This is a genomic window from Arthrobacter sp. UYEF36, from assembly GCF_040547025.1.
Classification (GTDB): Bacteria; Actinomycetota; Actinomycetes; order Actinomycetales; family Micrococcaceae; genus Arthrobacter.
In genome coordinates, this window is record NZ_JBEPOX010000002.1 from 457,743 (window position 1) to 513,638 (window position 55,896).

General features: G+C 67.0%; 50 protein-coding genes, 2 tRNA genes and 1 riboswitch (1 of these 53 cut by a window edge). Of the genes, 13 read left to right on the plus strand and 39 right to left on the minus strand.

Annotation, left to right across the window (positions count from 1 at the left end; all coding sequences use genetic code 11):
• A protein-coding gene (locus tag ABIB29_RS06120; RefSeq protein WP_354170983.1) for a LuxR C-terminal-related transcriptional regulator crosses the window boundary here: on the minus strand, positions 1-40 show its 5' portion. Its footprint begins 1,583 nt before the window's first position; 40 of the gene's 1,623 nt are visible here — the first part of the coding sequence; its start codon is at positions 38-40; its stop codon lies beyond the left edge, outside the window.
• A gap of 307 nt (positions 41-347) precedes the next feature.
• Here ABIB29_RS06120 and ABIB29_RS06125 point away from each other — a divergent pair, with 307 nt between their 5' ends.
• A complete protein-coding gene (locus ABIB29_RS06125) occupies positions 348-1,421 on the plus strand; it encodes a DNA polymerase IV (RefSeq protein WP_502915557.1) in 1,074 nt (357 codons plus the stop codon).
• A gap of 512 nt (positions 1,422-1,933) precedes the next feature.
• The gene (locus tag ABIB29_RS06130) at positions 1,934-2,311 is read left to right on the plus strand and encodes a VOC family protein (RefSeq protein WP_354170985.1); all 378 of its coding nucleotides are present in this window, start codon (positions 1,934-1,936) and stop codon (positions 2,309-2,311) included.
• Between the two features lie 133 nt (positions 2,312-2,444).
• Here the strand turns inward: ABIB29_RS06130 and ABIB29_RS06135 are convergent, their stop codons facing one another.
• Positions 2,445-3,302, minus strand: coding sequence for a 3-hydroxyacyl-CoA dehydrogenase (locus tag ABIB29_RS06135; protein WP_354170987.1), 858 nt, complete (start codon positions 3,300-3,302; stop codon positions 2,445-2,447).
• Between the two features lie 24 nt (positions 3,303-3,326).
• On the minus strand, positions 3,327-3,959 hold the full coding sequence (locus tag ABIB29_RS06140) for a TetR/AcrR family transcriptional regulator (protein WP_354171108.1): 633 nt from the start codon (positions 3,957-3,959) through the stop codon (positions 3,327-3,329).
• A gap of 69 nt (positions 3,960-4,028) precedes the next feature.
• Here ABIB29_RS06140 and ABIB29_RS06145 point away from each other — a divergent pair, with 69 nt between their 5' ends.
• The 5 genes from ABIB29_RS06145 (at position 4,029) to ABIB29_RS06165 (ending at position 10,469) form a co-directional block, all read left to right on the plus strand.
• Complete coding sequence (locus ABIB29_RS06145) at positions 4,029-6,440, plus strand: alpha/beta fold hydrolase (RefSeq protein WP_354170989.1); 2,412 nt, start codon at positions 4,029-4,031, stop codon at positions 6,438-6,440.
• Between the two features lie 352 nt (positions 6,441-6,792).
• A complete protein-coding gene (locus tag ABIB29_RS06150; RefSeq protein WP_354170991.1) occupies positions 6,793-7,305 on the plus strand; it encodes an SRPBCC family protein in 513 nt (170 codons plus the stop codon).
• A 317-nt stretch (positions 7,306-7,622) separates the two neighbouring features.
• The gene (locus ABIB29_RS06155; protein ID WP_354170993.1) at positions 7,623-8,438 is read left to right on the plus strand and encodes a haloacid dehalogenase type II; all 816 of its coding nucleotides are present in this window, start codon (positions 7,623-7,625) and stop codon (positions 8,436-8,438) included.
• A 4-nt stretch (positions 8,439-8,442) separates the two neighbouring features.
• Positions 8,443-9,927 (plus strand): amidase, encoded by a 1,485-nt coding sequence (locus ABIB29_RS06160; protein WP_354170995.1) that lies wholly within the window; start codon positions 8,443-8,445, stop codon positions 9,925-9,927.
• Positions 9,928-10,046: 119 nt separating this feature from the next.
• Positions 10,047-10,469: a LamB/YcsF family protein gene (locus tag ABIB29_RS06165; RefSeq protein ID WP_354171110.1), complete on the plus strand. Its 423-nt coding sequence runs from the start codon at positions 10,047-10,049 to the stop codon at positions 10,467-10,469.
• A 296-nt stretch (positions 10,470-10,765) separates the two neighbouring features.
• Here ABIB29_RS06165 and nrdF read toward each other — a convergent pair whose 3' ends face one another.
• The 8 genes from nrdF to ABIB29_RS06205 form a co-directional block, all read right to left on the minus strand.
• Complete coding sequence (gene nrdF, locus ABIB29_RS06170; protein WP_024368367.1) at positions 10,766-11,740, minus strand: class 1b ribonucleoside-diphosphate reductase subunit beta; 975 nt, start codon at positions 11,738-11,740, stop codon at positions 10,766-10,768.
• 95 nt (positions 11,741-11,835) lie between these two features.
• Positions 11,836-13,956: a class 1b ribonucleoside-diphosphate reductase subunit alpha gene (gene nrdE / locus ABIB29_RS06175; RefSeq protein ID WP_354171111.1), complete on the minus strand. Its 2,121-nt coding sequence runs from the start codon at positions 13,954-13,956 to the stop codon at positions 11,836-11,838.
• A 38-nt stretch (positions 13,957-13,994) separates the two neighbouring features.
• Positions 13,995-14,516 carry a class Ib ribonucleoside-diphosphate reductase assembly flavoprotein NrdI gene (gene nrdI / locus ABIB29_RS06180; protein ID WP_354170997.1) on the minus strand — a complete coding sequence of 174 codons (522 nt, stop codon included), beginning with the start codon at positions 14,514-14,516 and terminating at the stop codon, positions 13,995-13,997.
• A 42-nt stretch (positions 14,517-14,558) separates the two neighbouring features.
• On the minus strand, positions 14,559-14,804 hold the full coding sequence (gene nrdH, locus ABIB29_RS06185; protein ID WP_056429759.1) for a glutaredoxin-like protein NrdH: 246 nt from the start codon (positions 14,802-14,804) through the stop codon (positions 14,559-14,561).
• Positions 14,805-15,338: 534 nt separating this feature from the next.
• On the minus strand, positions 15,339-16,595 hold the full coding sequence (locus tag ABIB29_RS06190) for a class I SAM-dependent methyltransferase (RefSeq protein ID WP_354170999.1): 1,257 nt from the start codon (positions 16,593-16,595) through the stop codon (positions 15,339-15,341).
• Entirely contained in the window at positions 16,592-17,959 is a 1,368-nt protein-coding gene (locus ABIB29_RS06195) for a class I SAM-dependent methyltransferase (protein ID WP_502915567.1), read from the minus strand. The genes ABIB29_RS06190 and ABIB29_RS06195 overlap by 4 nt, the downstream gene beginning before the upstream one ends.
• A gap of 2 nt (positions 17,960-17,961) precedes the next feature.
• A complete protein-coding gene (locus ABIB29_RS06200) occupies positions 17,962-18,693 on the minus strand; it encodes a DUF1365 domain-containing protein (protein ID WP_354171002.1) in 732 nt (243 codons plus the stop codon).
• Positions 18,690-20,102 (minus strand): NAD(P)/FAD-dependent oxidoreductase, encoded by a 1,413-nt coding sequence (locus ABIB29_RS06205; RefSeq protein WP_354171004.1) that lies wholly within the window; start codon positions 20,100-20,102, stop codon positions 18,690-18,692. The genes ABIB29_RS06200 and ABIB29_RS06205 overlap by 4 nt, the downstream gene beginning before the upstream one ends.
• Before the next feature lie 184 nt (positions 20,103-20,286).
• Between ABIB29_RS06205 and ABIB29_RS06210 the strand changes: the two genes are divergently transcribed.
• The gene (locus tag ABIB29_RS06210) at positions 20,287-21,219 is read left to right on the plus strand and encodes a LysR family transcriptional regulator (RefSeq protein ID WP_354171006.1); all 933 of its coding nucleotides are present in this window, start codon (positions 20,287-20,289) and stop codon (positions 21,217-21,219) included.
• A 23-nt stretch (positions 21,220-21,242) separates the two neighbouring features.
• On the opposite strand, the gene ABIB29_RS06215 is transcribed toward ABIB29_RS06210, so the two are convergent.
• A complete protein-coding gene (locus ABIB29_RS06215) occupies positions 21,243-22,649 on the minus strand; it encodes an aldehyde dehydrogenase family protein (protein WP_354171008.1) in 1,407 nt (468 codons plus the stop codon).
• A gap of 89 nt (positions 22,650-22,738) precedes the next feature.
• On the opposite strand from ABIB29_RS06215, the gene ABIB29_RS06220 reads away from it, so the two are divergent.
• Together ABIB29_RS06220 and ABIB29_RS06225 are read left to right on the plus strand one after the other, a co-directional pair.
• The gene (locus tag ABIB29_RS06220) at positions 22,739-24,634 is read left to right on the plus strand and encodes a BCCT family transporter (protein ID WP_354171009.1); all 1,896 of its coding nucleotides are present in this window, start codon (positions 22,739-22,741) and stop codon (positions 24,632-24,634) included.
• 63 nt (positions 24,635-24,697) lie between these two features.
• Positions 24,698-25,204, plus strand: coding sequence for a DUF2004 domain-containing protein (locus ABIB29_RS06225; RefSeq protein ID WP_354171011.1), 507 nt, complete (start codon positions 24,698-24,700; stop codon positions 25,202-25,204).
• Between the two features lie 92 nt (positions 25,205-25,296).
• On the opposite strand, the gene metE is transcribed toward ABIB29_RS06225, so the two are convergent.
• The 8 genes from metE to ABIB29_RS06265 all read right to left on the minus strand — a co-directional run bounded on the left by metE (position 25,297) and on the right by ABIB29_RS06265 (position 34,330).
• Positions 25,297-27,642, minus strand: coding sequence for a 5-methyltetrahydropteroyltriglutamate--homocysteine S-methyltransferase (gene metE / locus ABIB29_RS06230; RefSeq protein WP_354171013.1), 2,346 nt, complete (start codon positions 27,640-27,642; stop codon positions 25,297-25,299).
• 27 nt (positions 27,643-27,669) lie between these two features.
• On the minus strand, positions 27,670-28,659 hold the full coding sequence (locus ABIB29_RS06235) for a methylenetetrahydrofolate reductase (protein ID WP_354171015.1): 990 nt from the start codon (positions 28,657-28,659) through the stop codon (positions 27,670-27,672).
• 342 nt (positions 28,660-29,001) lie between these two features.
• A complete protein-coding gene (locus tag ABIB29_RS06240) occupies positions 29,002-29,745 on the minus strand; it encodes a hypothetical protein (protein WP_354171017.1) in 744 nt (247 codons plus the stop codon).
• Positions 29,742-30,905 carry a vWA domain-containing protein gene (locus tag ABIB29_RS06245; protein ID WP_354171018.1) on the minus strand — a complete coding sequence of 388 codons (1,164 nt, stop codon included), beginning with the start codon at positions 30,903-30,905 and terminating at the stop codon, positions 29,742-29,744. The genes ABIB29_RS06240 and ABIB29_RS06245 overlap by 4 nt, the downstream gene beginning before the upstream one ends.
• Positions 30,902-31,903 (minus strand): vWA domain-containing protein, encoded by a 1,002-nt coding sequence (locus tag ABIB29_RS06250; protein ID WP_354171020.1) that lies wholly within the window; start codon positions 31,901-31,903, stop codon positions 30,902-30,904. The genes ABIB29_RS06245 and ABIB29_RS06250 overlap by 4 nt, the downstream gene beginning before the upstream one ends.
• Complete coding sequence (locus tag ABIB29_RS06255; RefSeq protein ID WP_354171022.1) at positions 31,894-32,409, minus strand: hypothetical protein; 516 nt, start codon at positions 32,407-32,409, stop codon at positions 31,894-31,896. The genes ABIB29_RS06250 and ABIB29_RS06255 overlap by 10 nt, the downstream gene beginning before the upstream one ends.
• A gap of 5 nt (positions 32,410-32,414) precedes the next feature.
• A complete protein-coding gene (locus ABIB29_RS06260; protein ID WP_354171023.1) occupies positions 32,415-33,332 on the minus strand; it encodes a DUF58 domain-containing protein in 918 nt (305 codons plus the stop codon).
• Between the two features lie 2 nt (positions 33,333-33,334).
• Complete coding sequence (locus ABIB29_RS06265; RefSeq protein WP_354171113.1) at positions 33,335-34,330, minus strand: AAA family ATPase; 996 nt, start codon at positions 34,328-34,330, stop codon at positions 33,335-33,337.
• A gap of 151 nt (positions 34,331-34,481) precedes the next feature.
• Here ABIB29_RS06265 and ABIB29_RS06270 point away from each other — a divergent pair, with 151 nt between their 5' ends.
• The gene (locus tag ABIB29_RS06270; protein WP_354171025.1) at positions 34,482-34,679 is read left to right on the plus strand and encodes a hypothetical protein; all 198 of its coding nucleotides are present in this window, start codon (positions 34,482-34,484) and stop codon (positions 34,677-34,679) included.
• Between the two features lie 34 nt (positions 34,680-34,713).
• On the opposite strand, the gene ABIB29_RS06275 is transcribed toward ABIB29_RS06270, so the two are convergent.
• The 6 genes from ABIB29_RS06275 to ABIB29_RS06300 all read right to left on the minus strand — a co-directional run bounded on the left by ABIB29_RS06275 (position 34,714) and on the right by ABIB29_RS06300 (position 40,164).
• Positions 34,714-35,916 carry an ROK family transcriptional regulator gene (locus ABIB29_RS06275; protein ID WP_354171027.1) on the minus strand — a complete coding sequence of 401 codons (1,203 nt, stop codon included), beginning with the start codon at positions 35,914-35,916 and terminating at the stop codon, positions 34,714-34,716.
• A gap of 134 nt (positions 35,917-36,050) precedes the next feature.
• Positions 36,051-37,235, minus strand: coding sequence for a class I SAM-dependent methyltransferase (locus ABIB29_RS06280; RefSeq protein WP_354171029.1), 1,185 nt, complete (start codon positions 37,233-37,235; stop codon positions 36,051-36,053).
• Positions 37,236-37,314: 79 nt separating this feature from the next.
• Positions 37,315-37,575, minus strand: coding sequence for a hypothetical protein (locus ABIB29_RS06285; protein WP_354171030.1), 261 nt, complete (start codon positions 37,573-37,575; stop codon positions 37,315-37,317).
• Positions 37,572-37,877, minus strand: a complete 306-nt coding sequence (locus ABIB29_RS06290; protein WP_354171032.1) for a DUF3040 domain-containing protein — start codon at positions 37,875-37,877, stop codon at positions 37,572-37,574. Before ABIB29_RS06290 ends, ABIB29_RS06285 begins: the two co-directional genes overlap by 4 nt.
• A gap of 441 nt (positions 37,878-38,318) precedes the next feature.
• Entirely contained in the window at positions 38,319-39,647 is a 1,329-nt protein-coding gene (locus tag ABIB29_RS06295) for a DUF2254 domain-containing protein (protein ID WP_354171034.1), read from the minus strand.
• Between the two features lie 163 nt (positions 39,648-39,810).
• Positions 39,811-40,164 carry a zinc ribbon domain-containing protein YjdM gene (locus tag ABIB29_RS06300; RefSeq protein WP_354171036.1) on the minus strand — a complete coding sequence of 118 codons (354 nt, stop codon included), beginning with the start codon at positions 40,162-40,164 and terminating at the stop codon, positions 39,811-39,813.
• Positions 40,165-40,250: 86 nt separating this feature from the next.
• On the opposite strand from ABIB29_RS06300, the gene ABIB29_RS06305 reads away from it, so the two are divergent.
• Positions 40,251-40,754, plus strand: coding sequence for a DoxX family protein (locus ABIB29_RS06305; protein ID WP_354171038.1), 504 nt, complete (start codon positions 40,251-40,253; stop codon positions 40,752-40,754).
• An 82-nt stretch (positions 40,755-40,836) separates the two neighbouring features.
• Here ABIB29_RS06305 and ABIB29_RS06310 read toward each other — a convergent pair.
• The 13 genes from ABIB29_RS06310 to ABIB29_RS06370 form a co-directional block, all read right to left on the minus strand.
• Positions 40,837-40,909, minus strand: a tRNA-Ala gene (locus tag ABIB29_RS06310).
• 208 nt (positions 40,910-41,117) lie between these two features.
• Positions 41,118-41,190, minus strand: a tRNA-Ala gene (locus tag ABIB29_RS06315).
• Positions 41,191-41,329: 139 nt separating this feature from the next.
• A complete protein-coding gene (gene rsfS, locus ABIB29_RS06320) occupies positions 41,330-41,731 on the minus strand; it encodes a ribosome silencing factor (RefSeq protein ID WP_354171040.1) in 402 nt (133 codons plus the stop codon).
• A gap of 114 nt (positions 41,732-41,845) precedes the next feature.
• On the minus strand, positions 41,846-42,967 hold the full coding sequence (locus tag ABIB29_RS06325; protein ID WP_354171042.1) for a hypothetical protein: 1,122 nt from the start codon (positions 42,965-42,967) through the stop codon (positions 41,846-41,848).
• Between the two features lie 265 nt (positions 42,968-43,232).
• Positions 43,233-43,877: a nicotinate-nucleotide adenylyltransferase gene (nadD, locus tag ABIB29_RS06330; protein WP_502915558.1), complete on the minus strand. Its 645-nt coding sequence runs from the start codon at positions 43,875-43,877 to the stop codon at positions 43,233-43,235.
• 55 nt (positions 43,878-43,932) lie between these two features.
• Positions 43,933-44,172 (minus strand): hypothetical protein, encoded by a 240-nt coding sequence (locus ABIB29_RS06335; RefSeq protein ID WP_354171044.1) that lies wholly within the window; start codon positions 44,170-44,172, stop codon positions 43,933-43,935.
• Positions 44,173-44,252: 80 nt separating this feature from the next.
• Positions 44,253-45,608 carry a glutamate-5-semialdehyde dehydrogenase gene (locus ABIB29_RS06340; protein ID WP_354171046.1) on the minus strand — a complete coding sequence of 452 codons (1,356 nt, stop codon included), beginning with the start codon at positions 45,606-45,608 and terminating at the stop codon, positions 44,253-44,255.
• A gap of 26 nt (positions 45,609-45,634) precedes the next feature.
• Positions 45,635-46,804, minus strand: a complete 1,170-nt coding sequence (gene proB / locus ABIB29_RS06345) for a glutamate 5-kinase (RefSeq protein WP_494954247.1) — start codon at positions 46,802-46,804, stop codon at positions 45,635-45,637.
• Positions 46,794-48,380, minus strand: coding sequence for a GTPase ObgE (gene obgE, locus ABIB29_RS06350; RefSeq protein WP_354171050.1), 1,587 nt, complete (start codon positions 48,378-48,380; stop codon positions 46,794-46,796). Before obgE ends, proB begins: the two co-directional genes overlap by 11 nt.
• A gap of 117 nt (positions 48,381-48,497) precedes the next feature.
• Positions 48,498-48,761 carry a 50S ribosomal protein L27 gene (gene rpmA / locus ABIB29_RS06355; RefSeq protein ID WP_009372867.1) on the minus strand — a complete coding sequence of 88 codons (264 nt, stop codon included), beginning with the start codon at positions 48,759-48,761 and terminating at the stop codon, positions 48,498-48,500.
• A 61-nt stretch (positions 48,762-48,822) separates the two neighbouring features.
• Positions 48,823-49,131, minus strand: coding sequence for a 50S ribosomal protein L21 (gene rplU, locus ABIB29_RS06360; protein ID WP_024368343.1), 309 nt, complete (start codon positions 49,129-49,131; stop codon positions 48,823-48,825).
• Between the two features lie 354 nt (positions 49,132-49,485).
• Positions 49,486-51,063, minus strand: a complete 1,578-nt coding sequence (locus ABIB29_RS06365; RefSeq protein WP_354171052.1) for a bifunctional hydroxymethylpyrimidine kinase/phosphomethylpyrimidine kinase — start codon at positions 51,061-51,063, stop codon at positions 49,486-49,488.
• A riboswitch (TPP riboswitch) is annotated at positions 51,046-51,143 on the minus strand. It overlaps the preceding gene by 18 nt.
• 105 nt (positions 51,144-51,248) lie before the next feature.
• On the minus strand, positions 51,249-54,608 hold the full coding sequence (locus ABIB29_RS06370; protein WP_354171054.1) for an Rne/Rng family ribonuclease: 3,360 nt from the start codon (positions 54,606-54,608) through the stop codon (positions 51,249-51,251).
• A 474-nt stretch (positions 54,609-55,082) separates the two neighbouring features.
• Between ABIB29_RS06370 and ABIB29_RS06375 the strand changes: the two genes are divergently transcribed.
• Positions 55,083-55,754, plus strand: coding sequence for a vitamin K epoxide reductase family protein (locus ABIB29_RS06375; protein WP_354171056.1), 672 nt, complete (start codon positions 55,083-55,085; stop codon positions 55,752-55,754).
• The last annotated feature ends 142 nt before the right edge of the window (positions 55,755-55,896 follow it).

Consider the following 55,896-nt stretch of genomic DNA (forward strand, 5'->3'; position numbering starts at 1 on the left):
CCGTCCGCGCTGTGGCCAGCAACCCGTCCAAGTTGTCCATCCCAGACACCACTTCAACGGTAGCGCCGCGGATAGCAGCCCGTCGAGAGGCCAGCCGGCGTCGCGCCAATGAATGACCGGCCTTTCGCGATGCGATGAAGCCCTCCGCCGGGTACTCGAAGAGCGTACCGGTCGACGAGCCCCATCTCGTGGCGCTGGCCCAGGCCGGCGCGGTGTTCCTCAAGGACAAAGGTCAAAACCTCAGAACGAGTAGCGAATGCGGCAGTGAGGCGCGATCTCCTCGGTGAGCGCGGTCAGCTCGGTGGAGAGCTGATGCTTACGAGTGATGTTTAGGGCAGACTGGTGGCGTGAGCGGAATCCGGTGGGTGCTGCACGTCGATCTCGACCAGTTCATCGCGGCGGTCGAAGTGCTGCGGCGGCCGGAGCTTGCGGGCAAGCCGATCATTGTCGGCGGCCGGGGCGACCCCACGGAACGAGCTGTGGTGTCGACCGCATCCTACGAAGCCAGGGCGTTTGGTGTGGGTTCCGGAATGCCCTTACGCATTGCGGCCCGGAAAGTGCCCGACGCTGTGATCCTGCCCGTCGATCAGGAGGCTTACCTCGCGGCGTCTGAAACGGTAATGGCTACCCTGCGCGCGCAGCCCGGCGCCACCGTGCAGGTGCTGGGTTGGGATGAAGCCTTTGTGGGCACTGAGACAGAGAATCCGGAAGCCTACGCCCGCCAGGTGCAGGCCGCTGTCCTGGAGCGAACGCAGCTGCATTGCAGCGTGGGCATCGGCGACACCCTGATCCGAGCCAAGGTCGCCACCGGTTTCGGCAAGCCGGCCGGTGTCTTCCGTCTCACTGCCGGGAACTGGCTCGAAGTCATGGGCAGTCGGCCCACCAAGGACCTGTGGGGCGTCGGAACCAAAGTGTCGGGCCGGCTGGCCATACTCGGCATCAACACAGTCGCCGAACTCGCCGCGTCCGACCCCCAATATCTGGTCCCGGAGTTTGGCCCCAAGATGGGTCCTTGGTACGCGGAGCTCGGACGCGGGGACGGCGCCAGCGTTGTGGATGGCACCCCGTGGGTTGCCCGCGGGCATAGCCGGGAGACCACCTTCCAGCGGGACCTGACCGAGCCCGCCCAGGTGGACGACGCCGTCCGGGAGCTGACAGCGCGTGTCCTTGAGGATGTTGTGGCCGAAGGACGGCCCGTGGTTGGGCTGACCCTCAAGGTTCGGTACGCGCCGTTCCTCACCAAAACCCATGCGAGGAAGATTCCCGAGACATTCGACCGGAACGACATCCTCGCACGGGCCTTGGACCTCGTAGCCGGAATCGAAGCGGGCCGTCCCATCCGACTCCTGGGCCTGCGGGCCGAAATGGCAATGCCCGAGGATGCCCGAAAGGGACATACGCCGACACGCGGCGGTTGGTGACGGCGTCGGCAGAACTTCGCTAGCGCCGGGCATCTCGCCCCCTACGCCGGACTCCCCCCGTCACCTGGCACTCCGGGTCCTCCATCCGCGGCGACCACGCCTGCCCACGGCAGTGTCCTGCCACTCGGGGTGAATCGTCTCCGCGCTGCGGCGGCCGAAGTTATCCAGCCGGTCCCAGCTGTACCACCCGCCCCCCTCTGGACCAACCAGGACCACACGCGCGAGCGGGGCGCCTCGATGGTCACTGCCATGGTCGCACTGCGGGTCCCATCAACGATGAGCCCGCTGCCTGGGTAGGTGCCCTGTGCTTCTTCGACGGTCGCTCCGGCCCGGACCACCCAGTTCGGCAAGCGGTAAGTCATTACGGTTCCCCCTCGGTGATCAGGTACTGCCGGATGCACGCGAGGACCCGCCGGCATCTCCCGGTCTATCAACGCCGGGTGGGCCAGGGAACAGTCCTTGGCCCCACCACGTGCCGGACCGGAGCCATCGTCACGGCGTATCGTGGTGCCATGTCCAGCCAATTAGCTGCTATTGCCATCGACGCGACCAGGCCAAAGGTGGTGGCCGACTTCTGGTGCGCCGTCCTCGGCTGGCGTGTTGTTGAAGAGGACGGTGACGTCATCAGCATCGCTCCGCAGGATGAGACCCGGCCTTCCATCGATGTGATCGCGGTGCCCGAGGCCAAGACCGTCAAGAACCGGCTGCACTTCGACCTGCGGGCAGACGGCGAGTCTACGGCCGACGAGCTGGAGCGCCTGCTCGGCCTCGGCGCGCAGCGCAAAGACGTGGGCCAGGGTCCGGACGCCAGTTGGGTGGTACTGGCTGATCCCGAGGGCAACGAGTTCTGCCTGCTGTCCCGATCGGTCCAGGACGTCGATCAGAAATAAGGGGTTCGGCAGTCAGAGACTCCCCCACACCTGTTGAACCGACGAATGGACAAGGCCGCGGCCCGCATCTTTTTCACCGGCTCCGCTGCCGGGCTGACCGGCGTCCAGCATTTCAGTCTCACGCTGCTCTGCCTCAGTAGGTGTAGAAGCCTTCACCCGTAGCGACGCCGAGCTTGCCCTCGTCGATGTAGTTGTCCTTCAGGTACTTGGCGAATGCCTGCGACCCGGCATCTGGTGAGGACGCGGCGATGTTGTAAGCGGTTCCCAGGCCCACGACGTCGTAGATCTGGAACGGTCCGCTCGGCGCTCCGGTGGCAATGCGCCAAGTTTTGTCGATCGTTTCCGGGCTGGCGATGCCCTGCAGCAGCAGGCCGGCGGCGGCGTTCAGGAGCGGGACCAGCAGCGAGTTCAGCACGTAGCCGGCCTTCTCCTTCTTGATCTCGATCGGCTCCAGCCCGCTGTTTCGGGCGAACTCGACGACGGCGTTGAACACCGCCGGGTCGGTATCGGCTGTGCCCATCACCTCGGCGATGTTCTGCGCCCAGATGTTGTTGGCGTAATGGATGGCGAGGAAGCGGTCGGGACGGCCGGTGGAATCTTTGAGGTCGCTGGGCAGCAGGGTTGAGGAGTTCGTGGCGAAAATGGACTTGGCCGGGGCCAGGTCCGCGAGCTTGCCGTAGACGTCCCGCTTGAGCTCGATCAGTTCGGGAACGGCCTCGATGACGAGGTCTGCGTCGGCGACGGCGTCCCCAAGGTCGGCGGTGAGGCGGAGGCTGTCGAGGGCTGCCTCAGCCTTGCCCTCCCCCGCGCCGGCGACTTTCTCGGCCCGGTAGATGCCGGCGAGCCGGGCGAAGCGGGCCCGGGCCTTCCCGAGGGCGTCGTCGTCAAGGTCGTAGGCCGTGACAGCGAATCCGTGGAAGGCGGCCTGGTAGGCGATTTGCGAGCCGAGCACTCCGGCGCCGAGCACGGTCACCGTCTTGATGTGGGGCATGCGAGTTTCCTTTCGACGCGGGCGTTAACGCCGGCCGGGGTTGACGGACCCGTAAATACTGCGGATCCAGATGGTTGATAAAACGTCCAGAGCACGGGACTCAGCGATGGCGGGACTCTCCTGGTTGAGTACCGCAGTGATCACCCGCTCGTTCATGAGGTTGAGGCTTACAGCGAGGTCGTGGGCGTCGATGCCCTTGGGCGCAGCCCCCCGGGCTTGCTCGGACCGGATGACGTCGGTCGAGAAGTCGGCCCAGGACTGCATCGACTTGGACCAGAGCGCACGCACCTGATCGTTCCGGGCGCGCGCTGCGATCGCCGCGGTGGCAACGCCGCGATGGGCCACGAACACCTCGACGAACATGCCAATGGATCGGGTCCACGCTCCCGCGGGATCAGTCTCGAAATGCCGCGGCAACCCACCGACCCGGTGTTCCACCTCGGTGATCACCCGGTCCAGGAGGGCCAGCAGCACCGCATCTTTGGAGGAGAAGTAGAAGTAGAAGGTGGGGCGAGATATGCCGGCGCCCCGGGCCAGTTCCTCGATCGATATGTCATCGAAGGCCCGCTCGCCCAGGAGCGCCTCCGCGGTGATAAGGATCGCGTCCTGGCGTTCATCGCCCGAGACCCGTGCGCTGCGTCTTCCCCGTTGAGCAATGCGCCCATCCTAACCCGAGCTCTCGACACCGTGTTGACTCTATCGACACCAAGTCGATAGTTTGGCCTGATGAGCGAGCACATAGACGTGTTGATTGTCGGGGCCGGGCTGAGCGGCATAGGGTTTGCCAGTCGGTTGAAACGCGAATTACCGCGGAGGACGTTTGCGATCCTTGAGTCCCGCGGGGCGGTGGGGGGCACCTGGGATCTGTTCAGATATCCGGGCATCCGCTCCGATAGCGACATGTACACGCTCGGCTACTCCTTCCGGCCCTGGGCCGGCGCCAAGGCGATCGCCGACGGGGATTCGATCCGCGAGTACATCGAGGCAACGGTTGCGGACGAGGGTCTTGAATCGCGGATCCGGCTGAATCACCGGGTCGTATCGGCCGAGTGGTCAAGCGAAACCGCGCTGTGGACCGTCACGGCCGTCCGCACGTCCGGCGGCGAATACCGACCGGACGATCCGGGGTCGCCCGCGGGGCAGTCAGTCACGTTTACCTGCTCGTTCCTGTCCGTCTGCTCAGGCTATTACCGCTATGACGAAGGCTTCACCCCGGACATCGAAGGCGCCGACACCTTTGCCGGACCGATCGTCCACCCGCAGCACTGGCCCGCTGACCTCGACTACGACGGGAAGCAGGTGGTGATCATCGGAAGCGGGGCCACGGCTGTGACACTCGTGCCGTCGATGGCGAAGTCGGCTGCCAAAGTCACCATGCTGCAGCGCTCCCCCACCTATATCGCCCCCGTGCCGTCCCGGGACCAGCTTGCCGACGGTCTCCGAGGCAAGCTGCCGGCGCAACTGGCGTACGACGTCGTACGGGCCAAGAACATTCTCTTTTCGATGTTCACGTACCAGCTCAGCCGACGCCGGCCGGAAACGATGAAGGCACTCCTCCGCAAATCGGCCATCGCAAAGCTGCCGGAGGGCTTCCCGGTGGACACGCACCTGGCCCCGTCGTATGAGCCATGGGACCAGCGGCTCTGCGCCATCCCCAACGGGGACCTCTACCGCGCGATCAGCGCTGGTACCGCGGACATCGTGACCGACAAGATCTCACGGATCACCCCGGACGGACTTGACCTGGTCTCAGGCGGATCGATCCCGGCCGACGTGATCGTCACGGCGACCGGCCTGAACCTGCTGGTGATTGGCGGGATGAGCCTCACCGTCGACGGCGAACCGGTGGACGTCGGCAGGACCCTGACCTACAAGGGCATGATGCTCGACGGCGTTCCCAACTTCGCGCTGACCGTCGGCTACACCAACGCGTCCTGGACCCTGAAGGCGGATCTGGTCGCAGGCTACGTCTGCAGGGTGCTGAAGTACCTCGACCGCAGGAACCTGCAATGGGTCACACCCAAAGCTCCCACCGACGTCGCGGACGCCGAGCTGACGTCCCTGATCGACCTGAAGGCCGGCTACATCCTTCGCGGTGCCGACCAACTGCCCAGGCAGGGCACCGGCTCGCCGTGGCGGCTGCACCAGAACTATATGCGCGACCTCGCCCTGCTCAGGGCCGGCAGACTGACGGACCACGTTCGTTTCGGCCGGCGCGGACAGCGGGTGGCTGCGGCTGGACGGGATGCCGCGGAGGCGCCTCGGGACCCTCTCGAGCTGCCGGGAACAGGACACCTCACCGTCGCGGGCACGCGCTTGCGCTACCGGAAGACCGGCAGCGGGGACCCCGTGCTGCTGCTGCACGGCATCGGCCAGAGCCTCGATGACTGGAGCGAGCAACACGAGCGTCTCTCGGCGCACCATACTGTCTACAGCGTTGACCTGCCCGGCTTCGCGTACTCCGGGCGGCTCCCCGGGCCGGCGACTTTGGCGAAGCTTGCCGAAGCCCTGCCCGCCGTCCTCGACGCCCTTGGGGTGCACAAGCCGCTTCCCGTCATCGGCAATTCGCTCGGAGGCGCCGTCGCCATGAAGTTCGCTGCCAACCATCCGCACCGCGTCTCAGCCCTGGTTCTGGCCAACAGCGCCGGATTCGGCCAGGAGGTGACGCTGGTCCTGCGCCTTCTCACGGTCAGGCCGCTCGGGGCACTGCTCATGCGTCCCGACAAGGCAGCCTCGCTCCGCACCGTCCAGGCGGTCTTTTACGACAAATCGTTGGTGACCGACGCCCGGGTCGCCCACGCACACGGACTGTCGCAGCGGGCGAACCACCGCCAGACAGTCCTCGAGATCGCCCGCGACCTCGGAACGATCTCCGGCATCAGGGCGGCATGGCGGAAGGACCTCGTCGGGGCCCTGGCGGAGTCGGACATTCCAACGCTCGTAGTGTGGGGCGACCACGACCACATCCTCCCGTACAGCCATCTGGGGTCGGCGACCGCGGCGCTGCCCCGCGCCGACTCGCACGTCTTTGCGAAGACGGGCCACATGCCGCAGATTGAGCGGCCTGACGAGTTCGCCGAAGTGGTGGAGGAGTTCCTCGCCAGACGTCTGGAGGGCCGCGAGGCGGCAAGCATCTGATCCGGCCGGGGTGTGCGGCGCCCGCGGTTCGCGCAGGTCCCGCGCGGGCACCCGGTCCGGCCGCCAGTCGAGGTCTGGCCGCTAGGGTGCCTTCGGCGTAGTCTGGGCACAAATTCTGCGTTAGACAGCTGGACAGAAAATGGCGCCGAAGAAACGAATCGGATCTCGTCTGGCCGCGGCCCTTTGGAGGGTTCTCGGCAGGCCCACAAAACGCGGATGGGCTGGGCGGCGTCTGCTTCCGGAGATTCTCGGCACTGTCGGGTTAATCCTGGCCACGGTTGCGGCCTACCACCGCTTCCTCCGCCCGTTCCACCTCCGCTGGGGAGCGAGCGCCGAGGAAAGCTTGCGTTCAATGCCCGGTGACGAGCTCGTGAAGGACCCATACCTGACCACCACCAGGGCCGTGGCCACTAAGGCGGGGCCAGGCAGCATCTGGCCCTGGCTTGTGCAACTGGGCGACGGGCGCGGGGGCCTGTACAGCTACGACGTCCTTGACCGGGCCTTTGGGGTCCTGAGCGGCCCAAGCGCCGACAGGATACTTCCCGAGTTCCAGCGGCTTGCCGCCGGAGACGTCATCCCGCTGGGCAAGGGCCCGGACTGGCCGGTTGCGCTCCTCCAGCCGGAACGGGACCTGGTGCTGGAGCCTGTCCCCGGCCGCGTCAGCTGGTGCTTCGCGCTCCACCCGGAGAGGGACGTCACCCGGCTGGTAAGCCGGGTGCGCATCCGAATCTATACAAGGGGCATCCTCTGGATGCTCGCGCCGCTGATCGATGCGTGCTGGTTCATCATGGAGCGAAAAAAGCTCCTGGGCATCCGGCAGCGCGCCGAGGCACTGGATCGCAGTGCGGTTCCTCCTGCCCCCTGACCGTGTCCCTCGGGCCTGAGCTGTGAGAGGGGAGGAAGACTTGCCTGCTGAGGGTGCCAGGCGGAGGCGTTTCGTTGTCCGCTGGGTGGTCGCCGTGCTCCTTGCGGAAACCGTTGGGTTCTGGTCGAGGCACCCGAGGTGGGAAGTTTCCATCGATGACCACGTGCCAGGGGTCGCTGCGTATTCGACCCGGGTGTCGAAATCGCTGGAAGATGCTATTCCGGCCCTGTACCCGAAGCTCGGGCACTACTGGCATTCCCTCCCCGGTAGGCGGCAGAGTGGGATGGGAGAGTGCATTCCATAACAAGGAGAATCCAATGGCCAGCGCCATGCCAGTCACCGTCTCTGACGTCAACGAGACCCTTTCTGACATGTCTCCGATGGCGGAACGCTGCACCGAGATCGGAGCGCCGGCCCAATTTGCCAAACTATGGTTCGCTACGCTGCTGCGCGACGGCTTCGCCCTCACGGCCAGCGGAGACAACGGATCGTTCGCCGCCGTCAGGGCCGCCGCACTCCGGGGACTCCTGCAAGGGCTGGAGGTTAACCGCCCTCGTGAGGCAGCGGTCGAACATGTCATGAACGGCATGACCGGCCTCAGATTACATCCGGACGTCCCCGAAGGAATCGAGGCTCCCGCCGCTGCCGGTTTCCGACTGATCACACTCAGCAACGGCTCTGCCCGGGTCGCCGGAAAGCTTTTCAGCGAGGCAGGGATCCGGGCCAAGTTTGAGTCGCTGCTCTCAGCCGAACATGCCCCCGTTTGGAAGCCTGCCCGCACAGCCTACGACTACGCCGCCGCGGTGGCCGGGGTTGATCCGTCCGGAATGCTCCTGGAAGCCGTCCATCCGTGGGACATCCACGGCGTCGCCCGTGCCGGGCTATGCACAGCATGGCTGAACAGGACCGGGCCAGGCCACCCGGGCTACTTTGAAGCTCCAGAATTCACCGTCACCGCCCTGACAGAACTTCCCCACAACCCTGGCGGCAACTTGACGTGGTCAACATTGACTCCAGCTTCCAGAAGATCATCAAGGGTACGATCACCACCGCTGCACTCGCCCCCGTCCGGCTGCCGACCCTCCGGCTCACGTCTCGACCCTTCCCCGAACACCACGATTAAGGAACAGTGAACCAATGGCCATTGAACGACCCATCGAAGAGCTGACCATCGCACAGGCACACGCGGCCTTCGTCCGCGGAGAATTTACCGCAGAGGATCTTGTCAGCGCCTACTTGGACCGCATTGAACGAATCGACCGGTCCGGGCCGGAACTCAACTCCCTGATTTCCGTCTCGCAGAGCGCGCTGGAAGAAGCACGCCGACTCGACCGGGAACTCGCCGAAACGGGCCGGCTCGTGGGACCCCTTCACGGCGTACCCATCGTCGTCAAGGACCAGATCGAGACCGCCGACCTGCCCACGACATTCGGCAGCATCGCATCCGGCGACTATCAGCCCGAGCAGGACGCGACCGCCGTCGCAAAACTCCGTGACGCCGGTGCAATCATCCTCGGCAAGACCACACTCCCCGACTTCGCAACATCCTGGTTCTCGACCTCCTCCCGCAGCGGGGTGACCAAAAACCCCTACGACCTCACACGCGATCCCGGCGGATCCTCCAGCGGAACCGCAGCAGCCGTAGCAGCGAATCTCGCGCTCGTAGGAGTCGGAGAAGACACCGGAGGCTCGATCCGCCTGCCCGCGTCCTTCTGCGGCCTCGTCGGACTCCGCGTCACCCCCGGGCTGATTAGCCGTGCCGGGATGTCTTCACTGGTGAAACCCCAGGACACGTCCGGGCCAATGACCCGGACAGTGGATGACGCCGTCCGTCTCCTTGACGTCATGGTCGGCTACGACGAAGGCGACGACTACACCGCGGCCGCCGTCATTGGACGTCAAGAAAAGCCCTACGCGGACGCACTTCAAAACGCGACCCTCTCCGGTAAGCGAATCGGAGTTCTTCGCCAGGCATTCGGCGACGGCTCCGACCCGGACGGGGCCAAGGTCAACAAGACCGTCGAGCTCGCGCTTTCGGCTCTCAGCGACGCAGGCGCTGAGCTCATCGACATCACCATCGACAACCTCGACGATCAGGTCGGCTTCACGTCGCTTTACACCACGCGATCGCAGTCGGACATGAACGACTTCGTCAGTGCCCGCCCCGCTGCGGGGATCCCCTCCATGCGGCATCTGATCGAGACAAAGCAGTACCACGAGAAGCTGGACCTGCTCGAAGCGATCGTCGCCGGCCCGGACCAGCCCACCGATGATCCCCACTACGTCGAACGCCTCCTCGCCCAGACCGCGTTCCAGCGGCAGGTCATCGGCATCATGGCCAAGAACGAGCTGGACGCCATTGCCTTCCCGGACGCCAAACTTCCGGCACCCACACGCGAAGACATCTTCGCTGACCGCTGGACCTGCCTGACTTATCCGACGAACACCGTCATCGCCTCCCAGCTCCTCTTCCCCGCGATTACCATCCCGGCCGGACAAACAGCTGATGGGCTGCCCGTCGGTCTTGAGTTCATGGCCGTTCCTTACGGCGAGCGGGCCCTCCTGGCACTGGCCGCCGCATCCGAAGCAACCCTGCAAGGACGAACTGCACCGGCCGTCTAGGACACCAAGAATTCCAACATCACAATTAACTCAGACCTCGGGGAGGACATTGGGATCCACTCGTCCGGCAACGATGAAGCAATCCTCCAGATCGTCGGGATCACCGGTTTCGCGCCCTCCTGGGCTTCTTCACCGCCCACGGAACACCTCTGGATCACGTCAAACCTCCCGGGGCCTTTTTCGGCATGGCTGCGTCCGATGGGAAACTCATGCGTTTATCTGTGAGGTCGGAGGGCAGTTTGGTGTCCCCGTGTACGGGCTTGCAGGAACGGCCCACGAGTCGGCCGCTGCGTCCGGCGGAGTGGCGTTCGTTCCCGGGTTCTACGTCGACCTCGACTGCAGCAAAGACGGATACCCAGTCCGTGGAAAGGAGACTGAAGAAGCGCTGCTCGGACTCTGTGCGCACCAGAACGATGCAGGCTCTATCGGAAGGGACCGTCACATCCGTCGAGGGTACGGTCGTGCCGGTAACCGTACAGTCCATCTGCGTGCACACTGACCTGGCAGCAGCGCCTGCAGTGGCGAAGAACTGGAACGAATAATACTTGAGTCCTGTGAGGTCGGATCTTCTGCAGAAAGTGCGCAGGCGCCAACTCCCGTCGCGATCGTCACCGAGAGTTGGTGAAAGATCACAAAGCGGGCCCTGCACGATTTACCGTGCGGGGCCCGCTTTAGTGGCACCAAGTTGGAAGACTTCCAACTAGACGGCCCGTTTCCTCCAAATAGGGTGCCATTCCTCCAACGAAGTCGACATCTCCGTTCTAGGCTCAGTCAGCAGCAGCAGTTAGGGATTTCTACCAGCTCAAGCTTGGCAAGAGCCCACAACTGCTGCTACTAACTAGAAGTCCCAGTCATCATCCTCAGTATTAACAGCCTTGCCAATGACATAAGACGAACCGGACCCACTGAAGAAGTCGTGGTTCTCGTCAGCGTTCGGCGACAGCGCCGACAGGATCGCCGGGTTCACGTCGGTGACGGAGGCCGGGAACATGGCCTCGTAGCCGAGGTTCATCAGGGCCTTATTGGCGTTGTAGTGGAGGAACTTCTTGACGTCCTCGGCCAGGCCGACGGAGTCGTAGAGGTCGTGCGTGTACTGGACTTCGTTTTCGTACAGCTCGAAGAGCAGCTCGAAGGTGTAGTCCTTGATTTCCTGCTTGCGCTCCTCGGACAGGCCTTCCAGGCCCTTCTGGAACTTGTAGCCGATGTAGTAGCCGTGCACGGCCTCGTCGCGGATGATCAGGCGGATCAGGTCGGCGGTGTTCGTCAGCTTGGCCCGCGATGACCAGTACATCGGCAGGTAGAAGCCGGAGTAGAACAGGAAGCTCTCCAGCAGCGTGGAGGCCACCTTGCGCTTCAGGGGATCGTCGCCCTGGTAGTAGTCCATGACAATCTGGGCCTTCTTCTGCAGGTTCACGTTTTCGGTGGACCATCGGAATGCCTCGTCGATCTCCTTGGTGGAGGCCAGCGTGGAGAAGATGGAGGAGTAGCTCTTGGCGTGCACGGACTCCATGAAGGCGATGTTCGTGTAGACAGCCTCTTCATGGGGGGTGATCGCGTCCGGAATCAGCGAGACGGCGCCGACGGTGCCCTGGATGGTGTCCAGCAGGGTCAGCCCGGTGAACACGCGCATGGTGAGCTGCTGCTCGTCCGGGGTCAGTGTCGCCCACGACTGCACGTCGTTGGACAGCGGGATCTTCTCCGGTAGCCAGAAGTTGTTGACCAGGCGGTTCCAGACATCCACGTCCTTGTCGTCCTGGATGCGGTTCCAGTTAATGGCTTCAACGTGGCTAAGCAGCTTGACCTTCTCGGTCATGTCATCCCCTAAAAGTTGGGTTAGTTCTTAAGTTAAAGCGTACGACGGCGGGCGGGCGCCCGCCGTCGCACTCAAGCAATATCAACCGATATCGGTCACAGCATGCAGCTGACGCAGCCGTCTACCTCAGTCCCTTCCAGCGCGAGCTGGCGGAGACGGATGTAGTAGATGGTCTTGATGCCCTTCTTCCAGGCGTAGATCTGGGCCTTGTTGATGTCGCGCGTGGTGGCGGTGTCCTTGAAGAACAGCGTCAGGGACAGGCCCTGGTCCACGTGCTGCGTGGCGGCGGCGTAGGTGTCGATGACCTTCTCGTAGCCGATCTCGTACGCGTCCTGGTAGTACTCCAGGTTGTCGTTCGTCAGGTACGGCGCCGGGTAGTACACGCGGCCCAGCTTGCCTTCCTTGCGGATCTCGATCTTGGACGCCACCGGGTGGATCGAGGAAGTGGAGTTGTTGATGTAGGAGATCGAGCCCGTCGGCGGGACGGCCTGCAGGTTCTGGTTGTAGATGCCGTGCTCCATGACGGAAGCCTTCAGCTCGCGCCAGTCATCCTGCGTGGGGATGTGGATGTTCTGGAACAGTTCCACGACCTTGGCGGTCTGCGGAACCCATTCCCGGTCCGTGTACTTGTCGAAGAACTCGCCCGAGGCGTACTTGGACTTCTCGAAGCCGCCGAACGTCTGGCCGGTCTGGATGGCCAGCCGGTTGGAGGCGCGGACCGCGTGGAACACCACCGAGTAGAAGTAGATGTTGGTGAAGTCCAGGCCCTCTTCGGAGCCGTAGTGGACCCGCTCGCGGGCCAGGTAGCCGTGCAGGTTCATCTGGCCGAGGCCGATCGCGTGGCTCTGGTCGTTGCCGCGGGCGATGGACGGCACCGAGGTGATGTTGGACATGTCCGAAACGGCCGAGAGCGAGCGGATGGCCGTCTCGATGGTCAGGCCGAAGTCCGGCGAGTCCATGGTCTTGGCGATGTTCAGCGAACCCAGGTTGCAGGAGATGTCCTTGCCGGTCGCATCGTAGGACAGGTCATCGTGGTAGGTCGTGGGCTGGGAGACCTGGAGGATCTCGGAGCACAGGTTGGACATGATGATCTTGCCGTCAATCGGGTTTTCCCGGTTCACGGTGTCCTCGAACATGATGTACGGGTAACCGGATTCGAACTGGATCTCGGCGAGGGTCTGGAAGAACTCGCGCGCCTTGATCTTGGTCTTCTTGATCCGGGAATCGTCCACCATCTCGTAGTACTTCTCGGTGACCGAGACGTCGGAGAACGGCATGCCGTAGACCTTTTCGACGTCGTACGGCGAGAACAGGTACATGTCCTCGTCCTTCTTGGCCAGCTCGAAGGTGATGTCCGGGATGACGACGCCGAGCGAGAGGGTCTTGATGCGGATCTTCTCGTCCGCGTTCTCGCGCTTGGTGTCCAGGAAGCGGTAGATGTCCGGGTGGTGCGCGTGCAGGTACACCGCTCCGGCGCCCTGGCGGGCACCGAGCTGGTTGGCGTAGGAGAAGCTGTCCTCGAGGAGCTTCATCACGGGGATGACACCGGAGGACTGGTTCTCGATCTGCTTGATCGGCGCACCGACCTCGCGGATGTTGGTCAGCGCGAAGGCCACGCCGCCGCCGCGCTTGGACAGCTGCAGGGCGGAGTTGATGGAACGGCCGATCGACTCCATGTTGTCTTCGATGCGGAGCAGGAAGCAGGAGACCAGCTCGCCGCGCTGGCGCTTGCCGGCGTTGAGGAAGGTCGGGGTGGCCGGCTGGAAGCGGCCTTCGATGATCTCGTCGACCATCTGCAGCGCGAGCTGCTCGTCGCCGCGGGCCAGGTGCAGGGCCACCATGCAGACACGGTCCTCGTAGCGCTCCAGGAAGCGCTTTCCGTCGAACGTCTTCAGCGTGTAGGAGGTGTAGAACTTGAACGCGCCGAGGAACGTCTCGAAGCGGAACTTCTTTTTGTACGCGCGGTTGTAGAGCTCGCGGATGAAGTTCATCGTGTACTGGTCGAGGGTCTCGCGCTCGTAGTACTCGTTCTTCACGAGGTAGTCGAGCTTTTCCTCAAGGTCGTGGAAGAACACGGTGTTGTTGTTGACGTGCTGCAGGAAGTACTGGTGCGCCGCCTCGCGGTCTGCCTCGAACTGGATCTCCCCGTTCGGGCCGTAGAGGTTCAGCATGGCGTTGAGCTCGTGGTAGCCCAGGCCCTGGAAGGCAGCCGGCATGGCCTGCTTCTCACCGGGGACGGTGTGCTTCTCGACGGCTACTTCGGTGTCTGCGACAGTCGTGTCCAAAATTGTTCCAATCCTTGTTGTACTCGGCTGACGTCTTCCGGCGTCCCCATGAGTTCGAATCGATATAGGTGCGGGACCTGGCATTTCGCGGCGATGATGTCGCCGGCCATGCAGTAGTTGTCCCCAAAGTTCGTGTTGCCTGCCCCGATCACGCCCCGGAGTTGTTGCCGGTTGCGCGGATCGTTCAGGAAGCGGATGACCTGCTTCGGAACCGATCCTTCTCCCCCGGTGCCGCCGTAGGTGGGAAGCACCAGCACGTAGGGTTCGGTGGCCACGAGCGCGGGTTCCCGTCCATGGAGCGGGATCCGGGCCGCGTCGACGCCGAGCTTCCTGATGAAGCGTGCGGTGTTCTCCGAGGAGGAGGAGAAGTAGATGAGGTGGCTGCCGGTGGTCCGGACTGCGTTCAAGGTCGGAGCATCTGAGTTCCGGGCGTCTGCCGTCACCGGCCCGGCGCCGGCTGTCGGCGTCGTAGCGGCTGTTGCCAGTGCCATGGAGTCGCTCACCTCATCTGACGTGTCTTCGTTTGAAGCGGTTCAGGCTACGGCGACGGCGGAAGCCTGCGCCAGTTCTTCGATCTTGTCGGGGCGGAACCCGGACCAGTGGTCCTGGTCGGTGACGACAACCGGGGCCTGCATGTAGCCGAGGGCCTTCAGGCGCTCGAGGGCATCCGCATCCTGCGAGATGTCGACGCTCTGATAGGTGATGCCCTTCTTATCCAGCGCGCGGTATGTCGCGTTGCACTGAACACAGGCCGGCTTCGTGTAAACCGTTACGGTCATGGTCCCTGTCCCCTTTGTTGAAGTCTTTGGTACTGCGAAATGTGTACTGCTTAGGAGCTGCGGCTGTTGAGCTGAGTCTCTGTTGCGTCTTTGGTGCCAGGAGTCCGGGCGGGCCGATCCGGGACAGGAATCCTGATCCGTTACTGGCCTTGCCTGGCGAGCACTGCTGCTCCGCTGGAACTGTATTTCGATACTACATGTAGTGCAAGAGCCCGATGTGGACCCCAAGATGATGTATTACAAGTATGTCATTTAATGCACCGCCAGTCCACAGGCAGGGTGGCTCAAAATGTCCGGATTTCCGCCGTTTTGCCGGACGAAATCCACAGGCTGTGGAGTACCTTTGCACAATTAACTCCCCTGCGTGTCGCGTGGCGGACGGCGTGTCGCGGCCTGGGCCGCAGGGGGTCGGGAGTGCGGTTAAGCACTGGATGTGGTGTCCGGAAACACGCCGAAGGCGGACACCCAGGGGGTGCCCGCCTTCGTCGGGCGTGCGGCGCCTAACAGCTGTTGCTTTGGGCCAGCAGTCGCCGCCTACCCGCCGGCCTGCGGCCTGCTGCAGAGGATCTGCTCCACGCCCATCCGCCGCTCGGCGAAACTGCGCAGCGCGCCCACGAGGTAGAGCCGCCAGACCCGGGCGATCTCCTCGCCCATCATCGCGACGGCGGCCGCATGGTTCTCCTCGAACTTCGCGTACCAGGCCTCAAGGGTCCGGACGTAGTCCCGGCGCATGCCCTGGACACCCTCGATCTCCAGGCCCGCGTCCTCCAGGAAGCCCAGCGTCTCCCCCACCGGACGCATGTGCATGTCGGGGGCGATGAAGGATTCGATGAAGGGTCCGCCGCCGGGGTGCCTGCCCCGCCGGGACATCTGCTGGACCAGCACCCGGCCGCCGGGCGTGACGTTGTGGAACAGCGCGGCGGCGTAGACGGGGTAGTTCCGCTGGCCGACGTGTTCGCCCATCTCCAGGGAGGCGACGGCGTCGAACGGCCCGTCCGGGATTTCCCGGTAGTCCTGGATCCGGATCTCCACGTGCCCTTCGAGCCCGCGTTCGCGGATGCGGGCGTCGATGAACGCCTTCTGCTCCCCTGACAGGGTGACGCCGACGACCTCGGCGCCATAGTGCTGGGCGGCGTGCAGGCTCAACGATCCCCAGCCGCAGCCCACGTCCAGCAGCCGCATCCCCGGTTTGAGGCCGATCTTGCGGCAGACCAGGTCCAGTTTGTCCCGCTGCGCGTCCTCCAGCCCGTAGTTCGCTGAAGAGCTGCCGTTCTCTACCTGATCCGCCCAGTACCCGCTGGAGTAGGCCATCTGCGGGTCCAGGATCAGCGCGTAGAAGTCGTTATTGAGGTCGTAGTGGTGGCTGATCGCGGCGCGGTCCCGGATCAGGCTGTGCAGCCTCCCCTTGACCCTGGCCTGGCTGGCCGGCGGCGGGGGCGGCGACCCAAGCGCCCCGGCGGCGCGGGCAATCCGCGCGGCGCCGGCCAGCACCGCCGGTGTGGGGCGGACGCCGGAGAGACCCCGGTCCCGGACTACCTTCCAGAGGTGCTCGAGCGCGGAGTTGAGGTCGCCGTCGACGTCCAGTTCCCCGGTGACGTAGGCCTGGGCGGCGCCGAGTTCACCGGGCGCCCAGAGCAGCCGCCGGATGGCGTCCGGTGAGTTCAGCCGGACCACCGGGGCGCCGGACGGTCCGGCTTCGCTGCCGTCCCACACCACGAGCCGGACCGGGAGCTCCCCGCCGGCCAGCGGCCGCAGAACCTCCTCGATCAGGGCCGCGAGCGGCGGCGTCATGCGGCGGCTCCGCTGGTGGCCTCGCCCACTGTCCGGCGGTCCAGGACGATGTGCTGCACGTCGAGGTAGCCGGTCTCGAAGCCCGCGCGGGAGTAGCAGAGGTAGAACAGCCACATTCGCTGGAAGATTTCGTCGAAGCCCAGTCCCTGGACCTCGGCGGAGCGGGCCATAAAGCGCTCCTCCCAAAGCCGCAGCGTCTGCGCGTAGTGCTCCCCCAGGGCGAGGCGTTCACGCACCCGCAGTCCGGTCTGCTTCTCCGTGATCTCCTCGATGGCCCGCACGGACGGAATGACGCCGCCCGGGAAGATGTACTTGTGCACCCAGGTGTAGCTGGAGCGGGTCGCCAGCAGCCGGTCGTGCGCGATGGTGATGGCCTGGATGGCGACCTTTCCGCCGGGGGCCAGGACCCGTTCGATCGTCTGGAAGTACGTGGCCCAGTACTCGAAGCCCACGGCCTCGATCATCTCCACGGACACGACGGCGTCGTACTCGCCCTCGACGGCGCGGTAGTCCTTGAGCTCGATCGTCACGGCGTCGGTGTACCCGGCGTCGGCGACGCGTTTGCGGGCCAGTTCCTGCTGCTCGCTGGAAAGCGTGACCGAGTAGACAGTGGCGCCGCGCTGGGCGGCCCGGAGGGCCAGCTCGCCCCAGCCGGTGCCGATTTCCAGCACCCGGGTGCCGGCTCCGACGCCGGCCTTGTCCAGCAGGCGGTCGATCTTGGCCTGCTGCGCGGCGGCCAGGCCGTTCCAGGCGACGGCTTTCAGCGCCTCGCCGGACTCCGGGAAGATCGCGCTGGAGTAGGTCATGGTCTCATCCAGGAACGTGGCGAAGAGTTCGTTGGAGAGGTCGTAGTGCCGGGAGATGTTTGATCGGGTGTTCTGCTCGGTGTTGCGTTCCTTCCGCGGCTGGCGCGGCAGGTAGAGCGCACGGAGTTTCTGCAGCGGCTCGGGCACCAGCGTGCCCACCCGGGCGGCAAAGACCTCCATAACGGCGGTGAGGTCGTCGGCGTCCCAGTCCCCGGCCATGAACGACTCACCCAGTCCGATCAGCCCGCCGTCGCCGAGCCTGGCCGCGAACGCCCCGGGACGGTTCATGGTCATGACGGGGTGGGTCTGCCCGGGTTTGGCCGCTTTGCCCAGGACGGTGCCGTCCGGGTAGCGGACCTCCAGCGGCAGGTGGCGGACCGCGGCTTTGAAGATGGCCTCGGCAACGCGGCCGGCCACCGCGACCTTCAGGCCGGAGGGGACGGCGGCGATGCTGGGCCAGATGCCGGCGTCGACCACCGCGGGCGGCTGCGGAACGGTGTAGGGGGCTGCGGCCTCATTGGCCCGGCGCGCAGCGCCGGATCCGGTCGCTTCGGTCATAGTCACTGAACTGCCTCCTGTGAAGGGTGGTGTGGTCGTTTGATGATGGGCAGCCGGCGTGCCCAAAGCTTAATTCCCTGCCAGCGGATCTGCACCGAGACGCGCAGGGGTGCCAGCGGGACCGCGAGCGCCGTGGCGAGGATGTTCCGCACGGTAGCGTCCCGACGTTCGCCGTCCACGCTGGCGATGAAGGGCTGCTGCCCCTCGCGCTCGAGGACGATCGAGACGGCGAGCCGTTCACCGGGTTCCGGGAGTTTCATCCGGTACCGGCCCTCGACGTCGTTGAAGGGTGAGACGTAGAACGCCTTGGGGACGCTGGCCCGTCCGGCGTCGTCCGTTTCGAGGAGATAGCAGTGCCGTTCGCCGTAGGTGTTGTGGACCTCGGCGAGGACGCAGCGCAGCTCCCCGGCGGCGTTGTGGCACCAGAACAGACTCAGTGGATTGAACACGTGCCCGAACACACGGGCGCTGGCGAGCATTGTGATCCGGCCGCCGTCGAGGTCAATCCCCCGGGTCGCCAGGAACGCCTCGACGTTGCCGCGGAGCGTGCCGTCCGGATCGCCGAGGTGGTCCGCGACGCTGAAGCCGGCGAGCGGGCGGAGCATGCGGGGCAGCGCGGGCAGCCGGTCGACGTCGACATACCAGCTGTAGCTGCGGTAGGTGAAGGCGTTCGTCAGCGGGGTGCGCCGCACATGCGCGATGGAGGTGCGGTAGATGGCAGCAGTGGCGCTCATGAGCCCTCCGCGGGAACGGTCTGCAGGTCCGGGTCTAGGGAGACAGTATCAAGCGCAATGCCGGCGTCGTCCCACTCGCGTCCGAGCCGCGCCGCGGCCCGGACCCCGGAAAGGGCGCCGTCCTCGTGGAAGCCCCAGCCGTGGTAGGCGCCGGCGAAGGCCAGCCGCTCGTCGCCGAGTGCGAGGATCCGCTGCTGGGCCTGGAGGGAGTCCGGGGTGTACTGCGGGTGCTCGTAGACCAGGCGCTCGATCACGGTGTTGTCCGCGATCAGCTCGGATTCACCCAGGCTGACGATGTAGCGGCCGCCGTCCGCGGGCGCCAGCCGCTGCAGCCGGGTCATGTCGTAGCTGACCAGGACCTTGTCCGGCCGGGCGTCGCAGGAGGGCAGCCGGTAGTTCCAGGACGCCTTGGCGTTGTCGCTGGACGGCAGGACGGCCGCGTCGCGGTGGAAGACGGTGTGGTTGACCGAGTACGGCATTCCGCCGAGCGCGTCCCGTTCGGCAGCCGAGGCGTCGGTGAGCATGCCCAGCGCCTGGGCCGGGTGGGTGGCGATCACGACGGCGTCGAAGGTTTCCGTGCCGGCGCTGCCGTCGCCGCGCGTGATGGTCAGTTCCACACCCTGCCCGTGGCGGCGCACTCCGGTGACCGGGCTGGAGAGGCGGATGTCCGGCAGTGTGGCGGCGAGCTTGTCCACGTACGTGCGTGACCCGCCGGTGACGGTCCGCCACTGCGGTGAGCCCGAGACGCCGAGCAGGCCGTGGTGGCCGAGGAAGGTGAAGAGGTAGCGGGCCGGGTAGGCCAGCGCGGTGGTGGGGTCGCAGGACCAGACGGCGCTGACGACCGGCGTCATGAAATGCGAGACGAAGTAGCCGCTGAACTTCTCCCGCGCCAGGAACTCACCCAGAGTCAGCTCCGGCTCCGCAGTGTTCTTCCCTGCTGTGTGATCCCCGGCGGGGGTCGCCTCGGCGAGCAGGGCGCGGGCCCTGCGGTAGAAACGCATCACCTCCAGCAGCATCAGCAGGTAGCGTCCGCGCAGCAGGGTGGACGGGCGGGGAAGGAGGCCGCGGCCCTTGGCCCGTGCGCCCGCGTATTCCAGCCCGCAGCCGTCGCAGCGGACGGACATGCTCATTTCCGAGTCCTGGGTCTCGATGCCCAGCTCTGCGAAGAGCCGCAGCAGGGTGGGGTAGGTCCGTTCGTTGTGGACGATGAAGCCGGTGTCGATCTCCAGCACGGGCCCGCCGGCCTGCGGCACGTCGTGGGTGTGGGCGTGGCCGCCGAGCCTGGAGTCGGCTTCGAAGAGGGTCACGGTGTCCTGCCCGTTCAGGACGTACGCGGCGGTCAGTCCCGCCACACCGCTGCCAATCACGGCTACTCGCCGGCCCTCGGGAATCCCTGCTGAATCTGACACTGATCTGCTCCTGTTGACTGGTCTATCGATTGCCTGGATCGTCCGGGTGAATCGTCTTATGGGCAATTCGTCGCCGGAGGGCGGACGGATGAGTGCAACTTTCCAGCTTTTCGCTTCGAACCAATGTGCCAGAATGAAGCGGGATTGCGGTCCCGCCTCACCGGAACCTGCGAAGGGCAGCCCCTTGATTAACCCCGTCCACCTGCGGACCCTCGTCGAAGTGACCCGGCTGGGATCCTTCGCGGCGGCCGCCACCCGGCTGGGCTACACGGCGTCGGCCGTTTCCCAGCAGATGTCCGCGCTGGAACGTGACTCCGGCGTCGAGCTGTTCCAGCGCTCTGCCCGCAGCATCCAGCCCACCGAAGCGGCCCTGGTCATGACCCGGCACGCGGCCAAGGTCCTCACCGACATCGACGCTCTTATGGCGGCGGCTTCCCGCACCGGGGACACCACCCGGCAGGAGCTCCGGCTCGGCATCTTCCCCAGCCTGGCCACCTATGTGCTGCCGCGGATCCTGGCGAACCCGGCCTGGAAGAAACTCGGCATCGACCTGCGGGTCTCCGTGGCCGAGCCCGCCCAGACCATCCAGGGCCTGCGCACCGGCGGAGAACTCGACGTCGCCCTGGTTTACCAGGTGGGGCAGTCAGGCCTCGCGTGGCCGCACACCGTGAACCGGCAGTGGATCGGCGACGACGACTTCCGGGTGGTGCTGCCGGCGGCCTGGGGCATCGGCACGGCGTCGAAGGTCGCGGCGGACCACCTCTCCGACATGCCGTGGATCGTGCACCACCCGGGCACGTCCGACGCCACGGTGATCGAACGGCTCTTCGCCAGCTGCAACCTGCACCCCAGGGTGGTGGCGTACAGCGATGACTTCCACGCCAGCCTCGAGATGGCCGCGGCCGGGCTGGGCGCGGCGCTGGTTCCCGAGCTTGCCCTGCTGCACCGCCCGGCCGGGGTGGTGGTGCTGGACGTTCCCGAGATCCGGCTGGCCCGCAATGTCTTTGCCCTGCTGATCAATGAGAAGCAGACCGCCCAGGTCCAGCTGTTCGTCGAACTGCTGGCCGACACCTTCAATTCCCCGGCCCTGAAGCAGGCGGTCCCGCGCCAGGGCTGAGTCAGGGCTGACGCAGGGCTGGGTCAGCGCTGGCGGAAACGCCTGCTGAGCCCGGTCCCCATCCCGGCGAGGGCGCTGATGATCCGGTGCTTGGTCTTGGTGTACGGCGGGTAGATCAGCTCCAGGGTGTCCGGCCGGAACGTCTTGGCCAGGGTGGACCGCTCGTGCGAGAACGTCCGCAGCGAATGCTCCCCGTGGTAGGCGCCCATGCCGCTGCCGCCGACGCCGCCGAAGGGCAGCCCCGGAACCATCAGGTGCGCCGCCGGGACGTCGAAGCACAGCGCTCCCGAGGAGGTGCGTTCGGCGAAGGCGCGGCGGGTGCCGGCGTCGTTGCTGAACACGTACAGCGCCAGCGGCTTGGCGCCGTCGTTGATCATCCGGATGGCCTCATCCCGCCCGGCGACCGGGACCAGCGGCAGCAGCGGGCCGAAGATCTCCTCCCCCATGACGGTGTCCCCGGGGGCGGGCCGCAGCAGGGTCGGGGCGAAGTGGCGGCTGGCGGCGTCCCGTTCCCCGCCGTGGACCACGGTGCTGCCGTCGGCGAGCGCCGCGATCCGGGCGAAGTGCCGGTCGTTGACGATCCGGCCGTAGGACTCGCTGCGGGCGGAGTCCGTGCCGAAGAGCGCGCCGATCGCCGTGACCAGCTCGCGCTCCAGCGGAACCAGGACGTCCTCGGTCGCCAGAATGTAGTCCGGCGCCACGCAGGTCTGCCCGGCGTTCATGAACCGGCCCCACGCGAGCCGCTTGGCCGCCTTCGCCAGGTCGGTGGTGGAGTCGACGTAGGCCGGGGACTTGCCGCCCAGTTCGAGGGTCACCGGCGTCAGGTGCTCCGCCGCGGCGCGCAGCACCACCTTGGCGGCAGCTTCCCCTCCGGTGAAGAAGATGTGGTCGAAGCGCATTGCCAGCAGGGCCGTGGTTTCCGGGATGCCGCCCTGGACCACCTCCGCCGCGCCGGCCAGGTACTCCGGGATCCAGCGGGCCAGGGCCGCCGACGTGGCGGGGGCGTGTTCGCTCGGTTTCAGCACCACGGTGTTGCCGGCGGCGAGGGCGCCGGCCAGCGGGGCGAGCAGCAGCTGCAGCGGATAATTCCACGGACCGATGACCAGCACCACCCCGAGCGGGGTGAGTTCGGTCCAGGCTTTGGCGGGCTGGACCGCGAGCGGCACGGCGACGGGGCGCGGCCGCAGCCACGCCTCCAGGTTCTTCTCCAGGTGCGCGGCTTCGGCTGTGACAAAGCCGATTTCCGTCAGCAGGGATTCTGTGGCGTGCTTGCCCAGGTCGCTGGCCAGCGCTTCGGCGAATTCCGTCCGGCGCTCGGTCAGCATCCGGCGCAGGCTGCCGAGGCGTTCCAGCCGCCAGGCCAGCGGGCGGGTGGCGCCGCTGTCGAAAAGTGCACGGGCGCGGGCGACGGCGGGGGCAACAGTTTGCATCCGCTTAATGTACCGGCACCGGGCCCGATATCCGACAGGTCTAAAAAATACTGTCCTGTGCCCCTCGCTTCGGCGCGTAGCCTTGAGGAATGGCTGAACAAACAAAAACGCGCATAGTCCAACCATGGGTCTTTTGGCCCGCAGCCGCGATGGTGACGCTCTTTGCGGCGTTTGCCCTTCTGGCTCCCGCAACCGCCGAAGCGATGTTTGGTGCCATCCAGGCCAACATCGTCAATTCCTTCAACTGGTATTACGTCCTGATCACCAGCTTTTTCGTGGCCTTCAGTCTGTTCCTGGGATTCAGCCGCTTCGGAGACATCAAACTGGGCCATGACGACGACAAGCCCGAGTTCTCGCTGATGGCCTGGTTCGCCCTGCTGTTTGCCGCCGGCATGGGAATCGGCCTCGTCTTTTATGGCGTCGGCGAGCCGCTCAGCCACTTTGCCTCTCCGCGCCCGGGGGTCTCCGGGACGCCCGCGCAGCTCGCGCAGCAGGCGCTAAGCCAGACCTACCTGCACTGGGGCGTGCATGCGTGGTCGATTTACGTGGTGATCGGACTCGCCCTCGCCTACGCCATCCACCGGCGCAAGCGCCCGGTGTCCATCCGCTGGGCCCTTGAACCGCTCCTGGGCAAGCGCGTTCAGGGCGCGTGGGGCAATGTGATCGACGTCGTTGCCCTCGTTGGCACCCTCTTTGGCGTGGCAACCTCCCTGGGCCTGGGCGTCCTGCAAATCAGCGCCGGGCTGGAAAGCATCAACCTGCTGCAGCCCAGCCAGGGGTCCGAAATCATCATCATTATCGTGATTTCCTTCTTCGTGCTGCTCTCTGTTCTCTCGGGCGTGACCAAAGGCATGAAATGGCTCTCCAGCATCAACCTGGTGCTCGCCGGAGTGCTGGTGCTGTACCTGCTGGTCTTTGGACCGTCCACCTTCCTGCTCCGCGAGTTCGTGCAGTCCATGGGCGCGTACCTCCAGAACTTCGTCAGCCTCTCCTTCAATGTCAATGCTTTCAGCGGAGAAGCCGGGGAGGCCTGGCAGGCCTCCTGGACGTCCTTCTACTGGGGTTGGTGGATCTCCTGGGCCCCGTTTGTGGGCATCTTCATCGCGCGTATTTCCCGCGGCCGGACCGTGCGCCAGTTCGTCGCAGGAGTCATCCTGGTGCCCACGCTGATCGGCATTCTCTGGTTCAGCGTGCTCGGCGGAACGGCCCTGGCCGTGCAGCTCAGCGGGAGCGGCAACCTCCTGGAACCCGACGGCAGCGTCAACGTGTCCAGCGCATTGTTCAGCATGCTCTCTTATGTGCCGGGCACCCCGGTCCTGACCGTCGGCGTGATCCTCCTGATTGCCGTCTTTTTCATCACCTCCTCGGATTCCGGCGCCCTGGTGATGGGCATGATCGCCACCGGCGGGCAGGTGAACCCGAAGAAGCGGGTACGTACCTTCTTTGTCCTCATCACCGCCATTCTGGCCATCTCGCTGCTGATATCCGGTGGGCTGGTGGCGCTCCAGACGGCGGCGATCATCATCGCCCTGCCGTTCAGCGTCATCATGCTGCTGATTTGCTGGGCCACCATCATCGCCTTCAGCAGGGAGCGCCGGGCCTACGAACGGGCCCGACGCGCCCAGCTGGTCGATCACATCGGCGACTTCTACAACCTGGAGGTTGAGGAGCTCGCCGAACACGGCATCCTTGGCAGCAGTCCCCGCTGGATGCAAATGCTCCGCCGTCGGGGCGCCGCGAACGGAACCGCCGTACCCGAGGAGTTCATGCCAAGTCCCGAGCCGTCCACCGCCGCGGTGGACACCGTCATGGCGGCCGCGCAAAGGCCCAGGCACGCCTCGGAGCGGGCGCTGCAGGTTGAGAACGCCGAAGCGGACGGGGTTTTGATCGCCGACGTGGACAACGTCGTGGACCATGATCCCCGGGCGTCCCAGGACGTCCAGGACGTCCCGGATCGCGGCGACGCGACGCCGAGCCGGTGGTAAACCAGCCAGACAAAGACCGCCGGAATGCTGGAACGGGCCGGTTTTGAGGACTATGTTGAAGGTATGAACAAGGTAGCGAGCAAGCACTTCGGAGAGGTTGAACTCAACCACGGAAGGGACCACAGTTTCACCGCCAAGCATGAACTGGCGGGCCAGACCGTGGAGCTTGACCTGAATGTCAACGCGCATGACCACTTCGACGAAGCGGCGATGCACAAAGTTGACTACCGGTTGCGCTTCCTGCCCGAACTCGTGGACCAGGTCCGGGAAATGATCGCCGAGGAACTGGAGCAGGACGGCACCAGCCCGCAGGAGTACCGGCACTTCCACTGCAACGCGATCAAGGACGAACACCTGAAGAAAGTCTTCGGCGTCCAGGACAAAAGCCAGCTCACCGACGCGGTCTTCCTCAAAGCGCTGAAGCTCGGCCACGTGGGCATCTTCCCCGGCCAGCCGGAGCGCTACTTCGTCCTGGACTTCACGCTCGGCCAGCATTTCTCCGACGAGGTCCTGGTGGCATCCGCGGACGAGGACGGCGTCGTGGACGACGAGATCCTCTGGGAGTCCTGACTCCTCCGATTAACGCACGACGCCGGCCGGCCACCTGTGAAAGGTGACCGGCCGGCGTCGTTGTTTCAGCGCTCTGCCAGTAGTGCTACCTGCTACTTGGCCGCTTCCAGCAGTCCGGCACGGACCGTCTTCGTGGCGTGGACCAGGTTGCGCAGGGACTCTTCGGTCTCGGCGTAGCCGCGGGTCTTCAGGCCGCAGTCCGGGTTGACCCAAAGCTGGCGGGACGGGACGTGCTTGACGGCGGTGCTGAGCAGTTCGGTGACTTCCTGCTCGCCCGGGACGCGCGGCGAGTGGATGTCATAGACGCCCGGTCCCACGCCGCGGCCGAATCCATGGGATTCCAGGTCGTGGACGACCTCCATGCGCGAACGGGCGGCCTCGATCGAGGTGACGTCGGCGTCGAGGCCGTCGATCGCATCGATGATGGCGCCGAACTCGGAGTAGCACAGGTGCGTGTGGACCTGCGTGGCGTCCCCGGCGCCGGCAGTGGCAAGGCGGAAGGACTTCACGGACCAGTCCAGGTACGCGGCCTGGTCGGCCTTGCGCAGCGGCAGGAGCTCGCGCAGGGCAGGCTCGTCCACCTGGATGACCTTGATGCCGGCAGCTTCTAGGTCGGCGATTTCGTCGCGGAGGGCCAGGGCCACCTGGTTGGCGGTCTCGCCGAGCGGCTGGTCATCGCGGACGAAGGACCAGGCGAGGATGGTGACCGGTCCGGTAAGCATGCCCTTCATCGGCTTGTTGGTCAGGGACTGCGCGTACCTGGCCCATTCCACCGTGATGGGGGCGCTGCGGGTGACGTCGCCCCAGAGGATCGAGGGGCGGGTGCAGCGCGAGCCGTAGGACTGGACCCAGCCGTGCACCGTGACGTCGAAGCCCTCGAGGTTCTCGGCGAAGTACTGCACCATGTCGTTGCGCTCGGGCTCGCCGTGGACCAGGACGTCGAAGCCGAGCTCCTCCTGCAGCTCCACAACGCGCTTGATCTCATCCTTCATGAGCCGTTCGTATTGTTCGGTGCTCAGCTCGCCCTTGTTGGCGCGCGCCCGGGCGGTGCGGATTTCGCCGGTCTGCGGAAAGGAGCCGATGGTGGTGGTGGGCAGCGGCGGCAGGTGCAGGGCCCCGGTCTGTGCGGCTTCGCGGACGCCGTAGTCGGAGCGGCTGAAGTCGGCGTCGGTGAGGGCGGCGGTGCGGTTCCGGACCCCGGCGCGGCGGACGCCGTCGGCTGCGGCGCGGTCGGCAATGATGCGCGTGGCCTCGTCGATGGCCGGCTGGACGGGCGCCGGGTCCGCCAGCAGGCCGGCGAGGGTCACGACCTCGGTGGCCTTCTGGTCGGCGAAGGCGAGCCAGCTGCGCAGCTGCGCGGAGAGCTGGGTCTCCTCGTCGACGTCGTGCGGGACGTGCTGGGTGGAGGTGGAGGTGCTGACCGCCAGCTTGGCGACGGACTTCTTCAGCTCGGCGATCTTCCCCGCTGAGGCGGCCAGATCGTTGCGCCAGATGTTATGGCCGTCCACGACGCCGGCAACCAGGGTCTTGTTGCCCAGGGCGGCCAGCGCCGCGGCGGACGGAACCGCGCCCTTGAAGACGTCCAGGTGCAGCGCGTCGATGTCCGTCGCGGCGAGCGTGCCGAGCTGGCCGTTGAGCGCACCGTAGGGGGTGGAGACGAACAGCTGCGGCCGGTTGGCGGCGGCGGAGAGCACCTCGTAGGAGCGGGCGACGGCGGCCTGGATCTGGGCGGCGGGGGTGTCCTGGTCCACCACGAGGGCGGGCTCGTCGAGCTGGACCCAGCCGGCGCCGGCGGCGGCCAGTTTCTCCAGCAGGGCCGTGTAGACCGGCAGCACATCCTCGAGGCGGGACAGCGGGCTGAAGCCGGCCGGGGCGTCGTCGGAGGCCTTGCTCAGCAGCAGGAAGGTGACCGGGCCGACGATGTACGGGCGGGTCTGGACCCCGTTGGCGAGGGCGTATTCGAATTCCTCGACGATGCGGTTGGAGGTCAGCGAGAAGTAAGTCTCCGGGCCGATTTCGGGGACGAGGTAGTGGTAGTTGGTGTCGAACCACTTGGTCATTTCCAGCGGCTGCTGGTCCTTGGTGCCGCGGGCCAGGGTGAAGTAGCCGTCGATGTCGAGCTGCCCCTCAGCGTTCAGGAGGTTGCCGAAGCGGGAGGGCACGGCGCCGAGGTGGGCGGCGGCGTCGAGCACCTGGTCGTAGAAGGAGAACGTGCCGGGAACGGCGGCGGCTTCGGTGAGGCCGAGGTCCGTCAGGCGCCGGGCGGTGCCGAGCTGGATCTCCTTGGCGGCGGCATCGAGTGCGGCGGCGTCGATCTTGCCGGCCCAGTAGGCCTCCACGGCCTTCTTGAGTTCGCGGCGGCGGCCGATGCGCGGGTAGCCGAGGATGGAGGCGGACGGGAAGGGGGTGGTGCTGGCGGGAGTGTGCTGTGCAGTCATGAAAAGTCCTAAGCGTCGGTGGGGTGGTTAGCTGGCGAGCTGGCGGCGGCCGGCCGTGCGCTGGTGGCTACTGTGCCGGTTGCCGCTGTGCCGGTTGCCGCGTTGCGGGCGGGCCAGGGCGAGTTTGTCCAGCACGTCAAGGGCGGCGGCGTGTTCGTTGAAGGTGTAGAGGTGCAGTCCGGGGGCGCCGGCGTCCAGGGCCGCATTGGCCAGGTCCACGGTGGCGCTGACCCCGATCCGGGTGCGTTCGACGTCGGTCCCGGCGGCGGCGAGCCGCTCGATCAGGACCGGGTCCGGTTCGACGCCGGTCAGCTCGCTGAGCCGGGCGAGCCGGCGGATGCTGGTGAGCGGCATAACACCCGGGATGATCGGGATGGTGACGCCGGCCCGGCGCGCCCGGGTCAGCAGGTCCGCGTACTGCTCGGTGTGGAAGAAGACCTGGGTAATGGCGAAGTCGGCGCCGGAGCGCTGCTTGGCCAGCAGCACCTCGACATCGTGCGCCTCACTCGGGGATTCCGGGTGTCGGGTGGGGTAGGCGGCGACTCCGACGGCCACCTTGCCGGCGCAGAGCAGTGCGGAGCGGCGCTGTTCGACGCGGCGGATGAGCTCGATCAGGTCCTGGGCGTAGCGCAGCGATCCCTCGGGAGGTGTCACGCCGTCCTTGGGCTGGTCGCCGCGCAGGGCCAGGATGCCGCGCACGCCGACGTCGAGCAGTTCGCCGATGATCTCGGCGAGCTCCTCCGGGGAGTTCCCCACACAGGTCAGGTGCGCCAGCGGCCGCAGGGTGGTTTCCTGGACGAGGCGGTTGATGAGCTCGACGGCGGTGTTCCGGTTGGAGCCGCTGGCGCCGTAGGTCACGGACACGTAGTCCGGGTCCGTGGCTTCCAGTTCGCCGATGGTGGTCCAGAGCGATTCGGCGGCAGCGGGCGACCGCGGCGGGAACAGTTCGTAAGACAGCGCGACGGGCGCCGTGCCGGCAAGATTTGGATGGGTGTCAATAAGGCTGGGTGGAGACATTTGCGTCCTTGGCTGTGAACACTGACAGCTGTGTCCGGAAAACGGAGGCCGTCGGTGAATTGAGTTTGGGGAACACGGAGAAAACTCCAGCAGGACGCAGCCGCGACTGTTACGCCTGATACGAAGTTGTCCGTGAGCAAATGTCAGGCCCACATGGGGGCACCCACACCCTCCTGGGCCGCCGTGGGGCTGGCCGTGAGCGGAGGATCGCTGACACGTTACTGAGGTAACTTGGATAGAACTCTACGGTCCACCCGGGAGGCGGTTCAAGTCGTCCCCCGAATTAAGACGCAGGTTTACGGCATATTTCATTCCGGCACAGAATATTCTTCGCCCGGTGGGTCACCAGGGCTTGTCCGTGAGCGGTCCGGAGCCGGGGCCGTTGAGATACTCTTCCCGCTGCAGGCTGCGGTTGCGCTCCTGCTGGGCGGACTTCCCGGCCTCCCGGAGTTGCTCCAGCTTCGGGTCGAGACCGTTCCCCGACTCGGCGCCGCCCTCTTCTTCGGGTCCGGCTTCCGGTCCTGGTTCGGCGGCGCCGCCCGGTTCCGCCAGGCCGCGCAACCGCTCGATTTTTTCCTCCAGCCGCTGCCCGGCCTGCTGCAGCCGCTCCCCCGCCTCGCTGTCGGCGGTGTCGGCGCCGAAGCAGCCGGCGGGCGCGGCCCGGACCACGGCCAGGGCTTCCTCCAGCAGGCGGACGCCCTCGCCTGTGCCGTCTGTGCCGCCAGTGCCGCCGCTGCCGGTGTCGCCCAGCCGTTCGATGCTGAGCGCCAGGTTGGCCCGCACCCGGCATTCGTCGGCCGGCGGGGCCGCATCAAGGGCCGCCTCGAATGCGGTGCGCGCGGCGGTGTAGTCGCCGCGGAGCGCCAGGCCGGCCCCGGCCGCGAACGGTGCCTTGTGCGGCTCGAGGAAGTTCGCGATGCCCAGGACCGCGGCGGCCGACTCCACCGCCGGGGCGTCACCCCGGGCAAAGGCGCCGCTGGCCTGGCCGGAGAAGCAGGCGGCGCTGAGCAGCTTCGCGGCGAGCAGCAGCGCCAGCAGCACGGGAAGCGCGGACCACAGCAGCAGGCGCCGGCGTCGGACGCTCATGCGCCCGGCCCCCGGCCGGCGGGCGGCAGCGCCTCCGGCAGTGCCCCCGGCAGTGCCTCCGGGGACGCCCGGCGGACGGGGCGGAGGACGGGCCGGCCTGCGGGCCGGAGCTCCCTGAGCTGGCCGGAGACCAGCAGGGTTTCACGCAGCGCCAGCACGAAGGCGGCGAAGGCCGGCGCCCAGTAGAGTTCGGTCCTGCCGTCGAGGGTGTCACCGGTGCGCAGCAGGGTGCCGGGCGTGGCCTGCTGGAGCATCGGGGCCGCAGCGTCCCCGGCCGCGCGGTGCACATAGGGCACCGCGAGCTGGCGTGCGAGGTCCCGCAGCCGGTCCTCGTCCAGGCGGGAGACGGCCTCGCCGCCGGTGGCCGGGTCCTGGATGTAGGTCGCGGCCGGCCGTGTGGGGTCTCCGCTGTTTTCCTTCATCCGGCCGCCGTCCGGCGTGCCGTAGCCGAGGACGGCGCCGCCGCTCACGAGGGAGCCGTCAATCCCCAGGGCCTGGGGTGCGGCGGCGCTGGTCTGTTCGCCGTCGCCGAAGTAGAACACCAGCCGGGGTCGTTCCGGATGGCTGTCCCGGGCGGTGGCGAGCCGTTCGGCGAGGACTACCCGGGCTGCGGTGACGCTGCTGCCCTGCGAGTAGTCGGTCACCTCGGGCCCAAGCACGGCAACCGCGGTCTCCAGCGCGGACGTGTCGGCGGTCAGGGGCATCCGCACTGTAGCGCTGGAATCGAAACTGACGAGCGAATAGCGGGCGCCGGCGAGTTCCCGGGCGATGGCCCGGATGTCCTCCCGGACGCCGTCGAGCCGTGGCACTCCGGCCGCCTGGCCCTTTGCTGTCTGGCCCCCGGCTGCTTGTCCCTTGCCTGATTGTCCCCCGGCTGGGGTGTGGTCCTCGGCGGCGATGCTGCTGCTCGTGTCCACCACAAAAAACACGTTCAGGTCCGTGGCCGCGGCCTGGACGGTGCCGCCGGCGATGCCGGGCCGGCAGGCGGCGAGGAGCAGGAGCAGCACGAGACCGCCGCGGAAGAGCCAGCCGCGGATCCCGGCCTCCCCGGAAGGCGCGTGCTGCTGCCGGGAGCGGAACAGTACCCAGCCGAGGCCCAGGACGATGGCGGCGGCCAGCGGACCCATGACCCACCAGGACAGTATGGGGTTGAGCGTCATCGCCGGGGCCGCCACGATGCTCCGGCGAGGACCAGCCCCGCCAGCAGCGCCACGGCGAGCGGAACCTCGGCGCGGTCGGACACCACGGCCCGGGGTGCGCCCCGGAACGCCGCGGCCTGGGTGGCCTCGATCCCGGTGACAATGCCGGGAACCGCGTCCGGGCTGTCGAGGGCGTAGTACGCGCCGCCGCTGCCCTCCGCCACGCTGCGCAGCCGGGCGCCGGGCTGTTCCGCGCCGGCGTCCGGGCCGACGTCGTAGTCCCCCGGGTTCAGGGCGAAGACCCGTACGTCCCGGTCTTTCGCCACAGCCCCGGCTTCTGCGAGGGTGACGAGCGGGGTGCCGGATAGGAAGTTGTCCGTGGCCAGGATGACCGAACGGGCCCGGCGCCCGGTCTCTTCCCCTTCGCGCGCCGCCGGGAAGCCCTGGAGGCAGGAAGCAAGGCCGTCGCCGATCAGCGAGGAGCCCTCGCCGTTCCACGTCCCGTCGAGGAAGCTCCCGCTGCCGGCCCCGTCGAAGGCGCTCTTCGCCTGCTGCAGCTGGTCCTGGACATAGGCGTAGTCGTCGGTCAGCGGAAACACCTGCACGGCGCTGCTGTCGAAGACCGTGAGGCCGATCCGCTCGCCGTCGAATTCCTGGGCGAGCCGGCCGAAGACGTCCACCACGGCGGCATCGGCGCTGTTCATGGAGCCGGAGGCGTCCAGGCACAGGATGATGTCCCGTTTGTGTTGTTCGGGCCGGACGGTGCTGCGTTCGGCCGGGCGGGCGGCCGCGACGACCGCGGCCGCCATCAGTACGGTGCCGGCGGCGGCGAGCAGCCGCAGCCGGTTCCGGTGCTTCCGCAGGGCCGCCTGGTACTCCGGCAGCGCCGTGAGGCGGTCGCTGTGGGCGACCGGCCGGCGTCGGGCAGTGCGGGCCCGGTGCCGCCGCCGCCCGAGGAGCCAGAGCGCGGGGACCGTCACGGCTGCGGCGGGCAGGATCCACCAGAACATCAGTTCCATGAACGGACCACCTCCCGCGCGGCCCGGGCTGCGTCCGGAACGCCCGACGCCGGGCCGGCGGCGAACTCTGCCGGGTACAGCGCCGCGACGGCGTCAGCCGCGGCCGGGACACCGTGCGCCGCCGGGCCCACCGCGACTGCCGCGCCCGCCGCCCGGAGCTCGGCCAGGGTCATCCGCGTCGCGTCCACCCCGGCGGCGTCGCGGACGAAGCTGCGGATCAGCAGGCTGAGCTCCTGGTGCGAGGAACGGCTGGAGCGGGTGCCTGCCGCGGCCTCACGGTCCACGGCGTCGATCCGTTGCAGGTAGTCCCGCCGGAGCCCGGCCAGATCCGGCGCGGCATAGGCGGGGGGAAGCACCGGGGTTTGCCCGGCCTGCCGTGCCGCGGGCCGGCGTCGGGTGCTGCGGAAGACGTAGCCGTACCAGGCCGCCGCGAGGACCAGCAGTCCCAGGGCCGCCCACGGGAACCAGGCGCTGTACTCCAGCGGCCCGAAGAAGTCACCGTCCATGCCAGTCACCGTCCCCGCCGGTGCCGTGCCAGGAGGGTGAAGACGGCGGGGATCACGTCGCGGGTGCTGCCGGCTTCGGCTTCGGCAATCCCCAACCGGCGCAGCACCGATCGCCGCGCCGCGTCGCGTTCCTCCCCGGCACGCGCGTACGCCGCGGCGATGGCGGCGGATTCCGCCAGCCCGCCGGGCAGCAGTCCGGACCGCGCTCCCGCGGGATTGCCGGAGCGGGGCCCCGCAGGGGTGCCGGCGACGTCGCAGGAGTCGGCGCCGGTGCCGAGCAGATCGGCGTCCCGGACCGTCAGCCACAGGATCTCGTGCTGGGCGCGCAGCCGGCGGAGCAGCCGTTCCGTCTCCGCATCCGGCAGGAGTTCATCGGCCACCACCAGGAGCAGCATCCGCCGGGAGAAGTTCCGGGCCACGTAGTCCAGCTGGGTTTCGAGCCGGCTCGGCGCAGCGTCCAGTGAGGTGGTGTCATGGACGTCGCTGAGCAGCCGTTCCAGGTGCGCTTCGCCGGCCGTGCCCGGCAGCGCACGGGATCCGCCGGAGTCGCCGCAGACCAGCCCGACGGCGTCGCCGTGGCGGTGCGCGAGGTAACCCACGACCCCCAGGGCCAGCACGGCGATGTCCCTTTTCGGCTCGCCGTCCCGGGATTCGGCGGCCATGTTGCGGCCGGTGTCGGTGACCAGCAGCAGGGTCTGCCGGCGGACCGCGAGGTAGCGCCGGACCAAGGGGGAACCATGCCGGGCGGTTGCCTTCCAGTCGATGTCGCGGACCTCGTCGCCGGGCACATAGGCGCGGAGGTCTTCGAAGTCCAGGCTGCGGCCGTGGGAGACGGAGCCGTACTGGCCCTCGAGCAGGCCGCGGGCCTTGCGGTGGGCGAAGATCGACAGCGTGGACTTTACGCGCTGGAGGTGACCCGCCATTCTCAGGGGGTCTGGACGGCGCCGACGATGGCGTCAATCACGGTCTCCACCGGAACCTGCTCGGCGACGGCCTCGAAGCCGAGGATAAGCCGGTGGCGCAGGACGCGGTGGGCGAGCGATTTCACGTCCTCGGGGATCACGTGGTCCCGTCCTTGCAGCAGTGCCACCGCCCGGGCTGCCTGGCTGAAGGCGATGCTGGCGCGGGGGCTGGCGCCGAACTCGATAAAGCCGGCCAGCCGCGCGTCGATGTACTCGGCGGCGTTGCGGGTGACGAAGGCCAGGCCCACGATGTAGCGGACGATCGCCGGGTCGATGTAGACCCGCCGGACGGCGCCCTGAAGTTCACTGACGTCGTCGAGCGAGGCAGCCGCGGCGGGTTTTTGCTCCAGAGTGAACACACCGGCGTCGATCCGGCGGATGATCTCCGCTTCTTCCGCCGGGGTGGGGTAATCCAGCACGTCCTTGAGCATAAAGCGGTCCATCTGGGCCTCGGGCAGCAGATAGGTCCCTTCCTGCTCGATCGGGTTTTGCGTGGCCAGCACCAGGAAAGGGGCGGGCAGCGGGTGCACCATTCCCCCGATGGAAGTCTGGCGCTCCTGCATGGCCTCGAGCATGGCGCTCTGGGTCTTCGCGCTGGAGCGGTTGATCTCGTCCAGGAGGACGATGTTGGCGTGGACCGGGCCGAGCTGGGTCACGAAGATGCCCTTCGCGGCGTCGTAGAGCTGGGTCCCGACGATGTCGCTCGGGAGCAGGTCCGGGGTGCACTGGATCCGGCGGAAGTCCGCGCTGATGGCCTCGGCCACGGTCTGTGCGGCGGTGGTCTTCGCCAGCCCGGGAACGCTTTCCAGCAGGATGTGCCCGCCGGTCATGAGTCCAATCAGGAGGGATTCGCGGAGCCTGGCCTGGCCCACCACCTTGGCATCGAAGCTGCGGGAGATGGCCGCCAGGGTCTGCTGCGCCCGGGCCAGTTCCGCCGGTTCAAGCCGTGCGGCGGCCATAGTCTGAAGCACTCGAAATCCCCCTGTAGCTGGTTTTGCGGCGGCGGACTGCCTCAGCGGCAGCCAACCGCCATCCTATCCAAGCCCGCCCCGTGATCTCCGGCAATGGGTAGCACTCCCCATTGTGCCCGCGCAGGACTATCCTTTTGCCATGATCACGCTTCCAGCCAGCTACCAGGAGTATCTCGCCGACAAAAGCGAGAGTTTCATCAACACCGTCCGGCCCATCCTGATGCAGTCCGCAGCAGACAAGTCGCACGGTGTCCGCGTGGTGGTGCACCCTCACGACCATCAGGCGCACCTGGACGATTCGATCCCCTTCGGTACCGTCGTCGAGGACATCGATTGACGCCCTGACCCCGGGACCGGTCCACCGGCCGGCTCTAGCCCTCCAGCAGGAGGCGCTGTGAGCGGGGCGCCAGTGTGTGTTCCAGTACGAGGCAGGCGGCCCCGATCGCCCCGACATCCTCGCCGACACCGGTGCCGACCACCTCGATTTCATGGATCTTCCGGGTGGCGCTGTCTTCCCGCACCAGCTCCGGGATCCGTTCGAGATACCGCTGCGAGAGGCAGCTCCAGAACGGTCCGCCGAACACCACACGGTCCACGTCCAGGGCATTGGTGACGGTCGAGACGGCGCGGGCCACGAGAACGGCGGAGTGGTCGATGATTTCCTCCGCCCTGGCGTCGCCGGCGGAGGCGGCGGCACACAGTGCGGCGAAGCTCTCCTGGATGGCGGGACCCGTCGCTGCTTCGACGGGGCCGTCCAGGACGCCGGCTTCGACGGCCCGGGCCACCAGCACCTGGGGGATGCAGGAGGACTTGACGCAGCCGCGCAGCCCGCAGTCGCAGGGTGCGCCGTCCGGATCAACGATGATATGCCCGATCTCCCCGGCGTTGCCCGAGGTGCCGCGCACCACCTCGTCATTGAGCACGATCCCGCAGCCTATTCCGGTGCCCATGTACATAAAGACGAAACTGCCGGCGCCGCTCGGGCCGCCCGCCCAGGTCTCCGCCACCGCGGCACTCGTCACGTCCTTGTCCACGATGGTGGACAGCCCGGTGGCCGCGGCCAGGGCGTCGCGGAGCGGCACGCGGTCCCAGCCGAGCAGGAGCGGAGGGTCGATGACGGTGCCCTCCTCGAGGTCGATCGGGCCGGGCGAGGCGATCCCCAGGCCGGCGATCCGGGCCGGGTCCACCCCGGACTCCGAAATGAGTTGCTTGATTTCGGCGGCGATGGTGTCGATGACGGCCCCTGGATCGCTGCCTCCCGGGGTCTTGATCCGGGTATGCTTCACCACGGCTCCAACCAGGTCCAGCACCACGAACGTTGTCACGGCCGGATCCAGGTGGACGCCCACGGCGTACATTCCGGAGGACTTGAGCCTGAGCATGGTCCGCGGCTTGCCCGGTCCGGTGCCTTCCTTGCCGGCCTCATAGATCAGGTCCTGGTCCAGAAGCCGGCGGGAGATATTGGAGATCGTCTGCGGGGACAGCCCGACGATCTGGGCCAGCTCCACCCGGCTGAGGCCGGCCGGGGAACGCCGGATGGCATCGAGGATGACCGTGAGGTTGAAGTCCCCCATACGGGGCAAATTGGTTCCGCGCCTCGGCGATGGCTGGCGGATCTCAGTCACTGATACCCCTAAACGTCTTTGGCTATGCACTGCTTATCTCAGAATCGTACGTTACGCTCCTGTGACCGCCCACACGCCCCGCTTCACACTTTGTGGGTTTTTCGGATGCTGGCGGTCACCGTGAATTTCGGGTTTCGGCCGACCTCGCGGGTCGGGCCAATCAGCCGCTGCAGCGCGGGCTGGTAGTGCAGGTGGCTGTTGAACACCGTCCAGAGTTCGCCGCCCGGCGCGAGGACCCGCCCGGCCGCCTCAATCAGTTTTAGGCCGGCCCCGGCGTGCACCGCGGCTCCGACGTGGAAGGGAGGGTTGAGCAGGATCAGATCGGCGCTGGCATCCGGCAGCGAGGCCATGGCATCGTCCTGGACGACGGTGACCTGGCCCGCGAGGCCGTTGGCTTCCGCTGTCGCCCTGGCGGAGTCGACGGCGGCCGCGGACTGGTCGGTGGCGGTGACCCGGGACCCGGGGTTGCCGCGGGCATACATGGCGGCGAGGATCCCGGTGCCGCAGCCGAGGTCGATCGCGTGCCGTGCCATCGGCATCTGGGGCAGGAACTCCAGCAGGAACCGGGTGCCGATGTCCAGCCCGGTGCCGGCAAACACGGCGCCGCGGGCGCACACCGTCAGGCCCAGCTCGGCGTTGACCCCGGTGACCGGGAACTTCGGGGCGCCGGTGGCGGGCCTGGGTCCGCGGGCCAGCAGGATCCGCGATTTTTGCCGGGCCCGCTGGGGCTGGACCTCGCTGAAGTGGCGCTCCAGCACGGCGTTCATGCCCAGGCTCATGTGCTTGACCCGGCCACCGGCCAGCAGCACAACGTCGGATGCCCCGTGGCGGGCGATGGCGTCGGCAATCTCCTCCAGCTCCGCCAGCGACTTGGGCAGCTGAAGGAGCACGACGCCGGCCCCGGACAGAAGCCCGGCTCCCAGGGGCAGCTGTTCGAAGCCACCGGCGACGCCGATCATCCCGGCGTTGTGGTGGAGGGCATGCTCACCGGTGATGAGGTCCTGGTGTACCCGGACCGGAGCGGCCCAGTTGACGGCGCCGCCAGGGACGGCGTCGCCGGGTGCCAGGGCGCCAAGCGTCAGCGCACCGTAGCGGTCCCCCACAATGGCCAGACGGCTTCCGGGAAGCAGGACACCGGCAGCCAGCAGGTCGGCGGCGGTGTCCAGGAGGAGCCTGTCCGTGGCGTCCCAGGCCTGCAGGTTGGCCGCCTCCACGTCCGGGTACCTGCCCAGCCGGGAGAAGAGGGAATCAAGATTGTTGTCCGCCACGCGCGAGCTGCCGCCTTTTGTGAGTCAGGTTGTTTGGGCCTCGAAAATGAGGACCCCTGCAAACTTATCCTGATCCCTGTCAGCCGTCGTCGAATTTGGCGCGGCCGGGGCCCGCTAGCATCCATCCGGTGACGCCGCCGAGCACAGTGAGGCCGGGAACAAGGTTCCACGACAGACCCTGCAGCTCCCGGACCCACCCGGGGCTGGCTTCCAGCACAGGGGTGATCAACAGGTAGGCGACGGATGCCAGGACGAAGCCTGCGGCTCCCCCGCCGAGCGCTCCCCACAGCCGCCGTCGGTGTCCTCGCCCGCCCGGTGCGGGGGATGGTGACTTGTTCATGGCCCTGCTGAGGTCAAAAACGGGTAGCCGGATCCGTGGCGCGGGCCGCGGCCGCTGAGGAACCAGTGGGCACCCGCGCCCATCAGCAGGAAGCCGACAACGCCTATGGTCGTGATCTGCGTGATGATCCCAGCGATGATCAGCGCGAAACCGGCCACCGCGGCTAAAATACCGAACACCGCGCGGGCAGCCATACCGCGGGGTTGTCCGGACTGCAGTTCGAGGTTCAGGTCCGGGTCGCTTGCGGCCAGGTCCTGTTCGAGCATTTCAAGGCGTCTGCGCTCTTCGTCGGACAGTGGCACGGGAACTTTTCCTCCCCCTGAAGTGCGGCAGGGAACCTGAATCGGAAAGGGCGCCGATTCCCCGGCCATGGGCACCGGCCTGGCGCGGCACGGTGCTTGCATTTATTATCTGCCTGTTCCCGGACACTATCCATAGGTCCGCCTGGCCGCCGTGCCGGCGCCGTGGGGCGTCCCGGCTGCGTGAAGAACCGAGCATGCCCGCACCCCCGGCGTCGCTTGCTGGATTGTCTGGGCCCGGCCATCCGCGAAAAACTGCCCCCCGGCGTCGATCTTCTGCAATGAGGCCATGTTCTTCTACCGGCTGCGTGACGGCAGAATCACCGCCATGGCCGTGCACCGCACAGACAACCCCGCCCTCACGTCCTTCGGAACACAGCTGCGCCCCCTTGTGGCGGAACACCAGAAAGCCGGCGTATCGGCCACGAAACAAGTCGAGGAAACTCAGACAGGGGGCCGGGTAATGCCCACCGCTGCTGCCAGGTCCAGCAGATGCTGCCGTTCGGCTGGTGAGTATTTTCCAGCGCCGATAGCCGCGAGCATCCGTCCCCGGTGGTCCAGGATCTCCATCCGGTATCGGCCGTTCCGGTCGCACCAGGAGAGCTCCTGAAGAAGGCCAAGGAGGCGCGCGGCGACGTCGGGGTCCGCTGCACCGTAGAGCCGGGGCTGGTTCATGGCCAGATCCAGAAGGTCCTTGAAAGTGGGCAGTGCGAGGACCACCCTTACCCGCCCCTCGTCATCGGCGAGGTGCTCGGGACCGGGGTTTCTCTCCATCAGCCGGCACAGCAGCGCGGAGAGGTGCCCGATGATGTGCACTGCCGTGGTGGGGTCGTTGATGCCCGGGGAAAGTGCCCGTGCGGCGACGTCGACCAGCTGGCGGAAGCCGAATCCGACATCCTGGACGTTGGTGCGTTCAAACCCGGTGGCGACGGCGGCGTTGACGCTGGTGCCCAGCTCATCCCGAATGGCAGATGTGAAGGTTGCCCCGGCCGTGTCCGGCCATGCGGTCGCGAAGGGTACGCCTTTGACCAGGGAGCCTCCCGGTTCACGGTCCAGCCGAATGACTCCCCCCGCGTTGGCGGCCGCCTGCACGAGCGATGCTTTGTCCACTGACGTCAGGAATCCGGAGTGGGCGGACTCGATAAGGATCGCCGCTGGAACAGGTTCCGGTTCTGCCCCCCGGCCCGGGCGGTCCTGGGGAAAGACGCGGTCCATGGTGTCCTGCGTTTCGACGTTGACCCGCCGCATCATGGTCTCCACGCGGATTTCCCGGGTGAGGTGTGCCAGGAAGAGCACCAGGCCGATGACGCTGGAGATGGCCAGCACGAAAGCTATGGTGACGGAGATTTCAGGGACAAACGCCTCGGCCCCGCTGCCCTCATCGCGGACGCTTCGAAGGACTGTCAGGGAGAACGCGAAGGCAGCCAAAAACAGGGCCAGCGTAACGTGGACGAACCGGTCCGAGGTGAAGGTCCGCAGCAGTCGTGGCGAGAACTGGCTGCTCGCCAGCTGCAGCGTCACCACTGTCAGGGAGAACGTCAGGGACGTAACGGTGATGAGCGAGCCGGCGATGGCCTGCAGGACCGCTCTGGCCGCCTCGGGTCCACCGCTGAACAGGAGTACGGCGATACCCTCAGGCAACTCGCCGTCAACAGCAGCGTCCAACGCGGGAACCATCGTTCCCAGGGCAACGGCCAGGCCGACTGCTGCCGCCGGGAGGGGCCATAGCTGGGTGCGCAGCGCATCTCTCCATCGTGCGGCGCGGCCGTTCATCGGCCGCCACCGGGGGGCATCCGAAGCGTTTCAGCCATAAGTTCCTACTCGCGTGGGAGGACTGGGTCTGAGCCATGTCTAACACGCTCCGCCCCCGAGGCCAAACAACCGCCCGGGGCACATGAAACCCGGCCATGCCAGCGGACGGGCGGTCAGGACCCGGTCAAATCTTCCTGACCACGCTGGATTTGAGCTGCATGGGACCAACGCCGTCCACTTTGCAGTCGATGTCGTGGTCGCCCACGCCGTTCACAAGCCGGATTCCGCGGACCTTGGTGCCGACCTTGATCACGGTGGAACTGCCCTTGATTTTGAGGTCCTTGATGACTGTGACGGTGTCCCCGTCCGCGAGGATGTTGCCGACGGCGTCCTTGATCGGCTGGGGCTCCTGGTCCTCCGGCTCCGGCTCCGCAACCGGGGACCACTCATGCGCGCACTCCGGGCAGACCAGGAGCGCCCCCATCTCATACGTGTATTCGCTGGAGCACTCAGGGCAGGGCGGCAGGGTCTCATTCACGTGCCCAACTTTAGTCGAGCAGGAGGAACGAAGGCCGCCCAGACCGGATTGCTAAGCTGATTTCCCCAGAGTGAAGGTGGCGCCGCATGGCCAACAATCCAGTACAGTCCCCCGGTCCGGTTCCACCGCACCCTCCGGTGCCGCCCCGGGCCGCGGATTCCCGGCTGCACCCGGGGTTGCGGCGCGCCGGCCGGCTCCTGCTGGGCGGCTTCCTGGTCCTGGCCGGTGTCAGCCACCTGGGTTGGAGCCGTGAGTCGTTCTACGCCCAGGTGCCGCCCTGGCTGCCGCTGGACGTGGACTTCGTCGTGGTCGCTTCCGGCCTGGTGGAGATCGGCCTGGGGCTGGGCCTGCTGCTGCTCAGTCGGTGGCGGCTGGCTCTCGGCTGGATAGTCGCAGCCTTCTTCGTCGCGGTCTTCCCGGGCAACATCTCCCAGTTCACCACGGGCACCGATTCGTTCGGACTCAATTCAGACCTGAGCCGGGGAATCCGCCTGCTGTTCCAGCCGCTCCTTGTGCTGTGGGCCCTGTGGTCCACGGGCGCATGGCGGGCCTGGCGGGAGAGCCGGAAATCCGGCAGGCTTAACGGCTGAGCACTGGCCTGGCCCCGCAATTCACTTGTAGGCATTCCGCTAAAACAAAGGAGGCCCTGCTCAGTGAGCAGGACCTCTTCGGTGGAGCTGAGGGGACTCGAACCCCTGACCCCCTGCATGCCATGCAGGTGCGCTACCAGCTGCGCCACAGCCCCGAATTTGCCTGGCAAAACGTTCCCGTGAAGGACCATCTTCCCTGAAGCAACCTGTTTATCTTAAACCACATTTCCGGTTCACGCGAATCGACACGCCGCCCGCGCCTGCAACCCGGAAAACTTCCGATGCGTGCCCATGTGGCAGGCCCCGCCACATCAGCGGATAAAAAAATCCGCCGGGATCTTGCGATCCCGGCGGATTATCCGGTGGAGCTGAGGGGACTCGAACCCCTGACCCCCTGCATGCCATGCAGGTGCGCTACCAGCTGCGCCACAGCCCCGAATTTTCGTTGCTCCGGACCCGTTAGCAAAACTGCCGGTTCCGGATTTTTGGTCCGGATCTCTCCGAAGCAACTCAAATATCTTAGAACAGCCTTTCGGAAAATTCCAAATCGGGCATATTCCGTTGTACTCCCGCAGCTACTCCGCTTCGGAGGCTGCCGCGGCCTTAGCGGAGGCGTCGTCCCCGAGCTGCAGGTCCACGACGGGGCAGTCCTTCCAGAGACGCTCCAGGGCGTAGAACACCCGGTCTTCCTCGTGCTGGACGTGGATGACGATGTCACCGTAGTCCAGCAGGACCCAGCGGCCGCCGGAGCGTCCTTCACGGCGGATCGGCTTGAGCTCGAACTTGGAAAGTTCGTCTTCAATGCCGTCCACGATCGCGTTGACCTGGCGCTCGGACGGCGCGGAGGCGATCAGGAAGATATCGGCCAGGGCCAGCCGTTCGCTGACGTCCATTGCGATAATGTCCTCGGCGAGTTTCTCCGCGGCAGCTCGGGCTGCGTGGCGGGCTGTGGTGATGGCTGAATCTGTTGCAGTCACGGGACTCCTTGTTGGGGAAAAGCTTGTTATGAGAAAGCTTGTTGGGTGAAAAAGCGTGTATAGCGGAAATGCGCGGGCCGCCAGCTGGAACGGCGAGGCCAGGAACGAAGGTGGCTAGCCGGAGAGGCCGGTGATGATCAGGATGATGCCGGCGATCAGCGCCATCACGCCAAGGACCAGCACCGCGAGCTGCACAAGGCGGAGACGCCGCGCCCGGCCGAGGCCGGCCGTGTCCGCGTCGAGGGGGTCAAGCCCGTAAGCGGTGTTCGCGGCGACGGGCGACCCGCCGGCGAAGTCCTCGTCAGACTGGGGTGCGGCAGGGATCCCGGCCACGGGGGACGATGCCTGAGGTGAGGAGGCAGCCTTGGCGGCAGCCTCGGCGCGGGCCAGCACTCCGGCGCGGCTGCTTGTGCTGCCCGCACCCCGTTGGCGGGAAGGACCCGGACGGCGAATGCCGGACTTCCGGGGCTGCTCAACCCGGGTACCCGGGTTGGTGACGACCGGCACGTGGGACGTGGCAGGGCGCTTCAAGACTGGCCGCTCCACGCCGGGGACCTGGACGAATTCCAGGGGTGTGACCATGGCCAGGTTGTTGGCCGTGGTCGGGTCATTGCGCACCGGTTCGGGCTTGCTGTTCTGCTCGGCCAGTTTCTGTTTCGCGGCCGCCCGGCGGTTCAGCACGGCGGCCCGCTCAGCCAGGGCAATTTGCTCCGCCAGCACGTCAGGGTCGACGGCGTCCGGGTCGGTGGCGTTGATGTGTTCCATTTTGGCCAGCTGGTTTTGGGCCTGCTGGGCCAGGAGCTCCCGCGCGGCGAGGGCCTGTTCCACGGTCATGCCCGCGGGCTCCTGGCCACCCCGGCCGGCAGCGCCGGCGTCCTCGGTCTTCTGCCCGGGGCCTTTGGCGCCATCAGCGACGGAGCGGTCCACCCCGGGTTGCGCACCTTCCGTTTCCGGTGCGGCAGCGGCTTGCTGTGCAGCGGCGGCGGCGCCGGGCTGACGGACGACCGGAGTCGCCCGGGTCCGCGGCGAAGCGGGGACAATCAGGTTGGCGGAAGTTGCCGGGGCTGTTTCGGCCGCCAGCTGCAGCAGCCGGAGTTGGCGCCGCGTGGGCGGCCCGCCGCCGGAGAGATTGCCCTCTTTTTCGGCGAGTTCCTTGATGGTGCGCAGGGTGGCGCGGTCCCGGGCCCGGACCTGCGAGGACCGCTCCGAGCCGGCGGACGTGCGTACTGAGTCCACGGGGCCAGGATTCCGGCGACGGCCGGTGACTTCCGCTTCCGTGGGCTCGCCGGGGTCAACACCGCCGGGGGCCACACCGCCGGCGGCAATAATACTGCCGGGCCCCGGAGTGACAGGGGCAGTCGAGCCAGGCATTTTTGAGGCAGGGGAAACCGCTCCGGGACCTGGGGTACCGGGCTCCTGGTTCGCTTCCAGGCGTTCATCTCTGGCCTGCCGCAGTTCGCGGCGGCTGCGGATTGGTGGCTGTTCCTGACTCATTGCAAACTCATTCGGTGCTGGCGGGTTGGGCTATCTCGGTGCTTCGGTCAAAGCGGGCGGCGCCGTTGCCGGCGGAGGTGTCCCCGGTGTCCGGGTCGCTGCCGTACAGTCCGTACTTGGCGATGTACTGGACGACGCCGTCGGGGACGAGGTACCACACGGGGTTCCCTGCCGCGACCCTGGTGCGGCAGTCGGTCGAGGAGATCGCCATGGCGGGAACCTCGAGCAGGCTGACGTCCTTGCGGCCCATCCCGTCCAGGACATGGCCGGGCCGGGTGACGCCGACGAAGTGCGCGAGGGACCAGAGCTCGTCGATGTCTTTCCAGGACAGAATCTGGGCCAGGGCGTCGGCGCCGGTGATGAAGAAGAGGTCCGCGTCCGGACGCAGGGTGTGCAGGTCCCGAAGCGTGTCGATCGTGTATGTGGGCCCGGGCCGGTCCACGTCCACCCGACTGACGGTGAAGCGCGGGTTCGAGGCCGTGGCGATGACTGTCATCAGGTAGCGGTGCTCGGCCTCGCTGACCTTCTTGCTCATCTTCTGCCACGGCTGGCCCGTGGGCACGAAGACCACTTCGTCCAAGTCGAACTTGGCCGCGACCTCACTGGCCGCGACAAGGTGCCCGTGGTGGATGGGATCGAAAGTGCCGCCCATCACACCCAGACGCAGGCGGCGCTTGGCGCCGCGCTGCTCCCCGATGGCGGAAATATTAGTGCCCTTGGCCGTGATCGTGCTTGTTCGGGTGCTGGCGGTGCGGGTCGGAGTGCTCCTCGACGGCTTCGTGGCGCTTGCCCAGGTTGGAGTAGGACAGCGTGACGAACAGCATGACCATGAGCAGGGCGAACATCACGGCGCCAACGACGAGCGGCGGAGCAATGAGCGGCGCGAGTTCCTCGTGGCCTGATTCGCCAGCGGCGGTGACGATTGTGGCGATCTGCTGCAACAGCATGTTCTCCCCTAGTGAGTTCAAGATTTGACGACGGCGGGTATCCCCGCCGTTCCGGACTTCTGTTCCATGTTACAGCGTTGCTAGGCCCTGATCTGGCCCTCGCCCTGGACGATCCACTTGGTGGTCGTCAGTTCCGTCAGCCCCATTGGCCCGCGGGCGTGCAGCTTCTGGGTGGAAATACCCACCTCCGCGCCCAGGCCCAGTTCGCCGCCGTCCGTGAAGCGGGTGGACGCGTTGACGATCACGGCGGCCGAATCCACCTCCGCGATGAATCGTTCGGCGTTGCCGAGGTCATTGGTCAGGATGGCTTCGGTGTGGCCGGTGGACCAGGTGCGGATGTGCTTGACGGCGTCGTCCAGGCTGTCCACCATAGCCACGGCGAGGTCCAGGTCCATGTACTCGGTCGCCCAGTCCTCCTCAGTGGCGGGGACCGAAACGACCGTGGCCGGCAGCGCGGCGCGGATCCGTTCGTCGGCGTGCAGGGTGACACCGGCGGCGCGGAGGGCCTCGGCGACGGCGGGCAGCACGGTCGACGCCGAGTGGACCAGCAGGGTTTCCACGGTGTTGCACACGCTGGGCCGCTGGGTCTTGGCGTTCAGCAGGATCTCCACGGCCATCTCCTCGTTGGCCGAGGCGTCCAGGAAGATGTGCACGTTGCCTTCGCCGGTCTCTATCACGGGGACCTTGGCGTTGGTCACGACGGACTGGATCAGTTCACGTCCGCCGCGCGGAATCAGGACGTCGACGCGGCCGCGGGCGCGCATCAGGACGTTGGCGCCTTCACGGCCATACTCGTCGACGCTCTGCACGGCGTCGGCGGGCAGGCCGACCGATTCGAGGGCGTCCCGGAGCACGGCGACGAGGGCGGCGTTGGTGGCGGCAGCGGCGGTCCCGCCGCGCAGGATGACGGCGTTGCCGCTCTTGAGGCCCAGTCCGGCGATGTCCACGGTGACGTTGGGGCGGGCTTCGTAGATGGCGGCGACGACGCCCATGGGCACGTTGACCTGGCGCAGCCGGAGCCCGTTGGGCAAGGTCTGGCCGCGGACCACGTTGCCGACAGGATCGGGCAGGGTGGCGAGGTTCTCCAGCGCGGCGGCGAGGCCCTGGATGCGGGCGTCCGTGAGGGTGAGCCGGTCCAGCATTGCCGCGGAGGTGCCGTTGGCTTTGCCGGCAGCGACATCCTTGGTGTTGGCGGCGAGGATCCGGGGCTGGCTTTCCAGCAGTGCGGCCGCGATGGCGCGGAGTCCGCGGTCCTTCCAGGCCCGGTTGGCGCTGGCCATTCTGCGGGCGGCCTGGCGCGAACGGTCGGCGATGGCGTGGACGGCTGCCTCGACGTCGGCCGACGAGGGACGCGCCTTCTCCGTTTCGGGGCCCGGGGTTGCCTGCCTGGCGTCGTTGGATTTCTCAGCCGCTTCGGGAATCAGTGCCTCAGTCATCCTTCAAGTCTAGGCGGGCCCGCTCGCTAAACCAGAACCAGATCGTCAACGTGAACAACCTCGCGGTCAAATCCACGTCCCAGCGACTCACCGAGCTCCACCGTGGAACGGCCCAGCATCTGCGGCAACTCAGCAGCCGAATAGTTGACCAGACCGCGCGCAATGACGGTTCCGTCGGCAGCGACCATTTCCACGGCGTCCCCTGCTTCGAAATGACCTTCAACCGCCGAGATCCCGGCCGGGAGCAGCGAGGTGTGGCGGTCACGCACGGCCTTGACCGCGCCGTCGTCGAGGATCAGCCGGCCCTCCACGTGCGCGAGGTGGGCGAGCCACATCATCCGTACCGGCTTGCGCGCCCCGTTCACGGTGAACCATGTTCCAACGTCCTCGCCGGCCAGGGCTGCCAACACATTCGCAGTCGACGTGACCATCGCGGGGATACCGGAGTCGGCCGCCATAATGGCGGCCTCAACCTTGGTCTGCATTCCGCCGGTTCCGACTCCGGCCTTGCCGGGCGCCCCAATGGTCACGCCCTTGAGGTCCTGGGGGCCGTCGACACGGGGAATCCGCTTGGCGCCCTTCGCCGGAGGGCCGTCATAGAGCGAATCAACGTCGGACAGCAGCACCAGCGCATCAGCACGGACCAGATGGGCCACCAGGGCCGACAGGCGATCGTTGTCGCCGAAGCGGATCTTGTGCGTGGCCACGGTGTCGTTTTCGTTGACCACCGGCACCACCCCAAGGTTTAGCAGCCTGTTCAGGGCGCGAAAGGCGTTCGTATGGTGGCTGCGCCTCATGAGGTCATCGGCCGTGAGCAACACCTGGCTGACAGTCACGCCGTGGGCTCCAAACGCCTGGGTGTAGCGCGCCATCAAGAGTCCCTGACCCACGCTGGCCGCTGCCTGCTGGGTAGCCAGGTCCCGGGGACGCTTGGCCAGGCCCAGCGGCGCCAGGCCGGCAGCGATGGCCCCGGACGACACCAGGATGATTTCCATACCCGCATTGCTCTTGACGGCTAGGGCATCCGAGAGCGAGATGAGCGCTTCTTCGGAAATGCCGCCCTTGATGCTGGTGAGCGACGACGATCCCACCTTGACCACGATGCGACGCGCCCTGGCAAGCACGCTCCTGTCATCGCAGGGTTCCTCGATCAGTACTGCGGAACTAGCACTCACGTCTGCGGGTTCACTCCCCATTTTCTTCGCCCAGTCCACTCTCCTTGAGCGGCTTGGGCCGGCGTCCGCTGACGGACTCGGTCCAGATCCCGGCCTTTCGCTCGGCTTCGAGCTCTGCGCGGGCGGCGGCCTTGGCCTCGCGGCGTTCGACCTGCTCGTCGCGCTTCTGTCCGCGGGTGGGGCGGTCGCCGATGTCGGCGAAGCGCACGTCCGTGCCGCGCGGCGCGGCCAGCAGTTCGGCGCCGGCCATCATGGTCGGCTCCCAGTCGAAGACAACGCCGTCGTCCTCGCCGATGACGACCATGTCGCCCGGCTTGGCGCCCTGTTTGAAGAGTTCGTTTTCGACGCCGAGCTTGGCCAGGCGGTCGGCGAGGTAGCCGATGGCTTCCTCGTTGGTGAAGTCGGTCTGCTTGACCCAGCGCACCGGCTTGTCGCCCAGGACGCGGAACAGCGGCTCGAGGTTCTTCTCCTCGCGGCGGATCTTGAAGCCTGATTCGTTGACGGCGCGGGGCTTGAGCACCGGAGCGTGGACCTTCGGCGGGGCGGCGGCGACGGCGTCGCGGGCGGCCTTGACAATTTCGGCCATGGCAAAGCCGAGCTGGCGGAGGCCCTCGTGGCTGGTCGCCGAGATCTCGAAGACCCTGTAGCCGCGGGATTCGAGTTCGGGCCGGACGAATTCGGCCATGTCCTTGCCGTCGGGCAGGTCCACCTTGTTCAGGGCGATCAGCCTGGGGCGGTGGTTCAGCGGGACCACTTCACCGTCGGAACCGGCGAAACTCATGTCCACGGCGTATTTTTCCAGCTCGGCTTCGATGACGGCGAGGTCCGAGAGCGGGTCGCGGTCCGATTCGAGCGTGCCGCAGTCCAGGACGTGCACCAGGGCGGCGCAGCGCTCGACGTGGCGCAGGAAGTGGTGGCCGAGGCCCTTGCCTTCGCTGGCGCCTTCGATGAGTCCCGGCACGTCGGCGATGGTGAAGCGGACATCGCCGGCCTGGACCACACCGAGGTTCGGGATCAGGGTGGTGAACGGGTAATCGGCGATCTTGGGCCGCGCGGCGGACATGGCGGCGATCAGGCTGGACTTCCCGGCGGAGGGGAAGCCGACGAGGGCGATGTCGGCGATGGATTTCAGTTCCAGGACGACGTCGCTGGATTCGCCTTCGATGCCGAGCAGCGCGAAGCCGGGGGCGCGGCGCTTCTGCGAGGAGAGCGAGGCATTGCCCAGGCCGCCGATGCCGCCGGCGGCCGCGATGTATTCCATGCCTTCGCCGACGAGGTCCGCGAGGACCGTGCCGTCCTTGGACTTGACCACAGTGCCCTCGGGGACCGGGAGGATCAGGGTCTCGCCGTGTTTGCCGGCGCGCCAGTCGCCCATGCCGGGGCCGCCGTTGGTGGCGTGGCGGTGCGGGGCGTGGTGGTAGTCAAGCAGGGTGGTGGTCTGGGGGTCGACGCGCAGGATGACGTCGCCGCCGTTGCCGCCGTTGCCGCCGTCGGGACCGCCGAGCGGCTTGAACTTCTCGCGGTGAACGGAGACACAGCCGTGGCCGCCGGTACCGCCGGATACGTGCAGTACTACCCGGTCTACAAAGCTAGCCACGTGGATCTCCTCAGTGCTGTTCCCCGGGTGTCCAAAGACTCCCAAGATGATTGTAATGCGGTTAAAACACCGGTGGAGCGGACCTAATGGTCCGCCCCACCGACTTAAGACTTGTTGTTACTCTGCAGCTGCTGCAGCCACGATGTTCACAACGCGACGACCGCGGCGGGTGCCGAACTCGACGGCGCCGGGGGTCAGGGCGAACAGGGTGTCGTCGCCGCCACGGCCAACGCCGGCGCCCGGGTGGAAGTGGGTGCCACGCTGGCGGACGATGATCTCGCCTGCGGAAACTACCTGGCCGCCGAAGCGCTTGACGCCGAGGTACTGGGCGTTCGAGTCACGACCGTTGCGAGTGGAACTCGCGCCTTTTTTATGTGCCATTTGGAAATGCCTGCCTTAAAATTCTGGGGAATCTGCTGAAAACCTGAACAGTAACGAGTAGTTACTTGATACCGGTGATCTTGACCTTGGTCAATTCCTGACGGTGACCCTGGCGCTTCTTGTAACCGGTCTTGTTCTTGAACTTCTGGATGACGATCTTGGGACCGCGAAGGTCCTCAAGGATCTCAGCCGTAACCTTTACCTTGGCCAGGTCCGAAGCTGCAGACGTGACCTTGTCACCGTCTACCAGGAGCAGTGCGGGCAACTCAAAGGTGCTGCCGGCTCCACCGGGGACGCGGTTCAGGGTAACGAAGTCTCCAACGGAAACCTTCTCTTGGCGGCCGCCTGCGCGGACAATCGCGTACACCACTGGGGAACTCACTTCTCTCGACGTTTATTACTAGATTTGCGTGCGGAACCTGGGTCCAAAGTTTTTGGTCCGGCTCACGCTGTGCCTCTACGCCGGTGGGTTCCCCGGGGGGACCCATGAGCTATCCCGTGGACAATCGCACTCGAAATCAAGTGGAGCGTCCTCAAGGTCATAACCCAAGTGTTGGCGTAAGCACCGAAGATCCAGACTACGCTAATTTTGCCTTCGGCCGCAAATGAGGCTGGTTCCGAAGGGAGGTACGTGGTAGGCGCCACTCTGTATGGACAGGGTGTTGCCGCAACGACTTCCGGAACCGTGCCCACCTATCGTACAGGCTCCGTCCGGCTCCCGGGCTCAGGCGTGCAGCCGCGGCGCGTCGAAGAAATCGACCTCGTACCGGGCGGACTGCCGGAACGCCGTCATCATGGCCTGCCGTTCGCTCTCCGAGGCCGCTCTTGCCGCTGCGTCGGCATAGGCGACCGCCTGCCGGGTGGCGGCGGCGAACGCCTCATCCGCGTAGGTGCGCAGCCACGCCGCATAGGGATGCGCGTCCGGGGCGCCGGCGGCGAGGAACTGCGCGTGCAGGGTCTCCCCGACCTCGGCGTAGAGCCAGAAGCACGGCAGTACAGCGGCCACCAGCACCCCGTAGCTGCCGGAGACCGAGGCAGCCAGCAGATGGTCCACGTAGGACTTGGTGACCGGTCCCAGCGTCACACCCGCCGAACGGGTGCCCAGCCAGGTGCGGTGCAGCTCCGACTCGACTTCGAGGCAGTTCTGTGCGGAACGGGCCCAGAAGAGCTGCTCGGCCTCTGTGGGCGCGATCGCCGCGGCGCGGGCCAGGACGCGGGAGTAGCCGTTCAGGTACAGGGCGTCCTGGGCGAGGTAGTAGGCAAACTCCTTCTCCGGCAGCGACCCGACGGCCAGGGCCTTGATGAAGTCCAGTCCATAGATCGCCGCCAGGTCCCCGGTGGCCGCTTCCCGGAGCGCGGCGGCGAAGGTCCCCGCGGCCGGGACGCGGCCGGTCCTGCCATGGTCCTGGGTGTGCTGCTGGACGTGGTGGAAATGATGGACCGGGCCGTTGCCGGTTCCGACGTCGAGGTCCGCCGAGGTGCGCAGGGCCTCCTGCAGCCAGGGCTTGACCTCGCGGAGCGCGGTCTCCCAGTCCCCCGGCCCGGCTTGTCCCATGATTCTGGCCTGCACGGTCGCCATCGCCGAGGACAACGAGCATCCGGTGCCGTGGCTGTTGCGGGTGGGCACCCGCTCCCCCGGCACCACAACGACGTCCTGGGCCAGCAGTCCTCCGGTGTTGACCAGCGCATCCGGGCAGCCGCCGCCGTCGAGGTGGCCGCCCTTCACCAGGACCGTCGCCCCGGTCTGCGCGGCGAGCCGTTTGCCCTGTTGCAGCGCCACAGCCCAGTTTCCGGCGACGGGCTCGTCGAGCAGGAGGGCGAGTTCGGCGAGGTTGGGGGTGATCAGGTCCGCGTACGGCAGCAGCGCCAGCAACGCCGTCTCGGCGGACGCCTGGAGCAGCCGGTCGCCACTCGTCGCCACCATCACCGGGTCCAGGACGACGACGGCGGGCCGGACCTTCTCCAGCCAGCTGCGGACGGCGTCGATCACGGCAGCATCCCCCAGCATCCCGATTTTGACGGCGTCGATGTCGATGTCCTGGCTGACGGCGTCCAGCTGTGCTGTGAGGAACGCTGCCGGCGGGACATGGACGGCGCTGACGCCGCGGGTGTTCTGCGCGGTCAGGGCGGTGATGGCCGCCATGCCGTAGCCGCCGTGCGCGGCGATGCTTTTGAGGTCGGCCTGGATCCCGGCGCCGCCGGAGGGGTCGGATCCGGCGATCGCGAGCACCCGCGGGATCCGGGGTGCCGAGGGGGCAGGGACACACGGAAGAAACGTAGAGGTGGTGGTCAAGAGAGACATCCCTTCGCCGGTGCTAACCGGACAGGTTCAACGGGTCTGGATCTCAGCCGGCTCGATGCGCGGCACCCCGTGTCAGGTTTCCAGCCTAGCCGTATCCCTTAACGAAGTCGCGGGTGCGGCCCGGACCTGGTCGTATTGCTACGCCGTCCGGACCGCACCCGCGGCCCTGCTGAACTGTTCCGGTGCTAGAGCTCCGAGGCCGGAACCCCGACTCCGAGGATGATCGGTTCGCTCGCGGCAGGCCTGGCCGCCGGCGTGGTGGCCGCCGGGACCTTGGCCTCATGCACCGAAATGGCGGCGGCCTGCCGGGTTTCCTGGCGTTGTTCCACCGAGGTCTCGTTGGCTGCACCCTGGGCGCGGCTGGCGCTGCGGTTGCGGCGTCCACGGCGTGCCCGGGAGGTGCCGGCCTCGGCTTCCGCTTCGGTCTGGGAACCCGGCGCCTGGGCGCGTCCCGGTCCGGTTCCGCCCGTGCGCGCCGGAGCGGCCGTTGCGGTCCGGGCTGCCGGAGCCTTCGTTGCCGGCGCATTCACGGACGGCGCAGCCGTTTCCTGCAGAGCCGGTTCCTGCGCGGCCGGTTCCTGCGCGGCCGGAGCCGTGGCTGTCGGGGCCGTGGCTGTCGGGGCCGTGGCTGCCGGTGCCTCGGCTGCCGGTGCCTCGGCTTCACCCAGGTGGGCGAAGGCCTCGGTCAGGAGGTCCAGGGTGAGCGCAGGCGCACTGGACTCGTCTCCGTGTTCCACGAACGGCAGGGCGACCTGCTCGCCGCCGAACGTCAGCACGGCGGCGGGACGTCCGGCAGCTTCCTCCGTGGCGGCCAGCTCGACGGCTGCCTTGAGGGCGGCCTGGCGGGTCCCGGCGTCGGCAGCGGTGGCCGCTTCCCCGTCATGCAGGTGGGCGGCGTGCGCCGCGGCCGCGATGTTCGCCAGCGCCGCGCGCGTGGTCTCGGCCTTGGCGTGGCGCTCGGCCTCGGTGGGCTCGGCGTGGACTGCTGCCGGGGCGGACTGCTCGTCCGTGCCCTGGCCGCCCCTGCCGCGGCGGCGGCCCTTGCGTTCGGTCCGCGCGGCGGCGGGCTGGTGCTCAGTGCGCGGAACGTGGTGCTCGGCCGCCACGACGTTGGCGCGGCGGTGCTCCACCGGCTCATCGTGGGTGACGATGCCCCGGCCGGCGCAGGTTTCGCACTGTTCGCCGAAGACTTCCAGCAGCCCGGTGCCCATCCGCTTGCGCGTCATCTGCACGAGGCCCAGCGAGGTTACCTCGGCGACCTGGTGCTTGGTCCGGTCCCGTCCCAGGCACTCCACCATGCGGCGCAGCACGAGGTCGCGGTTCGATTCGAGCACCATGTCGATGAAGTCGATCACGATGATGCCGCCGATGTCGCGGAGCCGGAGCTGCCGGACGACTTCCTCGGCTGCTTCGAGGTTGTTCTTGGTGACAGTTTCTTCGAGGTTGCCGCCGCTGCCGGTGAATTTGCCGGTGTTGACGTCCACCACGGTCATGGCTTCGGTGCGGTCGATCACGAGGGAGCCGCCGGAGGGCAGGAAGACCTTGCGGTCCAGGGCCTTGTGGATCTGCTCGTCGATGCGCCACGCGGCGAAGATGTCCGTGTCCTTGGTCCACTTCTCCAGCCGGCCCACGAGATCCGGCGCGACGTAGGTGACGTAGGCCTCGATGGTGTCCCAGGCTTCCTCGCCGGAGACGATCAGCTTGGAGAAGTCCTCATTGAAGACGTCACGGACCACCTTGATGGTCAGGTCGGGTTCGCCGTAGAGCAGTTCGGGGGCGAGGATCTTGGTCGAGGTCGACTGTCCCTCGATTCCTTCCCACTGGGCGCGGAGGCGGTTGATGTCGTGCGTGAGCTCTTCCTCGGACGCACCCTCGGCGGCGGTGCGGACAATGACGCCCGCATCTTCCGGCAGGCGGTCCTTGAGGATCCGCTTCAGGCGGTTGCGTTCGACGTCGGGCAGCTTGCGGGAGATTCCGGTCATGGAACCGCCGGGGACGTACACGAGGTAGCGGCCGGGCAGCGAGATCTGGCTCGTGAGGCGGGCGCCCTTGTGCCCGACCGGGTCCTTGGTGACCTGGACCAGCACGGAGTCGCCGGATTTCAGCGCGTTTTCGATCCGGCGCTGCTTGCCCTCGAGGTTGACGGATTCCCAGTTGACTTCACCGGCGTAGAGCACGGCGTTGCGGCCGCGTCCAATGTCGACGAAGGCTGCTTCCATGGACGGCAGCACATTCTGGACCTTGCCCAGGTAAACGTTGCCGATCAGGGAATCCTGCTGGGTCTTTGACACGAAGTGTTCGGCCAGGACGCCGTCCTCGAGGACGCCGATCTGGATTCTGTCATCGCGCTGGCGGACGATCATCTGGCGGTCGACCGATTCGCGCCTGGCCAGGAACTCGGCCTCGGTGATGACGGTGCGGCGGCGGCCGGTGTCGCGGGATTCGCGGCGGCGCTGCTTCTTCGCTTCAAGCCGGGTGGAACCCTTGAGGGACGTGACGCGGTTGTTGACGGGCGCCTCGGTGGCTGCACGGGGTGCACGGACGCGGGTCACCGTGTTGGGCGGATCGTTGTCGTCCCCGCCGGTCAGTTCCAGGTCCTGGTCACCACGGCGGCGGCGGCGGCGGCGGCGCGAGGTCACGCCGTCTTCGAGCTGCCCCTCGGCGCCCTCTTCTGCTTCTTCTTCGGCGTCTTCAGATTCGCTTTCGGCACCGGCCTCGCTGTCGGATCCGCGGCTGCTGCGTCCACGGCGCCCGCGGCTGCGGCGGCGGCGGCGGCTTCCGGCGTCCTCGCCTTCACCTTCCTCGCCCTCTTCTTCGTCAGCTTCTGCCACAGCGGCGGCCGCCGGGGCCGGGCGCACGGCGGCGGCCAGGTCGGGTGCCTGGAAGATCATCGAGGTGACCGCTCCCGGCTCAAGGAAAAGCGAGGCGGCGGCGGAGGAGGGTGCTTCGGCCGGCGTTTCTTCCGCTGCCACAGGGGCTGCGGCGGGTGCCTTGACGGGGGCGGAGACGACGGATGCTGCCTCCGGGGGGACAACGGTTTCCTCCGCGGCCGGAGTCTCGTTGACGGATTCGCCTGCCGGGGCCGGGGCGGCGGGGGCTTCCACGGCGGGGGCAGCGGCCTTGGCGCGGCTGGCGCGGCGCCGGACCGGCTTCTCTGCCGGAGCTGCAGCGGCCTCGGCGGCCGGGGCGGCGGCAGCCTCTGCTGCCGGGGTGTCGGCGTCATCAGCGAAGGCCGGGAGGGGTTCGGCGACCTTGCGGGCGCGGGAACGCCGGGCGGGTGCTTTGGCCTTGGCTTCGGCGGCCGGAGCCTCGGCCGCGTCAGTCACCTGTGCGGGGACTGCGTCGGCTGCATCCAGGGCGGGAACTGCTGCGACTGCTGCGTCCTCGGGAGCGCCTGCTGCGTCCGCGGGGGCTTCCTTCTTCGGAAGGGCCTTGCGGCGGGTCCGGACGGGCCGCTTCGGCGGCGTTGCCACAGCTGCGGCTTCTGCTGAATCGTCGGCGCCGAGGGCGTTGTCATTAACCGTTACAACCTGGTCATTATCCATATCTGGCGACACTCCTGCCCCTGACGTGCCGCCACATCCGGCACCCGTTGGGGCAAATATTTGTCAACACCCGCAGGCATTGACAGAAGTCAATTGGATACCCTCAGGTTCGCACCGGCAGTGGGGTGCGGCAGCCCTGGAGGGCCGGCGGAATTGTTCTGAAACCCGTTGATCTACACGTCACAACCAGGTGCCGTCCAATGGCATTGCGGGACAGCCGGGATCAGAGGATCCGTGGCTCCCTGCTCATCATTGGCGGTCTTGGGAACAAAGTCGCCGGACCGGAATCCGGATGTGGATCGGGTTCCAGCCACGATCATTGTCTCACAGGACCCGCCAAATCAGGCGTAAGCGAGGCATCCGGACCGCACCGTGGACCGAATCACCGGGGACAGCACGACGCTTCCCGGACTTCATCCAGCCTCCGGCGATAGAATCGGGCTAGCAGCACCCGACCCGAAGGACTTTCATTCCATGCCCACCATCTCCAGCGCCACCAGCGAGGCCGCCGCCCAGCAGCAAGGCTCCAGCACGTCGGTCGCGGAACGGCCCTCGCCTCCGATGACACGCGACCGCCCGTTCGCATGGCTGCTCCTGATCACCGGCGTCGTGGGCTGGATTGCCTCCGGCGCCCTGGTGCTGGAAAAGCTCGAGGTCCTCAAGGATCCCAGCCACGTGACCGTGTGCGATGTGAACCCCTGGATCTCCTGCGGGCAGGTCATGCAGACCTGGCAGGGTTCGGTGTTCGGCTTCCCGAACATGTTCATGGGCATCGTGGCATTCGCGGTCGTCATCACCACGGCCATGGGCATGCTTGCGGGAGCCACGTTTGCCCGCTGGTACTGGCTGGGCCTGCAGGCCGGCGTGACGCTGGGCTTCGCGTTTGTGGTGTGGCTGTGGTCGCAGGCACTGTACTCCATCCACATCCTGTGCCCGTTCTGCATGGTCGTCTGGGCTGCGATGATTCCCCTGTTCGTCTGGGTTACCGTCCGCAACGTGACCCACGGCGTGATCCGCCTGCCCGCGGGCGCCACCAGGATCCTGGGCGACTCGGGCTGGATCATCACGGCGCTGCTCTACGTGGCCGTGATCGCCACCATTTTCTTCGCCTTCATCCAGGTCTTCATCGGGACGTCCGGCTACTAGGTGCAGGACCTGCGGTCAACCTCCGGTTAGCCACCGCCGAGGGGGGCAGTTTGGGGCCCATGTGGTGTTTTCAATGGGCGCCACGGTCCACACCGGGGGGGGGGGGGGGGGGGGGTATTTAGCCGGGGACCCCGTATGTTTA

What these genes read in the sequence shown, in the direction of transcription:
- ABIB29_RS06305 (WP_354171038.1), top strand. Translation starts at nt 40,251, where the DNA reads ATGGCCAACAATCCAGTACAGTCCCCCGGTCCGGTTCCACCGCACCCT.
- metE (WP_354171013.1), bottom strand. Translation starts at nt 27,642, where the DNA reads ATGACTGCACAGCACACTCCCGCCAGCACCACCCCCTTCCCGTCCGCC.
- ABIB29_RS06255 (WP_354171022.1), bottom strand. Translation starts at nt 32,409, where the DNA reads ATGGACGGTGACTTCTTCGGGCCGCTGGAGTACAGCGCCTGGTTCCCG.
- ABIB29_RS06240 (WP_354171017.1), bottom strand. Translation starts at nt 29,745, where the DNA reads ATGAGCGTCCGACGCCGGCGCCTGCTGCTGTGGTCCGCGCTTCCCGTG.
- ABIB29_RS06155 (WP_354170993.1), top strand. Translation starts at nt 7,623, where the DNA reads ATGGCCAGCGCCATGCCAGTCACCGTCTCTGACGTCAACGAGACCCTT.
- ABIB29_RS06375 (WP_354171056.1), top strand. Translation starts at nt 55,083, where the DNA reads ATGCCCACCATCTCCAGCGCCACCAGCGAGGCCGCCGCCCAGCAGCAA.
- ABIB29_RS06200 (WP_354171002.1), bottom strand. Translation starts at nt 18,693, where the DNA reads ATGAGCGCCACTGCTGCCATCTACCGCACCTCCATCGCGCATGTGCGG.
- ABIB29_RS06275 (WP_354171027.1), bottom strand. Translation starts at nt 35,916, where the DNA reads ATGGGGGACTTCAACCTCACGGTCATCCTCGATGCCATCCGGCGTTCC.
- ABIB29_RS06370 (WP_354171054.1), bottom strand. Translation starts at nt 54,608, where the DNA reads ATGGATAATGACCAGGTTGTAACGGTTAATGACAACGCCCTCGGCGCC.
- rpmA (WP_009372867.1), bottom strand. Translation starts at nt 48,761, where the DNA reads ATGGCACATAAAAAAGGCGCGAGTTCCACTCGCAACGGTCGTGACTCG.
- ABIB29_RS06235 (WP_354171015.1), bottom strand. Translation starts at nt 28,659, where the DNA reads ATGTCTCCACCCAGCCTTATTGACACCCATCCAAATCTTGCCGGCACG.
- ABIB29_RS06225 (WP_354171011.1), top strand. Translation starts at nt 24,698, where the DNA reads ATGAACAAGGTAGCGAGCAAGCACTTCGGAGAGGTTGAACTCAACCAC.
- ABIB29_RS06265 (WP_354171113.1), bottom strand. Translation starts at nt 34,330, where the DNA reads ATGGCCGCCGCACGGCTTGAACCGGCGGAACTGGCCCGGGCGCAGCAG.
- ABIB29_RS06195 (WP_502915567.1), bottom strand. Translation starts at nt 17,959, where the DNA reads ATGACCGAAGCGACCGGATCCGGCGCTGCGCGCCGGGCCAATGAGGCC.
- nrdH (WP_056429759.1), bottom strand. Translation starts at nt 14,804, where the DNA reads ATGACCGTAACGGTTTACACGAAGCCGGCCTGTGTTCAGTGCAACGCG.
- ABIB29_RS06145 (WP_354170989.1), top strand. Translation starts at nt 4,029, where the DNA reads ATGAGCGAGCACATAGACGTGTTGATTGTCGGGGCCGGGCTGAGCGGC.
- ABIB29_RS06285 (WP_354171030.1), bottom strand. Translation starts at nt 37,575, where the DNA reads ATGAACAAGTCACCATCCCCCGCACCGGGCGGGCGAGGACACCGACGG.
- ABIB29_RS06335 (WP_354171044.1), bottom strand. Translation starts at nt 44,172, where the DNA reads ATGCTGTTGCAGCAGATCGCCACAATCGTCACCGCCGCTGGCGAATCA.
- nadD (WP_502915558.1), bottom strand. Translation starts at nt 43,877, where the DNA reads ATGGGCGGCACTTTCGATCCCATCCACCACGGGCACCTTGTCGCGGCC.
- proB (WP_494954247.1), bottom strand. Translation starts at nt 46,804, where the DNA reads ATGGGGAGTGAACCCGCAGACGTGAGTGCTAGTTCCGCAGTACTGATC.
- ABIB29_RS06130 (WP_354170985.1), top strand. Translation starts at nt 1,934, where the DNA reads ATGTCCAGCCAATTAGCTGCTATTGCCATCGACGCGACCAGGCCAAAG.
- ABIB29_RS06250 (WP_354171020.1), bottom strand. Translation starts at nt 31,903, where the DNA reads ATGGAACTGATGTTCTGGTGGATCCTGCCCGCCGCAGCCGTGACGGTC.
- ABIB29_RS06160 (WP_354170995.1), top strand. Translation starts at nt 8,443, where the DNA reads ATGGCCATTGAACGACCCATCGAAGAGCTGACCATCGCACAGGCACAC.
- ABIB29_RS06135 (WP_354170987.1), bottom strand. Translation starts at nt 3,302, where the DNA reads ATGCCCCACATCAAGACGGTGACCGTGCTCGGCGCCGGAGTGCTCGGC.
- nrdE (WP_354171111.1), bottom strand. Translation starts at nt 13,956, where the DNA reads ATGCCGGCTGCCTTCCAGGGCCTGGGCTACCACGAGCTCAACGCCATG.
- ABIB29_RS06190 (WP_354170999.1), bottom strand. Translation starts at nt 16,595, where the DNA reads ATGACGCCGCCGCTCGCGGCCCTGATCGAGGAGGTTCTGCGGCCGCTG.
- ABIB29_RS06340 (WP_354171046.1), bottom strand. Translation starts at nt 45,608, where the DNA reads ATGACTGAGGCACTGATTCCCGAAGCGGCTGAGAAATCCAACGACGCC.
- nrdF (WP_024368367.1), bottom strand. Translation starts at nt 11,740, where the DNA reads ATGACCGAGAAGGTCAAGCTGCTTAGCCACGTTGAAGCCATTAACTGG.
- ABIB29_RS06295 (WP_354171034.1), bottom strand. Translation starts at nt 39,647, where the DNA reads ATGAACGGCCGCGCCGCACGATGGAGAGATGCGCTGCGCACCCAGCTA.
- ABIB29_RS06220 (WP_354171009.1), top strand. Translation starts at nt 22,739, where the DNA reads ATGGCTGAACAAACAAAAACGCGCATAGTCCAACCATGGGTCTTTTGG.
- nrdI (WP_354170997.1), bottom strand. Translation starts at nt 14,516, where the DNA reads ATGGCACTGGCAACAGCCGCTACGACGCCGACAGCCGGCGCCGGGCCG.
- ABIB29_RS06270 (WP_354171025.1), top strand. Translation starts at nt 34,482, where the DNA reads ATGATCACGCTTCCAGCCAGCTACCAGGAGTATCTCGCCGACAAAAGC.
- ABIB29_RS06365 (WP_354171052.1), bottom strand. Translation starts at nt 51,063, where the DNA reads ATGTCTCTCTTGACCACCACCTCTACGTTTCTTCCGTGTGTCCCTGCC.
- ABIB29_RS06150 (WP_354170991.1), top strand. Translation starts at nt 6,793, where the DNA reads ATGCCCGGTGACGAGCTCGTGAAGGACCCATACCTGACCACCACCAGG.
- ABIB29_RS06215 (WP_354171008.1), bottom strand. Translation starts at nt 22,649, where the DNA reads ATGCAAACTGTTGCCCCCGCCGTCGCCCGCGCCCGTGCACTTTTCGAC.
- ABIB29_RS06260 (WP_354171023.1), bottom strand. Translation starts at nt 33,332, where the DNA reads ATGGCGGGTCACCTCCAGCGCGTAAAGTCCACGCTGTCGATCTTCGCC.
- ABIB29_RS06245 (WP_354171018.1), bottom strand. Translation starts at nt 30,905, where the DNA reads ATGACGCTCAACCCCATACTGTCCTGGTGGGTCATGGGTCCGCTGGCC.